This is a genomic window from Pseudomonas sp. ICMP 10191 (assembly GCF_001467335.1).
In the GTDB taxonomy this organism is placed as follows: domain Bacteria; phylum Pseudomonadota; class Gammaproteobacteria; order Pseudomonadales; family Pseudomonadaceae; genus Aquipseudomonas; species Aquipseudomonas cerasi.
Genome location: NZ_LKGW01000103.1, coordinates 1 through 57,671, shown reverse-complemented (window position 1 = coordinate 57,671; position 57,671 = coordinate 1). Strand labels below are relative to the sequence as shown.

50 protein-coding genes and 3 pseudogenes (1 of these 53 running past the window's edge) are annotated in these 57,671 nt (G+C 59.6%); 29 read left to right on the top strand and 24 right to left on the bottom strand.

Annotated features, from left to right (window positions below):
- Positions 1-515, top strand: partial view of a LysR family transcriptional regulator gene (locus AO388_RS10805; RefSeq protein WP_003432823.1) — the 3' portion only. It extends 436 nt beyond the left edge of the window; only the last 515 of its 951 coding nucleotides appear in the window; its start codon lies beyond the left edge, outside the window; its stop codon occupies positions 513-515.
- Here AO388_RS10805 and AO388_RS10800 read toward each other — a convergent pair.
- Positions 469-654, bottom strand: coding sequence for a PA3496 family putative envelope integrity protein (locus AO388_RS10800; RefSeq protein WP_003316061.1), 186 nt, complete (start codon positions 652-654; stop codon positions 469-471). The two genes, AO388_RS10805 and AO388_RS10800, sit on opposite strands and share 47 nt — an antisense overlap.
- A gap of 254 nt (positions 655-908) precedes the next feature.
- Between AO388_RS10800 and AO388_RS10795 the strand changes: the two genes are divergently transcribed.
- Positions 909-1,220, top strand: a complete 312-nt coding sequence (locus AO388_RS10795) for a hypothetical protein (RefSeq protein ID WP_003432821.1) — start codon at positions 909-911, stop codon at positions 1,218-1,220.
- 302 nt (positions 1,221-1,522) lie between these two features.
- Here AO388_RS10795 and hexR read toward each other — a convergent pair whose 3' ends face one another.
- Positions 1,523-2,389, bottom strand: coding sequence for a transcriptional regulator HexR (gene hexR, locus AO388_RS10790; protein ID WP_003367945.1), 867 nt, complete (start codon positions 2,387-2,389; stop codon positions 1,523-1,525).
- Between the two features lie 307 nt (positions 2,390-2,696).
- Between hexR and uvrD the strand changes: the two genes are divergently transcribed.
- From uvrD to AO388_RS10775, 3 genes are all read left to right on the top strand, one after another.
- A complete protein-coding gene (gene uvrD / locus AO388_RS10785) occupies positions 2,697-4,880 on the top strand; it encodes a DNA helicase II (RefSeq protein ID WP_003367943.1) in 2,184 nt (727 codons plus the stop codon).
- A 202-nt stretch (positions 4,881-5,082) separates the two neighbouring features.
- A complete protein-coding gene (locus tag AO388_RS10780) occupies positions 5,083-5,925 on the top strand; it encodes a Tim44 domain-containing protein (protein ID WP_003432820.1) in 843 nt (280 codons plus the stop codon).
- 130 nt (positions 5,926-6,055) lie between these two features.
- Positions 6,056-6,463: an SMI1/KNR4 family protein gene (locus tag AO388_RS10775; RefSeq protein ID WP_003316056.1), complete on the top strand. Its 408-nt coding sequence runs from the start codon at positions 6,056-6,058 to the stop codon at positions 6,461-6,463.
- A 38-nt stretch (positions 6,464-6,501) separates the two neighbouring features.
- Here AO388_RS10775 and AO388_RS10770 read toward each other — a convergent pair whose 3' ends face one another.
- Positions 6,502-8,265 carry a cation:proton antiporter gene (locus tag AO388_RS10770; protein ID WP_058416444.1) on the bottom strand — a complete coding sequence of 588 codons (1,764 nt, stop codon included), beginning with the start codon at positions 8,263-8,265 and terminating at the stop codon, positions 6,502-6,504.
- A gap of 291 nt (positions 8,266-8,556) precedes the next feature.
- Here AO388_RS10770 and AO388_RS10765 point away from each other — a divergent pair, with 291 nt between their 5' ends.
- Positions 8,557-9,042: an acyl-CoA thioesterase gene (locus tag AO388_RS10765; protein ID WP_003367933.1), complete on the top strand. Its 486-nt coding sequence runs from the start codon at positions 8,557-8,559 to the stop codon at positions 9,040-9,042.
- A 46-nt stretch (positions 9,043-9,088) separates the two neighbouring features.
- Here AO388_RS10765 and pdxY read toward each other — a convergent pair whose 3' ends face one another.
- A complete protein-coding gene (gene pdxY / locus AO388_RS10760) occupies positions 9,089-9,955 on the bottom strand; it encodes a pyridoxal kinase PdxY (protein WP_058416443.1) in 867 nt (288 codons plus the stop codon).
- A 118-nt stretch (positions 9,956-10,073) separates the two neighbouring features.
- On the opposite strand from pdxY, the gene AO388_RS10755 reads away from it, so the two are divergent.
- Entirely contained in the window at positions 10,074-10,466 is a 393-nt protein-coding gene (locus AO388_RS10755; RefSeq protein WP_058416442.1) for a DUF3301 domain-containing protein, read from the top strand.
- A 135-nt stretch (positions 10,467-10,601) separates the two neighbouring features.
- On the opposite strand, the gene AO388_RS10750 is transcribed toward AO388_RS10755, so the two are convergent.
- Entirely contained in the window at positions 10,602-11,573 is a 972-nt protein-coding gene (locus tag AO388_RS10750; protein WP_058416456.1) for a CobW family GTP-binding protein, read from the bottom strand.
- A 52-nt stretch (positions 11,574-11,625) separates the two neighbouring features.
- Between AO388_RS10750 and AO388_RS10745 the strand changes: the two genes are divergently transcribed.
- On the top strand, positions 11,626-12,000 hold the full coding sequence (locus AO388_RS10745; protein ID WP_003367925.1) for a hypothetical protein: 375 nt from the start codon (positions 11,626-11,628) through the stop codon (positions 11,998-12,000).
- A 3-nt stretch (positions 12,001-12,003) separates the two neighbouring features.
- On the opposite strand, the gene AO388_RS10740 is transcribed toward AO388_RS10745, so the two are convergent.
- The gene (locus AO388_RS10740) at positions 12,004-12,654 is read right to left on the bottom strand and encodes a DUF1826 domain-containing protein (RefSeq protein ID WP_058416441.1); all 651 of its coding nucleotides are present in this window, start codon (positions 12,652-12,654) and stop codon (positions 12,004-12,006) included.
- Positions 12,654-13,862: a zinc metallochaperone GTPase ZigA gene (zigA, locus tag AO388_RS10735; protein WP_054082258.1), complete on the bottom strand. Its 1,209-nt coding sequence runs from the start codon at positions 13,860-13,862 to the stop codon at positions 12,654-12,656. The genes AO388_RS10740 and zigA overlap by 1 nt, the downstream gene beginning before the upstream one ends.
- A gap of 140 nt (positions 13,863-14,002) precedes the next feature.
- Here zigA and AO388_RS10730 point away from each other — a divergent pair, with 140 nt between their 5' ends.
- The gene (locus AO388_RS10730) at positions 14,003-14,386 is read left to right on the top strand and encodes a hypothetical protein (RefSeq protein ID WP_042930495.1); all 384 of its coding nucleotides are present in this window, start codon (positions 14,003-14,005) and stop codon (positions 14,384-14,386) included.
- Positions 14,387-14,391: 5 nt separating this feature from the next.
- On the opposite strand, the gene AO388_RS10725 is transcribed toward AO388_RS10730, so the two are convergent.
- The gene (locus AO388_RS10725) at positions 14,392-15,618 is read right to left on the bottom strand and encodes an N-acetylmuramoyl-L-alanine amidase (protein ID WP_058416440.1); all 1,227 of its coding nucleotides are present in this window, start codon (positions 15,616-15,618) and stop codon (positions 14,392-14,394) included.
- A gap of 200 nt (positions 15,619-15,818) precedes the next feature.
- Positions 15,819-16,340, bottom strand: coding sequence for a DUF3617 domain-containing protein (locus AO388_RS10720; protein ID WP_003367913.1), 522 nt, complete (start codon positions 16,338-16,340; stop codon positions 15,819-15,821).
- A 169-nt stretch (positions 16,341-16,509) separates the two neighbouring features.
- Here AO388_RS10720 and cls point away from each other — a divergent pair, with 169 nt between their 5' ends.
- Positions 16,510-17,949 carry a cardiolipin synthase gene (gene cls, locus AO388_RS10715; RefSeq protein ID WP_054082260.1) on the top strand — a complete coding sequence of 480 codons (1,440 nt, stop codon included), beginning with the start codon at positions 16,510-16,512 and terminating at the stop codon, positions 17,947-17,949.
- A 46-nt stretch (positions 17,950-17,995) separates the two neighbouring features.
- Here the strand turns inward: cls and cfaB are convergent, their stop codons facing one another.
- From cfaB to hflK (AO388_RS10690), 5 genes are all read right to left on the bottom strand, one after another.
- Positions 17,996-19,183, bottom strand: a complete 1,188-nt coding sequence (gene cfaB, locus AO388_RS10710) for a C17 cyclopropane fatty acid synthase CfaB (protein WP_058398170.1) — start codon at positions 19,181-19,183, stop codon at positions 17,996-17,998.
- Positions 19,184-19,419: 236 nt separating this feature from the next.
- Positions 19,420-21,384 (bottom strand): heavy metal translocating P-type ATPase, encoded by a 1,965-nt coding sequence (locus tag AO388_RS10705; RefSeq protein ID WP_058416439.1) that lies wholly within the window; start codon positions 21,382-21,384, stop codon positions 19,420-19,422.
- On the bottom strand, positions 21,381-22,451 hold the full coding sequence (gene hflK / locus AO388_RS10700) for a protease modulator HflK (protein ID WP_044310261.1): 1,071 nt from the start codon (positions 22,449-22,451) through the stop codon (positions 21,381-21,383). Before hflK (AO388_RS10700) ends, AO388_RS10705 begins: the two co-directional genes overlap by 4 nt.
- Entirely contained in the window at positions 22,448-23,485 is a 1,038-nt protein-coding gene (gene hflC, locus AO388_RS10695) for a protease modulator HflC (protein WP_003432786.1), read from the bottom strand. Before hflC ends, hflK (AO388_RS10700) begins: the two co-directional genes overlap by 4 nt.
- Before the next feature lie 11 nt (positions 23,486-23,496).
- Positions 23,497-25,443, bottom strand: a complete 1,947-nt coding sequence (gene hflK, locus AO388_RS10690) for a protease modulator HflK (protein ID WP_058416438.1) — start codon at positions 25,441-25,443, stop codon at positions 23,497-23,499.
- A gap of 528 nt (positions 25,444-25,971) precedes the next feature.
- On the opposite strand from hflK (AO388_RS10690), the gene AO388_RS10685 reads away from it, so the two are divergent.
- From AO388_RS10685 to AO388_RS10675, 3 genes are all read left to right on the top strand, one after another.
- Positions 25,972-27,591, top strand: a complete 1,620-nt coding sequence (locus AO388_RS10685) for a glucan biosynthesis protein D (protein WP_003432784.1) — start codon at positions 25,972-25,974, stop codon at positions 27,589-27,591.
- 392 nt (positions 27,592-27,983) lie between these two features.
- The gene (locus AO388_RS10680; protein ID WP_058416437.1) at positions 27,984-29,267 is read left to right on the top strand and encodes a hypothetical protein; all 1,284 of its coding nucleotides are present in this window, start codon (positions 27,984-27,986) and stop codon (positions 29,265-29,267) included.
- Positions 29,268-29,363: 96 nt separating this feature from the next.
- Positions 29,364-31,247 carry an acyltransferase family protein gene (locus AO388_RS10675; protein WP_058416436.1) on the top strand — a complete coding sequence of 628 codons (1,884 nt, stop codon included), beginning with the start codon at positions 29,364-29,366 and terminating at the stop codon, positions 31,245-31,247.
- A gap of 129 nt (positions 31,248-31,376) precedes the next feature.
- Here the strand turns inward: AO388_RS10675 and AO388_RS10670 are convergent, their stop codons facing one another.
- The 9 genes and pseudogenes from AO388_RS10670 to AO388_RS10640 all read right to left on the bottom strand — a co-directional run bounded on the left by AO388_RS10670 (position 31,377) and on the right by AO388_RS10640 (position 41,285).
- Positions 31,377-32,015, bottom strand: coding sequence for a response regulator transcription factor (locus AO388_RS10670; protein ID WP_058398177.1), 639 nt, complete (start codon positions 32,013-32,015; stop codon positions 31,377-31,379).
- Complete coding sequence (locus AO388_RS10665; RefSeq protein WP_054082350.1) at positions 32,015-33,082, bottom strand: sensor histidine kinase; 1,068 nt, start codon at positions 33,080-33,082, stop codon at positions 32,015-32,017. Before AO388_RS10665 ends, AO388_RS10670 begins: the two co-directional genes overlap by 1 nt.
- 51 nt (positions 33,083-33,133) lie before the next feature.
- On the bottom strand, positions 33,134-34,438 hold the full coding sequence (locus AO388_RS10660) for an ABC transporter ATP-binding protein (protein WP_176556722.1): 1,305 nt from the start codon (positions 34,436-34,438) through the stop codon (positions 33,134-33,136).
- Between the two features lie 22 nt (positions 34,439-34,460).
- Positions 34,461-36,215, bottom strand: coding sequence for an ABC transporter permease (locus AO388_RS10655; RefSeq protein WP_003367892.1), 1,755 nt, complete (start codon positions 36,213-36,215; stop codon positions 34,461-34,463).
- A gap of 296 nt (positions 36,216-36,511) precedes the next feature.
- Positions 36,512-37,216: a methyl-accepting chemotaxis protein gene (locus tag AO388_RS30280; RefSeq protein WP_371857167.1), complete on the bottom strand. Its 705-nt coding sequence runs from the start codon at positions 37,214-37,216 to the stop codon at positions 36,512-36,514.
- 198 nt (positions 37,217-37,414) lie between these two features.
- A pseudogene (locus tag AO388_RS30275) lies at positions 37,415-38,401 on the bottom strand (methyl-accepting chemotaxis protein); the annotation flags it as partial.
- Positions 38,402-38,615: 214 nt separating this feature from the next.
- The gene (locus AO388_RS30270) at positions 38,616-39,326 is read right to left on the bottom strand and encodes a methyl-accepting chemotaxis protein (RefSeq protein WP_374271035.1); all 711 of its coding nucleotides are present in this window, start codon (positions 39,324-39,326) and stop codon (positions 38,616-38,618) included.
- A 159-nt stretch (positions 39,327-39,485) separates the two neighbouring features.
- Positions 39,486-39,653 (bottom strand): annotated as a pseudogene (locus AO388_RS30265) (HAMP domain-containing protein); the annotation flags it as partial.
- Positions 39,654-41,060: 1,407 nt separating this feature from the next.
- Positions 41,061-41,285: a DUF6555 family protein gene (locus tag AO388_RS10640; protein WP_003316018.1), complete on the bottom strand. Its 225-nt coding sequence runs from the start codon at positions 41,283-41,285 to the stop codon at positions 41,061-41,063.
- Between the two features lie 429 nt (positions 41,286-41,714).
- On the opposite strand from AO388_RS10640, the gene AO388_RS10635 reads away from it, so the two are divergent.
- The 3 genes from AO388_RS10635 (at position 41,715) to AO388_RS10625 (ending at position 43,432) form a co-directional block, all read left to right on the top strand.
- A complete protein-coding gene (locus AO388_RS10635; RefSeq protein WP_003367889.1) occupies positions 41,715-42,596 on the top strand; it encodes a manganese catalase family protein in 882 nt (293 codons plus the stop codon).
- Positions 42,597-42,631: 35 nt separating this feature from the next.
- Positions 42,632-42,829: a hypothetical protein gene (locus AO388_RS10630; RefSeq protein WP_058416434.1), complete on the top strand. Its 198-nt coding sequence runs from the start codon at positions 42,632-42,634 to the stop codon at positions 42,827-42,829.
- 105 nt (positions 42,830-42,934) lie between these two features.
- Entirely contained in the window at positions 42,935-43,432 is a 498-nt protein-coding gene (locus tag AO388_RS10625; RefSeq protein WP_003367887.1) for a YciE/YciF ferroxidase family protein, read from the top strand.
- A gap of 68 nt (positions 43,433-43,500) precedes the next feature.
- Here the strand turns inward: AO388_RS10625 and AO388_RS10620 are convergent, their stop codons facing one another.
- Positions 43,501-44,019, bottom strand: coding sequence for a DUF4142 domain-containing protein (locus tag AO388_RS10620; RefSeq protein ID WP_003367886.1), 519 nt, complete (start codon positions 44,017-44,019; stop codon positions 43,501-43,503).
- 334 nt (positions 44,020-44,353) lie between these two features.
- Here AO388_RS10620 and AO388_RS10615 point away from each other — a divergent pair, with 334 nt between their 5' ends.
- From AO388_RS10615 to AO388_RS10555, 13 genes and pseudogenes are all read left to right on the top strand, one after another.
- A complete protein-coding gene (locus AO388_RS10615) occupies positions 44,354-45,805 on the top strand; it encodes an iron-containing redox enzyme family protein (protein WP_058416455.1) in 1,452 nt (483 codons plus the stop codon).
- Positions 45,802-46,749: a methyltransferase gene (locus AO388_RS10610; protein WP_058416433.1), complete on the top strand. Its 948-nt coding sequence runs from the start codon at positions 45,802-45,804 to the stop codon at positions 46,747-46,749. The genes AO388_RS10615 and AO388_RS10610 overlap by 4 nt, the downstream gene beginning before the upstream one ends.
- A gap of 159 nt (positions 46,750-46,908) precedes the next feature.
- Entirely contained in the window at positions 46,909-47,322 is a 414-nt protein-coding gene (locus AO388_RS10605; protein ID WP_058416432.1) for a VOC family protein, read from the top strand.
- A 275-nt stretch (positions 47,323-47,597) separates the two neighbouring features.
- Positions 47,598-48,377: an ABC transporter ATP-binding protein gene (locus AO388_RS10600; protein WP_044310272.1), complete on the top strand. Its 780-nt coding sequence runs from the start codon at positions 47,598-47,600 to the stop codon at positions 48,375-48,377.
- Position 48,378: 1 nt separating this feature from the next.
- Positions 48,379-49,329: an ABC transporter substrate-binding protein gene (locus tag AO388_RS10595; protein WP_058416431.1), complete on the top strand. Its 951-nt coding sequence runs from the start codon at positions 48,379-48,381 to the stop codon at positions 49,327-49,329.
- Positions 49,326-50,369 carry a FecCD family ABC transporter permease gene (locus AO388_RS10590; protein WP_058398181.1) on the top strand — a complete coding sequence of 348 codons (1,044 nt, stop codon included), beginning with the start codon at positions 49,326-49,328 and terminating at the stop codon, positions 50,367-50,369. Before AO388_RS10595 ends, AO388_RS10590 begins: the two co-directional genes overlap by 4 nt.
- A 171-nt stretch (positions 50,370-50,540) precedes the next feature.
- A complete protein-coding gene (locus AO388_RS10585) occupies positions 50,541-51,869 on the top strand; it encodes a UDP-glucose dehydrogenase family protein (protein WP_058416430.1) in 1,329 nt (442 codons plus the stop codon).
- Positions 51,866-52,861, top strand: coding sequence for an NAD-dependent epimerase (locus tag AO388_RS10580; protein ID WP_058416429.1), 996 nt, complete (start codon positions 51,866-51,868; stop codon positions 52,859-52,861). The genes AO388_RS10585 and AO388_RS10580 overlap by 4 nt, the downstream gene beginning before the upstream one ends.
- Positions 52,862-52,872: 11 nt before the next feature.
- Positions 52,873-53,616 carry a glycosyltransferase family 2 protein gene (locus AO388_RS10575; protein ID WP_003432750.1) on the top strand — a complete coding sequence of 248 codons (744 nt, stop codon included), beginning with the start codon at positions 52,873-52,875 and terminating at the stop codon, positions 53,614-53,616.
- Entirely contained in the window at positions 53,613-53,897 is a 285-nt protein-coding gene (locus tag AO388_RS10570) for a lipid-A-disaccharide synthase N-terminal domain-containing protein (RefSeq protein WP_003367870.1), read from the top strand. The genes AO388_RS10575 and AO388_RS10570 overlap by 4 nt, the downstream gene beginning before the upstream one ends.
- Positions 53,894-55,423, top strand: a complete 1,530-nt coding sequence (locus AO388_RS10565) for an ArnT family glycosyltransferase (protein WP_058416428.1) — start codon at positions 53,894-53,896, stop codon at positions 55,421-55,423. The genes AO388_RS10570 and AO388_RS10565 overlap by 4 nt, the downstream gene beginning before the upstream one ends.
- Positions 55,424-55,464: 41 nt before the next feature.
- Entirely contained in the window at positions 55,465-56,445 is a 981-nt protein-coding gene (locus AO388_RS10560; protein WP_058416427.1) for an SdiA-regulated domain-containing protein, read from the top strand.
- A gap of 350 nt (positions 56,446-56,795) precedes the next feature.
- Positions 56,796-57,520, top strand: a pseudogene (locus AO388_RS10555) (NAD-dependent epimerase/dehydratase family protein).
- Positions 57,521-57,671 lie beyond the last annotated feature (151 nt).

Here is a 57,671-nt window from a genome sequence, read left to right as displayed (position 1 = left end):
GCGATGATCTTGTGGTGATGTCGGCAGTGCCCCTGGACATGGGCCTGGAGTTCTTGCCGTTCCTGAATAACCCGATTGTCGCCGTGGCACCGCCTGACCATCCGCTGAGCAGCCGCGCGGCGCTGAACCTGAAAGACCTGGAGCCATGGCCGTTGCTGACCCGGGAAACAGGATCGGGCACGCGAAGGGCCTGCGAGGAGTTCTTCAAGGAGAAGCGCGTGCACTTCACGCAGACGCTGGAAGTCTCTTCCAGCGAAGCACAACGTGAATGCGTGGTTGCCGGGCTGGGCCTGGCGATGCTGACCCGACACGCGGTCTGCCAGGAACTCGCCACAGGCGCTCTGGTGGAGCTGCCCGTGGCGGAGTTGCCACTGTATCGAAGCTGGTGCGTGGCTCAGGCCGGGGACAAACGCCTTTCACCCGTGGCACATGCGTTTCTTGCGTTCATCCGCACCGAACGTGCGCAGATCAGCCAGCTTGTCGAGCGTTTCGACGGTCGACCGCGGGCAACTTGATCGTCTGCCAGACGGCGTTATCCATGCCATCCATGTAGTCACACAGCTCCTGATTGAGCTGACGTGCCTCACTGTAGCTTTCAATTGCCCGACGAAACTCCATGCGACGCTGATCTTCCTGCTGACGGCGGGTTTTCACGGTGCTGGTAGGTAAATCATCGTAATGCCGAGCCATATCCTGTCTCCCAATACGTTTTGTGGGAGCACCAGAATGGAGCGTGACAGTGACAATCAGACGGCACGCAGGTGACAGATCGATGAACTTTCGTTCAGCGCTCATCAAAAAAATTTCAAAAAATATATATGTATTGCCGCTCGCTGACGCGCCACACACAAACTTGCCCTGCTGAAAGCAACTCACTCATTAAACAATTACTAGCAAGGAGCTACCCAATGACGACCAAAGACAAAAACTGGATCGCGCGTGATGACAGAACGCCGGAAGTTAATACGCTGACCGTGGCTGGCCTGGTGCCTACATCCGCCAGTCACTCTCTCCCATGGCTGAGTCTGCGCAACATACCGAGTGAAGCGGGCCAATTGAATCTGGACCTCAACTACTACGCGACAGGTCTGGGGCCGTGGACAGGGCGCGAGACACCCGCCGTATACGCCCAGCCCAGCGATGCATCCATCACCTCCGTCCGTATCTATCAAGACGACGAGTTGCTGGTAAGCATCGATGAGCTGACCGTTATACAGTGATCAACAAGTAACAGATTCAGTAAAGCCCTCGCCAGACGCCTCAGGGTTTCCGGGGAGGGCTTTCTTCGTTGCGCAAGCTGACTGCAGCGAACACATGACAGTCTGGTTAATTCTTGTAACGTGATAGCCGGGAAAAAACGCGAAAAATATACAATTACCGCATCTCGGAAGCCGAATCGATAGAAACTGGCCCTGCAGGATGCAATTCACTCATTACCTCAATTAATCCAGTCGCGGGCCCCTCCCAATAACCGCAGGTCATTGGCGGGACTCTTGACGTCGTTTTCAAATTGAAAACGACGTCAATCTTCGTGAGCCTTGATCGACTTCGGCGACAGGCGCAAACCACGCAGGCTGCGTTTGACGCTTTTGAGATGGTTCACCAGACCGGGGCCGCGCGCCATTGCAACGCCCATTGCCAGCACATCAATGACCACCAGGTGGGCAATGCGAGAAGTCAGCGGCGTGTAGATTTCGGTGTCTTCATGTACGTCGATGGCCAGATTGACCGACGACAGCTCGGCCAGCGGCGTCTGACTGGGGCACAGGGTGATCAGCGTCGCGCCGCTCTCGCGGACCAGATTGGCGGTGATCAGCAGATCCTTCGAACGCCCTGACTGCGAAATGCACACCGCGACATCGGTCGGCTTGAGCGTGACGGCTGACATCGCCTGCATGTGCGGATCGGAATACGCCGCAGCGGTCAGCAGCAAACGAAAGAACTTGTGCTGCGCATCAGCGGCTACTGCACCGGACGCGCCAAACCCGTAGAACTCGACCCGATTGGCTCCGGCCATGGCCGTGACCGCCAATTGCAACGCATGGGGGTCGAGGTTTTCGCGCACTTCCATGAGCGTGTGCAGCGTGGTGTCGAAAATCTTCAGGCTGTAGTCGGCGACCGAATCGTCTTCGTGAATCGCGAACTGCCCAAAACTTGCGCCCGCCGCGAGGCTTTGTGCCAGCTTCAGCTTGAGGTCCTGAAATCCGGTGCAACCGATGGCGCGGCAGAAACGCACGATGGTCGGCTCGCTGATACCGACGCTGTGCGCCAGGTCTGCCATGGAACTGTGCATCACGGCCGCAGGGTCGAGCAGCACATGGTCGGCTACCTTGAGCTCCGATTTGCGCAGCAAATTACGTGACTGGGCGATGTGTTGCAGCAGATTCAAGGGGCAGACTCGGCAAAAGAGAGGTGGGCTGGGTTGTAGCTTTCTTGTAGTTATACTACATGACCCGCCAGCCGCCCAGTTAAACGAAGCTGGAACGTGCCGTGCGGGCGTTATCAGCGGCAATTGTGGGAATAATCCTACATTAGGCCGAATCGCCCGTCAGATACTGCCTGCTCACAGGTAAAGGTAGACGCAACGCATTCGCTCCCGGCAACAGGCGACGACCGGTCGTCAGCGCCCCGCCATTTTTATTGCCTGACGCAAAGCATGGTTTGCCCGTCATCGCGCGGCACCCTAGAATGCGCTGATGCGCGATGATCTCTCTCTTCTTCTGAATTCCCTCAACGATGCCCAACGTCAGGCCGTAGCCGCCTCTCTGGGTCGTCAGTTGGTCCTGGCTGGTGCTGGCTCCGGCAAAACCCGTGTGCTGGTGCATCGCATCGCATGGCTGATGCAGGTCGAGCAAGCCTCCCCGCATTCGGTCCTGTCGGTGACGTTCACCAACAAGGCGGCTGCCGAAATGCGCCACCGTATCGAGCAGCTGATGGGCATCAGCCCGGCTGGCATGTGGGTGGGCACTTTCCACGGGCTGGCCCACCGCTTGCTGCGTGCGCACTGGCAGGAAGCCGGGCTGGTACAGACCTTCCAGATTCTCGACAGCGATGACCAGCAGCGTCTGGTAAAGCGCGTGATGCGCGAGTTGGGTCTGGACGAACAACGCTGGCCTGCACGCCAGGCCCAATGGTTCATCAATGGTCAGAAAGACGAAGGCCTGCGCCCGAAACATATTCAGGCCAGCGGCGACCTGTTCCTGACCACCATGAAAAGCGTCTACGAAGCCTACGAGATCGCCTGCCAGCGGGCCGGCGTCATCGACTTCTCCGAACTGCTGCTGCGCGCACTCGACCTATGGCGCGATAACCCGGGCTTGCTGGCGCATTATCAGCGCCGCTTCCGTCACGTCCTGGTGGACGAATTCCAGGACACCAACGCCGTGCAGTACGCGTGGCTGCGCCTGCTCGCCCAGGGGGGCGACAGCCTGATGGTGGTCGGCGACGACGATCAGTCCATTTACGGCTGGCGCGGCGCGAAGATCGAGAACATCCACCAGTATTCCTCTGACTTCCCGGACACCGAAGTCATCCGCCTTGAGCAGAACTACCGCTCCACGGCGAGCATTCTCAAGGCTGCCAACGGCTTGATCATCAATAACAGTGGTCGCCTGGGCAAGGAGTTGTGGACCGACGTTGGTGATGGCGAGCTGATCAATCTGTACGCCGCGTTCAACGAGCACGATGAAGCGCGTTACGTGGTCGAGACCATCGAGAGCGCGCTGAAAACCGGTATTTCGCGCAACGACATCGCCATTCTGTACCGCTCCAACGCCCAGTCGCGGGTACTCGAAGAGGCCCTGCTGCGTGAGCGTATTCCGTACCGCATCTATGGCGGACAGCGCTTCTTCGAACGCGCCGAAATCAAGAACGCCATGGCCTACATGCGTTTGCTGGAAGGCCGTGGCAACGATGCGGCGCTGGAGCGGGTGATCAACGTTCCGGCGCGCGGCATCGGTGAAAAGACCGTCGAAGCGATTCGCGAACATGCGCGTCATGCCGACGTTTCAATGTGGGAAGCCATGCGCCTGCTGGTGGCCAACAAGGGCCTGACCGGACGCGCCGCCACTGCCTTGGGCGGGTTCATCGAGCTGATCGAGAACCTCGCGGCCAAGGTCATGGAAATGCCGCTGCACCTGATGACCCAGACGGTGATCGAACAGTCCGGGCTGATTACCTATCACGAGCAGGAAAAAGGCGAGAAAGGTCAGGCGCGAGTAGAAAACCTTGAGGAACTGGTCAGCGCGGCCCGTGCTTTCGAGAATCACGAAAGCGAAGAAGACCTGACGCCACTGGCAGCGTTTTTGGGGCATGCCTCGCTGGAAGCGGGCGACACCCAGGCGCAGGAGCATGAAGACAGTATTCAGCTGATGACCCTGCACAGCGCCAAGGGCCTGGAATTCCCGCACGTGTTTCTGGTGGGCATGGAGGAAGGGCTGTTCCCGCACAAGATGAGTCTGGAGGAACCGGGCCGTCTTGAAGAGGAACGGCGCCTGGCTTACGTCGGTATCACCCGGGCCATGAAACAGCTGGTGATGACCTACGCCGAAACGCGTCGCCTGTACGGCAGCGAAACCTACAACAAGGTCTCGCGTTTCGTACGCGAGATTCCGCCTGCGCTGATTCAGGAAGTCCGACTGTCCAACAGCGTCAACCGTCCGTTCGGTGGCACGCCGAAATTCAACAGCAGCAGCCTGTTCAACGGCACCGGCATTCCGGAAACCGAGTTCACCATGGGCCAGCGCGTCCAGCATGCGGTGTTCGGCGAAGGCGTGATCCTCAACTTCGAAGGCGCTGGCGCCCAGGCCCGGGTGCAGGTCAACTTCCCCGAGGGCAGCAAGTGGCTGATGATGGGCTACGCGAAGCTGGTGCCGTTGTAGGCCGGTTGATCAGTGTCCGTGCGCCCATGACTATCGTTCCCACGCCGTAGCGTGAGGAACGATAATCCTCGTACACATCTTACGAAGCGCGTAGAAAAGTCCTACGCTGTTTATGTAAAAGTCCGAAACACTAACGCGCTGGTCATGTCGCCATCCGCTGTGCAACATGGCGCGCGTGCAATCACAAAACGGGAATACCCTTATGCAACGTTTTCTAAGCATCGCGATGGCGCTGTGCATCGGGCTCACCATGAGCCTGGATGTGAACGCCGCGCGCTTCGGTGGCGGCAAGAGCATGGGCTCGGCGCCTACGCACCAGACACGTCAGGCCGCCCCCTCCACGCCTGCGGCAGCGCCCAACGCTGCGGGCCGTCCTGCCCCTGCGGCAAGCGGTGCTTCGCGCTGGCTGGGCCCATTGGCCGGTATCGCTGCCGGCGGCCTGCTCGCGTCGATGTTCATGGGTGACGGCTTCAACGGCCTGCAACTGTTCGACATCCTGATCATGGGCCTCATCGCCTTCCTGATCTTCCGCTTCATTGCGCGTCGTCGTCAGCAGCAACAGCCGAAAATGGCCGCTGCCGGTGCGCCGTACCAGCGTGAAACCAGCCAGCCTGCGCAGAACCCGATCTTCGGCAGTTCTTCCCCGGCCTCCGCTGCGCCAGTGATCAACGCACCGGCCTGGTTCAATGAACAGCGCTTCCTGGACGCTGCTCGCGGCCACTTCCAGTCGCTGCAGCAGCACTGGGACGCCAACGAAATGGACAAGATTGCCGAGTTCGTCACTCCGCAAATGCTGCAGTTCCTGAAAAAGGAACGTGCGGACCTGGGCGACGGCTTCCAGTCGACTTACATCGAGAACCTCAATGTCCAGCTGGACGGTGTGGATGACCGGGCCGACAAGACCATCGCCACGCTGACGTTCTCGGGCGTGTCCAAGACCTCGCGTTTCGACCAGGGCGAAGTGTTCAGCGAAAGCTGGAACATGGAACGCCCGCAAGGCGATAACCAGCCCTGGCTGGTGGCAGGAATTCGCCAGAACGGTTGAACCAGAACCCGTTCTCGCGTTCAGAACCCCGGATATGTCCGGGGTTTTTGTTTATCCGTTCGGATAGTTATTTTGAGAAAGGCTTTACGCTACTGTATAACCCGCGCCATCAAGTGAGAGGATCTGTGTCGTGGAAGAAGTCATTGAACAACTGCGTGAAGCAAATGAACCGGTTCCGGTTCCGCTTGAGCTGCCTGACGAAGACCAACTGGTCGAGATCGAGGAACAGCTGTTCATCAACATTCCGTTTGTCTTCAAGGAATTTCTCCTGACAGTCAGCGATGTGGTGTATGGCAGCCTTGAACCCGTCACGGTGACCGACCCGCAGTCGCACACCTACCTGCCAGACGTGGCCGCCACGGCCTGGGATCTGGGCGTGCCGCGCGAGCTGATTCCGATCTGCCAGGACGGTGACGATTATTACTGCGTCGAGGAAGACGGCACGGTGCTGCTGTGGTCCGCCGAGGAAGAACTGGTTACCGAAGACAGCTGGGAATCGGTCTGGCACTGGGCTCGGGATGTCTGGCTGGAAAGCTGAGACACCCCTGCTGCGCAGTATTCAAGAATCTCCGGGCCTCAGTGCCCGGAGTTCTCTTGATGGTTACCCAGTGTTTCCAGTAACGCAATCTGCATCCGCGTATGCACACGGATCAGCCAGCGCCACAGCAACGCGGCGACCAGAGCGGCTATCAGTCCAACCACCAGCAGCAGTTCGTTGGCCGGCAGAATGCTTGCCGACAATGCCGCCAGCATCACGAAAATCACCACCAGCGATAACAGCGGAATCACCTCGGCCACGACCTTGCGCACGCGCACGGTATGCCGGCCCGCCATCTCGGGTTTCACCCCCATCTCGGCCAGCAGCATCGACAGCGCCTTGAGCTTGCGATAAGCGGCAATCAGAAACGGCAGTGACAGCAGCAGCGCCGCGCCGCAGATCCAGGCTTTCTGATGGCTGATGTCGGCTACCCACTCGCTCATGTAGCCGCCAAGACGCTCGGCAAAATAGCCACCGCTGAAAAAGATCGCCATCACCAGCGCCAGGTTGACGCCGACCTGCAAGAGAATCCGCCTGATCATCCCGGCAAGGACTGCGCTCTGGCCTTGCGGCTGAATGCTGCGCAACCACTCGCCGTACATGCCGAACACCCGGGCAACGCGCCGAGGCATGATCGCCGCCAGCTTGAGCGACAACGGGTCTGCGCCGCGAATCAGATACGGTGTCAGCAGGGTGGTGATGGCGGACACGGCGACTGCCACCGGGTACAGAAAGTCGCTGGTGACCTGCAGGGTCATGCCCAGCGCCGCGATGATGAAGGAAAACTCGCCAATCTGTGACAGTCCCATGCCCACGCGCAGCGAGGTACGGCCATCGTTGCCTGCGATAAAGGCACCCAGACCGCAGGACAGCATCTTGCCCAGCACCACGGCAACGGTAATGACGGCGATCGGCCAGGCGTATTGCAGCAGGATGCCCGGATCGATCATCAAACCGATGGCCACGAAAAAGATGGCACTGAACATGTCGCGAACCGGCTCGATCAGGCGCTCGATCTTCAGCAGCTCACGCGAATCGGCCATGATTGCGCCGATCAGGAAGGCACCCAGCACCATGCTGTATTCCAGCTTGACCACCAGCAGACAGAAGCCGAAACACAGGCCCAGCACGGTGATCAACAGCATCTCGTTGCTTTCGAACCTGGCGACATAGGACAGCAATCGAGGCACCACGAGGATGCCGACCACCAGCGCCACGATCATGAACAGCGACAGCTTGCCGACGGTGGAGAACACTTCCCCGGAACTGACCGAGCCGCTGACGGCGATGCCGGACAACAGCGCGATGATGCCGATGCCGAGAATGTCTTCCACGATCAACACTCCGAAGATCAACTGGGCAAAGCGCTGGTTCTTCATCTTCAGGTCGTTGAGCGCCTTGACGATGATGGTGGTGGAGGAGATCGCCAGAATCGCGCCGAGAAACAGCGAGTCCATGGTTTTCCAGCCAAAGAACTGCCCGATCTCGTAACCGATCCAGATCATCAGGGCAATTTCCAGAAAGGCCGCGATGAACGCCGTAGCGCCCACCTTGAACAGCTTGCGCAGGCTGAATTCCAGCCCCAGGCAGAACATCAGGAAGATCACCCCCAGTTCGGCCAGAATTTTGATGGTTTCTTCGTCATGGATCAGACTGAACGGCGGAGTGTGCGGACCGATGATGAACCCGGCAACGATATAGCCCAATACCACCGGCTGCCTGAGGCGATGGAACAGAATGGTTACCACGCCGGCCACCAGCATGATCACTGCCAGATCCTGAATGAAATTGATGGCATGCATGGTGGCGAAGCTCCTTGTGATGATGACGTTGCAAACCGATATCGCCGTGTCCTACAGGGCGACAGCCATCCTTTTCGTCATTAAAATCCGATAAAGACGCAGGAAAAACCCCGATCCACAGGTTTTTGCAGGTTAACACCGCCCCCTTCGACATAAAGGCGGTGCAATATATGGAAACAGATAGTTATGACGCGTGACGGCCGCCTGTTGGCCAGCGTCCCGATAACTGTCACAAGCCCCTTGAGCGCCAGCATAGGCGCCCCTTGAACACCTTGACCGTGTGAGTACGCTATGGAACCCGGAAACGCCCAGCTGTCGATGACTGTATTGATGACCCCGGACATGGCCAACTTCTCTGGCAACGTACACGGTGGCACGCTGCTCAAGTACCTGGACGAAGTGGCCTATGCATGTGCCAGCCGCTACGCCGGACGCTACGTGGTGACGCTGTCGGTAGACCAGGTGATTTTCCGTGAGCCGGTGCATGTCGGCGAACTGGTGACCTTTCTCGCCTCGGTCAATTACACCGGCAACACGTCCATGGAGGTGGGCATCAAGGTGGTCACCGAAAATATCCGCGAGCGGTCGGTACGCCATTCCAACAGCTGCTTCTTCACCATGGTTGCCGTGGACGACAATCGCAAGCCCGCCAGCGTGCCGCCCCTGGAGCCCGAATCGGCCGATGCCAAGCGGCGTTTCATCCAGGCGCAGCAACGCCGCCAGATCCGCCAGGAACTGGAAAAGCGTTATCAGGAGATCAAGGAAGAAGCGTTGTAATTTTCTGGCTCGGGCATCGATGCCCGAGCCTTTGAGGGTATGGCGCTTACAAACGCACGGCTTCGAACTTTACCCGTGGGTGCGCGATGCGATCCTGAGCGCGCACCAGTTCCAGCTCGTAGCTGCCACAGGCCTGGGTTTCCAGCAGCACCTCATGGACGGCGGCCGCAGCGAACTCGAATGCTGCAACCAGATCGTCGCCCAGCAGCACACGCGACAGGAACAACCCGGAGGTCAGATCACCCACGCCGACCGGCTGACGCGGAAACGCCAGTAACGGGCGGCGCAGGTGCCAGCTGGCCTCGGCGGTGACCAACAGCATTTCAAAGCCATCGGCGGCCTTGCAGGGGTAATCGAGGTGTTTCACCACCACCGCTTTGGGGCCACGCGCCAGCAAAGCCCGCGCCATCGCCAGGCAGTCGTGCAGTGATTCGGGCTTGCGCCCCGAGAAGCTGTCCAGCTCCAGTTGATTGGGGCACATGAAGTCCGCCATGGCCGCCGCTTCCTGCAGCAGGAAGTCACTGACTTCAGGCGCTACGATGCAGCCTTTTTCAGGGTGGCCCATCACCGGGTCGCAGAGGTACAGCGCCTTCGGATTGGCCGCCTTGATGCGTGCCACGCCGGTCAGAATCGCCCTGCCCTGCGCCGCACTGCCCAGATACCCCGACAGCACCGCGTCACAGTTGCCCAGCTCGCCGATGGCGGCAATCCCGTCGATCAGCGCAGGAATCTGCTGCGGAGCCAGCACTTCACCGGTCCACTGCTTGTATTGCGTGTGGTTGGAGAACTGGACCGTGTTGAGCGGCCAGACGTTAACCCCGATACGCTGCATCGGGAACACCGCTGCGCTGTTGCCGGCGTGGCCGAATACCACATGGGACTGGATAGCGAGCAAATGAGGCGTACGTTTCATGGGGAGCGGAATCCTGAACACGATGCAAATGCAATAATGAGAAATATAAGTCGCGCAGTATGGCTGTAAATCACTCAGGACAGTTAAGCTGACGACTCCTACGCTGGAGCACTCCGTCATGCTGACCCTGGGAAACATCTTCGTGCTGATGCTGTTCGCGAGCGCCGCGGCCTGGTGGTGGCACGCCCATGGTCTGCGCGAAAAAGCGCTGGCACGCGTCAGGCAGCACTGCGAACGCCTTGAGCTGCAACTGCTGGACGACGCGGTTGCCCTGCGCCGCCTGACCTTCGCGCGCGACGCTCAAGGCCGCAAACGCCTGGCCCGCGTGTATGGCTTCGAGTTCACGGTGACCGGCGAGCAACGTCACCCTGGCACGATCACCCTGTTCGGCGCGCACACTGCGCAAATCGAACTGGCACCCTACCCGTTTGAAATCAAAACACCACCGCCCAGCGCTGAAGTTATTCAGATGAGCGAATGGCGTCAATCGCATCAGAAATGGAAGCAGTAGCCGAGCACGACGCTCGCTGCCGCGATTCAGCGCTCATCCTTACACAAGTGCGCTTTGACTATCGTGCCAATGCTCTGCGTTGGCACGCCGTTCCGGACGCTCTTCGTCCTGCCTTCAGCTATTAACTGGCAGCTGTCACGCCAGGCATCCCGCCATCTGCGCCTGCAACGTAGCCACATCCTGAGCGGTGGCAAAGATCAACTCAAGGCGTGAGTCCTGACGCCATTCGCTGACTTGCCAGGCCAGCGGAGCCCCATCAACCACGTTGCCGGAATACCAGCCGCCCTCGCTGTGGATAACCATCTTCGCCCGCCGCCAATCAAGGCTTTCCAGCCAGTGCAGGATGCGCTGCAGATCGAAGCGCTGCGAGGGATGCCAGCGCCAGCCGATGCTCCAGCCGTCGGCACTGACCTGACTCAGACAGATCGGCACCTTCGGGTCGGTCCATAGCGCGGGCAAGTGGCCGACGCCGTTGGGCAGCATCAGCTTATCCACAGCCTGTTTATCCACAACAGTACCGCTGGCAAACCCCGGCACACGGTTCAGGAGCAGCTCCCCATGTCGGGTCCAGATCAAGGCGTGTGGCAGCAACTGTTCGGCCAATGCCTGGCGTGAGACATCATCCAGTTGCTCGGACTTGTTCATGACCACCAGTCCGGCATGTGCCAGCGCTTCCTGCTGAGTACTCGGCAACGGCTGTCCGGCGAGCATTGCCTGGGCGTCCAGCACCACCACGCCGGGCTGCACATCCAGGACGCCGCGCCACGGCGCTTCGCGCAATTGCGTCATCAGTTGCGCGGGATGGCCCAGCCCTGAAGGCTCGATCAATAAACGATCAGGCCGCGCCTTGCGCAATAAACGCCCCAAGCCGATCTGGAACGGCACGCCATTGACGCAACACAGGCAGCCGCCAGCCACTTCGCCAAGTGCGATACCATCGGCATCCGTGGTCAGCAGGGCGGCGTCCAGGCCGATCTGCCCGAATTCGTTGATCAATATGGCCCAGCGCTCATGGGCAGGCTTCTGCGCCAGCAGGCGCTTGATCAGGCTGGTCTTGCCGGCGCCCAGCGGGCCACCGATGACATGCGTCGGTATGTTTTGCAGCATGAGATCACTTTTGGCGAATGCGTGGTTCATTGAAGAGCAAGGAAGGATAACGATGCAAGTAATGCGGCTGCCTGCCCGCCTGGTGTTGATGTTGCTGACAGTGTCTTCCGGTTCGGCGTGGGCCGAAGCGTGTCTGGTCCACAGCCAGGCCGAAAGGCTCGACGTGAAGGTCTGCCAGGAAAATATCAACATCCCGGCAAACCTGTTTCACGACAGCTTCTGCCAGCCGCAACTGGCCGGGCAGAAGACCGAGACCACTTACTCGCAACAGTGCCCGGCAGGCGCCTTCGGTGTCTGCCGCAATGCGCAGGTTGCCAATATGCCGTATCGCGAGCATATCCACTATTACGGCGTCGCCGGTGACGCGCTGTACCTCAAGCCTTTCTGCGAAGGCCAGAGCAAGGGGCAGTGGATAACTCCTGACTGATCTTCAGGCCAGCCAGTCCAGCGTCAGAATCAACCTGCGCTCGTTGCGCAGCAGTTGCGGCGAGCGATGGATCAGGCCAAAACCTTCATTGCCGTGCCAGCGTTCGCCCTTGAGCAGCGCCACTTCACCGCTGTTGATCTGCTGGATACGGGCAGCATCCGTCGGCTCGGCGTCCAGACACCCCAGTTGTTTACGGTCCATCACCCCTTCATGCAGCCATTGACTGCCAACCCCGCCATAAGTGGTGATAAGACGTACCGGCACATGATCGACATGGAAGCGCGGGCACATGGCCTTGTCGAGCACCCGCAAACGCAGGCCAACGCACTCGGCACCCAGCAGACAGGCATAGGCGCTGACCAGCCAGGAAACGTCGGCAACGAACCCCTGATAGCCCAGCAGGTCGGAGTAGCCCGATGCCAGCGCGCTCAAGTCAGGCTCGACCTCGCCGCCCCGCACTTCCAGGGTCATGGACTCGGCCAGAGGCTCGTTCATCGACAGTAACAAGGCGCCGAAGTCCTCTATGTGTGCAGGCAATTGACGCTGCCAGAGCGCAAGGTTGACGCCGTCCTGCAGAATCTCGCTCAGAACGTCGGGCGTATCACCGTGCGCCTGGCGGACTGCGGTTTCAGGTTTAAAACGATAAGCCAGCATCAGGCAGCCACCTCTTCGTACCAATCACCAAACGGATCGGCCAGCGCACGCCAACGCTCGACACCCGCCTCCATCTCTGCATCAGTGAGCAGGCAGTTATCCAGCTCGGCGGTCAGCCGCACAAAATCGATGTTCTGGCCGATGAACACCAGTTCCTGCCGACAGTCGCCGGTTTCAGTCGACCAGTTCTCCAGAATGGATTTGACGCTTTCCTTGTCCTCGGGCCAGCTGTCTCGGTTCACGAAACGCCACCAGCGTCCGGCAAAGCCATGGCGCATCAAGCCGCCTGCCTGCGACCAACTGCCTGCGTCCTTGTATTTGCTGGCCAGCCAGAAGAAGCCTTTGGAGCGCAGCAGCTTGCCGTTGCCCCAGGGACGATTGATGAAATCGAAAAAGCGCTCCGGATGGAACGGTCGGCGGGCGCGATAGGCCGTTGATGCTATGCCGTACTCTTCGGTTTCCGGCGTGTGTTCGCCACGCATTTCCTTGAGCCAGCCCGGAGCCTGGGAAGCGCGCTGGAAGTCAAAACGCCCGGTGTTGAGAATCGTCGCCAACGGCACCTGGCCCATCACCATCGGTACAATCTCGGCCTCCGGGTTGAGGCGCTTGAGGATCGCCATCAGCTCTTCACGCTCACTGGAGCTGATCAGGTCGATCTTGCTGAGCAGGATGACGTCGGCAAACTCGATCTGCTCGATCAGCAGGTCGGTGATCGAGCGATCATCGTCTTCACCCAAGGTTTCACCGCGTGTGGACAGGCCGTCTGCCGCCTCGTAATCGAGCAGGAAGTTTACGCCGTCGACTACGGTGACCATGGTGTCCAGGCGCGCCAGGTCCATCAGGCTTTTGCCGGCCTCGTCGCGGAAGGTGAAGGTTTCAGCCACGGGCAACGGCTCGGAGATTCCTGTGGATTCGATCAATAAGTAATCAAAACGACCGTCCTGAGCCAGACGGCTGACCTCTTCGAGCAGGTCCTCGCGCAGGGTGCAGCAGATGCAGCCATTGCTCATCTCGATCAGCTTTTCTTCGGCACGGTTCAAGCTGACATCACGCTGAACTTCGCTGCCGTCGATGTTGATCTCGCTCATGTCATTGACGATCACCGCAACCCGCAGGTTTTCACGGTTGCGCAGTACATAATTGAGTAAAGTGCTTTTACCGGCCCCGAGAAAACCGGACAAAACGGTAACGGGTAGAAGATTTGCCATCAGGACTCTCCAGGCAGCTGCAAGGCTTGAACCTTGTTCATATCGGCTGCGACGAATCCCTCAGGCAGCCAACTCTAATCACATCCGGATGTTATAGTATAACAACCAAAAATAGCTATGGCCTTGGTGAAGGGATCTTCATGAGACGGGTTTCAACAGGTTTGATGGCGATGCTGATCAGCGCGCATGTGATGGCTGCACCTCCAAACCCTTCCGCCGACCTCGCCACCTGTACGCGTAGCGCGACGGTATTGGCGTGCAGTGATGCGCAGGGCAATAGCTACAGCGTGGCCACTGCCGGATCGACGACTTGGTTGAAGGGATACGAAGTGCTCGACAAGCGCCGCTGGGCGCAGACCAACAGCCGCTATGGTCAATTGACGTTTTTTACCGGGTTGGCTTCTGATGGCGAGGCTTGGGCAGGCACTGTGCAGCGTGTGGGCTGGACGACCATCACTCGGGTATCCAGCTCAAGCGGCACGCGCAGCAAGATCACCTGCAGCCGCTTGAATGGCTGCAGGTGAGCCGATCAGACCGGCAGTTCCTGCTTCTGCGTCTGCAGCCAGGCCATGTGCGAGTCCACTGGCGGGTTACGCTGAAAATAGCGCTGCAGGCCATCGAACAGGCCATCGGCAACGGCCTGTTGATGACGCGCAGTGACCAGGCGCTGGCTGTCGCGGCTGTTGGAGATAAAGCCGGTCTCGACCAGAATCGACGGCACATCGGGTGATTTGAGAACGGCGAAACCGGCTTGTTCAACGCGCTTCTGATGCAGCGTGGTGATACCTTCGAGACTGCCCAGAACGGTGTGGCCCAATTGCAGACTGGCTGCAATAGTGGCGTTCATCGACATGTCGAGAATCACCCCGGCGAGCATCGGGTCCTTGTCCTTCAGATTGAGCAGCGACGTGGCACCCAGCAGGTCCGCGCCGTTTTCCCGCTGAGCCATGAAGCGCGCCGTTGCCGACGTTGCTCCGCCTTCGGAAAGGGCAAACACCGACGCACCCGATGCCGTCAGACGAGGCGCAGCATCGGCGTGCACGGAGATGAACATGTCGGCGTTGGACTTGTGCGCGAACTCGACGCGCTTGCGCAGCGGTACGAAAAAGTCATCGTTGCGCACCAGACGTACGTCGAAGCCTTTCTCGCGCTTCAAACGTCTGGCCAGCAACTGAGCGATGGACAGCACCACATCTTTTTCGCGTTCACCCCGCGAACCAACAGCGCCAGGATCCTTGCCGCCATGACCGGCATCGACCACCACCATGATGTCGCGTCCGGTGTGCGCCTTGCTGGTCGGGATTGGCACAGGCACCGGCGGCGGCAGCTCAGCCATCTGCACCGGCGCATGGACCGTGGAACTCATGTCTAGGACCAGCCGATGCCCCTGCCCGCCTTCCGGGCCGAGCAGGAAACTGTTGAGCTGTACCGGTGCGGTGAGGTCCAGCACGATACGTGTGTCGTCACCCTGGCCGTAATGCCCGGAGCGAATCGATTTTATAACGGTACGGTCCAGCGCCAACTGACTGAAGTCGCCGGTCAGCCGCGAACCGCTGACGTCGATGATCAGGCGGTCGGGGGCTGTCAGGGTGAAAGTCTTGTATTGCACCGGGCCGCTCAGGTCGAGGACCAGCCGCAGCTTGTCGTTGGTACGCCAAAGGCGGGCGTTACGAATTTGCGTGGCATAGGCACCCAACGGCAACGTCAGGGCCGCGCTGGCAAGCAGCATGTTGAGCAACACTTGGCGTCGGTGCATGGAACGTCTCAAAGAGCAAATTGAGCATCCCGGCTCACGAAGGGTTCATCCACATCATTAGTAACAATATAACATGCAGTTACGGACGAAAGATGAGGTCCTTCATGAAGATTAAGTTACCTGCCACACCATCAGAGGTGACAAAAAATCATCACCTCTGCGCAGCGTGTTCCACGTGGAACATAACTCTATGAATTTGATCAGGTACGCGGGGCGACGTTGCCACATTGCGGCCCGAGCCAAACCGCGCGAGTGTCCATGCTGCCGTTCTGTTGCTGCCCGGTGGCATTGAACGTGCCCACCACGTTGGTGGTGAACTCGCGATCACTCAGGAACTGCGCCTGTCCGGTGCCCTTGGCTTTCGGGCAGCTGAACTGGAAGTTCCAGGTCTTGCCGTTGCGCGCAGTAATCTTTTGCGTGCATCCGGATGCCGGGTCAGTCAGCGGAATGTCGTCCGACTGCACCTGCGCCTGAGTCAGGCAGGCCCTCACGCCTTTGCCGCCAAGGGTGACGCCCTGCTTCTTCATCATCTGTTCCATCATCGCACGCTGCTCGGGCGGCAGATTCTGCAACTGTCCCAGCATCAACTGCATGTCCGGCAGCTGTTGTCCGTCCACTTTCATATTGCTGGACGTCAGCTCCCACAAACCCGGTTGCAGCATCTGCGCCTGAGCCATAGGAGCCGCCAGACAAAACATCCAAGCCAACATGCGTTTGTTCATTTCAAGATTCCTGATCGGGCACTGCGGATGAAAACGAGACTGGAATAATCCAGCCAAAAGATAAACCTTAGACGGCACACATGTCGCCCAGTTGCACCCGGAATTAAATAGCGACATTCCTGTTCAGCTGTGGTCTGTTAGGCAGCAAAGGCGAGGAGCATTGTTCCACATGGATTATCACGACCCGTACTTTTTCGGTTATGTCCTGGGTTTCATTCATTTACTCGGTACAGGCGCCGCCATCCATGCGTTGCTGACTGTGCGCACCTCCCAAGGCGCGATTGCCTGGGCGATGCCGCTGCTGTTCATTCCCTATTTCACCCTGCTGCCTTACCTGGTGTTCGGCCGAAGCTCATTCGACGCGTACATCAAGGCGCGTCGCCAGGCCAACCAGGAAATGCGGATCGCGATCGGCAGCCTCAACTGGCGGCCGTGGATGGAAGAAGCCGTGGCTGCGCGTCGGTCAGATGCCTATGCGGCGCTGCGTGCAATGCCCAAGCTGGGCAACATGCCGGCGCTGGCCAACAACAAGGTCAAGTTGCTGATCAATGGCGAGGAAACCTTCGGAGCCATTTTTCAGGCTATCCGAGAAGCGAAGAAGACCATCCTGATTCAGTTCTTCATCATTCATGACGACAAACTCGGGCGCGAGCTGCAAGCGCTGCTGCTGGAGAAAGCGGCCGAAGGTGTGGCGATCTTTGTACTGTACGACCGCATCGGCAGCCACGCCTTGCCAGGCAGTTATATCGATAAGCTACGCGACGGTGGCGTGCAGATAAAAGCCTTCGCCACACGTGGCGGCTGGCTCAATCGCTTTCAGATCAACTTCCGCAACCACCGCAAGATCGTCGTTGTCGATGGCCTGAAAGGTTATATGGGCGGTCACAATGTGGGTGATGAGTACATGGGCCTGAAGCCGCCGCTGGCTCCATGGCGCGACACCCATGTGCAAGTCATCGGCCCGGTGGTCGCCTGCTTGCAGGAGTCGTTCGCCGAAGACTGGTTCTGGGCCACCCGCGAACTGCCTCCGTTAAGCCTGCCTGATGAGTTTCCCGAAGACGGTGTGCTTTGCCAACTGTTGACCAGCGGCCCGGCTGACGCGCAGGAAACCTGCTCGCTGTTCTTCGTTGAAGCCATCCACGCAGCCGAAGAGCGCGTGTGGATCACCAGCCCCTACTTCATCCCTGACGAAGCCGTGACCGCTGCGCTGACCCTGGCAGTGTTGCGCGGCGTGGACGTGCGCCTGCTGCTGCCGTCGCGCCCCGACCATTACGTGGTCTACGCCGCTTCAAGTCTGTACGCCTTCGACGCCGTACGTGCCGGGGTCCGAGTGTTCCGCTACGAGCCGGGCTTCCTGCATCAGAAGGTCGTCCTGGTCGACAACGAGATCACCGCCATCGGCAGCGCGAACCTCGACAACCGCTCGTTCCGCCTCAACTTCGAATTGATGCTGCTCACGGTCGACAGCGACTTCTCCAGCCAAGTGGAATCCATGCTCACCGCCGACTTCAACCTCGCCCGTGAAATCTCCGTGCAGGAAAGCCACGAAACGCGGCGTCTGCATCAACTGGGTATGCGCGTGGCGCGGCTGATTTCACCGATTCTGTGAGACCTCTGTGCACTACGCTGCCTGTCTTGAAGAGACGAGCGGGACTTCACCCATAAATATCCTCGCGCGTCAGTGGCAATCCGGTGTTGCCGTCGGCGAAGGGTTTCACGGCGAGTATCTGGTGCAGGTTGATCCAGCCCTTGGTGAATCCATAGGCGCAGCCTGCGAGGTATAGCCGCCAGATCCGCAGGGTCTGTTCGGGTACGATTCGCGCGGCTTCGTCGAGCCGGGATTCCAGTCGTGCGCTCCAGTGCTCCAGGGTTTTCGCGTAGTGCGGGCGCAGGCTTTCCACGTCGACCACTTCAAGCCCGGCTTCACTGATATGGGCGCTGATCATGGCCATGTGCGGCAGCTCGCCATTGGGGAAAACATAGCGGTCAATGAACTCCCCGGCACCACGCCCCACAGGACGACCGTCGGTGTGCCGCGCGGTGATGCCGTGATTCATCACCAAGCCGCCCTCCTTCACCGCGCCGAACAGGCGTTGCGCGTACAACGGCAGGTTGGCGTGCCCGACGTGCTCGAACATGCCGACACTGACCACTTTGTCGAAGCGCGCATCCTGCGGCAGGTCGCGGTAGTCGAGCAATTGCAGGTCGACCTTGTCCTGCAGACCTTCGGCTTGCACGCGTTCGCGGGCCAGTGCCAATTGTTGCTGGCTCAACGTGATGCCAAAGACCTTCACGCCGTATTCGCGAGCCGCAAAACGCGCCAGCCCGCCCCAGCCGCAGCCGACGTCCAACAGGTATTCACCGCGCTTTAGCCTCAACTTGCGGCACAGGTGGTGGAATTTATCCTGCTGCGCCTGCTCCAGCGATTCGTCCCCGGTCTTGAAATACGCGCAGGAGTAGACCATCTCCCTGTCGAGCCAGAGCTGGTAGAAGTCGTTGGAGACATCGTAGTGATAGGCAATCGAGGCCGCGTCAGTGTCCTTGTCATGCTCGACCCGGATCGGATTGCCAGCGCTGTCGTCATCGTCCACCAGCGCGTGGGTCAGTTCATCGCAGACCCGGACCACTTCGCTGATGGAGCCCTCCAGTTCCAGCCGCCCCTCCACAAACGCGCTGCCGAGCAGGCCCAGACTGGGATGACTGAAGTCGGAGACCAGCTGCGGGTCCTTGACGACTATCGTGACGCTGGGCGCAGGCCCGAGGTCCATCTGATGACCGTCCCAGAGCCGGAGCCGCAACGGCAGATGAAGGTTCTGCAAGGTCGTTGGAAGTTGTGTAAGCATTTCAAAATCACCCCCTTATCCAGAAACTCAAAAAAGAGTAATCCAGCAAAGGCCCCGCAAAAGGGCCCGAAAAGGCATTGGCGACGGCAAAACTGCTATGAATCAACTGCGGGGGAACAGCCCTGTGCCCTCTGATTCGAGCCGAGAGTCAGCCTGAATTTGGATCACACAATGAAACACAGCGCTTAATCTGTAACAGAATTAGTCAAAGCTCAAGCCGTTTGACGCACTGATCATCAGTGCAGACGTGAGACCTGATGTTGCACACTCACGTCTTCGAGCTTGAGCAATGGCTCCTGAAAGCGCAGCAAACGTCCGGCGTTGCCCAATACCAACAGGGTGCTTAGATTGTGCAGGATAGCTGCGACCATCGCGCCCGCAGCGCCAAGCAGACCAAAGGCGGCCAGAGCCACGATGGCCAGCGTCCAGCCCAGCCCAATGATGACGTTGACCTGCAAGGTGTGACGGCACTGGCGACTGAGTCGCACACAGGTGCCCAGGCGGCGCAGATCGCTGCCGATCAGCACGATGTCGGCGGATGCCAGCGCGATATCCGCCCCACCCGCGCCCATCGCCACGCCGACCACGCCCGCCTTCAGGGCCAGCGAATCGTTGACCCCGTCGCCGACCACCATTGGCCGGAAACCACTGGAGATCTCGCCCATGACGCGGTTGAGTTTGTCTTCAGGCAGCGCCTGCGCCTGAACGTCAGTGATGCCGATATCGTGCGCCAGATTGTCGGCCACGCTCTGCCGGTCACCGGTCAACAGCAATTGTCGGCCCAGGCCCAGGCCGCGTAATTCAAGCAGCGCCGCCTGAGCTTCGGGTTTGACACTGTCGGCCAGCAGCAGCCAGGCCAGAAAAACTCCGTCCAGCGACAGACCGGCCAGCGGGCCATCATGTGCAGGGACAGCAGGCGTGACGATGCCCATCTGTGCGAACAACTCCGGGCGGCCCAGTGCTGCATCGCCCTGCCCGGTCGAGGCCACCACACCCAGGCCCTGGCGCTCACGGGTGTCGGTCAGCGGCAGCAGTCGGGCATTATCCACCAGCCCGGCCAAGGCCCGACTCACCGGGTGACTGCTGGCAGACCCGAGGCTCGCAGCCAGCTCCAGCAATTGTGGATGCTGCGAACCGTCAGCCTGCACGGACTGCAGACGCAGACGGCCGTAGGTCAGGGTGCCGGTCTTGTCCACAACCAGTGAGTTGAGGTCAGCCAGTTCTTCAAGAAACGCCGAACTGCGGATCAGAATCCCGTGCCGCGCCGCGACCGCAATACCTGCGATGGCGGTGGCCGGGGCCGAAAGCACCAGCGCACAGGGACAGGCTGCGACCAGCACTGCCAGCATCGCCTGGGCATCCTGAGTGATAAACCAGGTGAGCGCCGCGATCAGCAAGACCAGCACCATGTAACTGCCTGCGTAGCGCTCCAGCAGACGCGTGATAGGCGGCTTGGAACGCTCTGCGCTCTGCATCAGCGCGATGACCTTGCCCAGAGTCGACTGATCGCCGATGCGGGTCACTTCGATGCGCAGCAGGCCGTCGAGGTTGATGGCGCCACCGAACACCTCGACCCCGACACTGGCTTCCAGCGGGACCGATTCGCCAGTGATCGACGACGTATCCAGACTGGCTTGCCCGGACAGCACCCGACCGTCCGCCGGAACGCGGTCGCCCGCCCGCACTTCCACCTGATCGCCGGCTTTCAGCGTCGCGTTGTCTACCTCGCGCACGCTGCCGTCGGCGCCCAGCAAACGCGCCTGGCTGCGGGTCAGGCGCCCCAGCGCCTCAATGGCCTCCTGCGAGCCGATCACACTGCGCTCTTCCAACACATGACCGAAGATCATGATGATCGGCAGCAACGCGGCGGTCATCAGGTCACCGGTGGCCCAGGCACCGAGCATCGCCAGTGCGATCAACTGATCGGTGATGCCGTGCAGGCTCGGATGCCGCAGGCTGTGCCAGCCGGCGCTGATCACCGGTATCGCCACCAGCAGTGACGCAGCGCCCAACAGCAATTGGCTGACACCTGCCTGCTCCGGGGCGAAAAACCGCCAGACCAGTCCCAATCCCAGCAAGCCCAAGGCCAGCATCGCGAGGGTCAGTTGCCGGGCGGCACTGCGCTGTTCTGCGCTGCTCAGCAGACTGCCAGGCGCTTGCGGTTGACCAGCGTCGTGGGTGTGAACGGCTTCGCCACTCATTGTGGTGCTCCCTGAATGATCAGGCGGGAATCGTCTTTGGGATCGACCGTGGTCACCGAACCCGCCTGATGCAGAATGACCGGTACGCGTTCACGGTAGAGACGTTGCATCAGGCCGGGGTCGCTGCGGGTTTCGGCTGATTGGGTGAGGCTGACAACCGTTGCGGTAGCCGACTGCGCCTTGGCCAGACGCTCGGACGCCTGTGCATGCGCCACTTGCAGGGTTCGGTCGGCCTGTTGATTGGCGGTCTGGGTCAGCTTTTCGGCCTCCGTGCGCGCGTTGGCCACGGCCTGATCGGCCTGCTGACTGGCCGTCAGCACAGCATTGAACGCGTTGACTGCAGAGGTCGGCAAGCTCGACTGCACATCCACCCGAGCGACCTCGACACCGATGCCCATGCCGGTCGCCTTGAGCTCGGCCAGACGCTGATTGATGCCGCGCACCAGATCGCCACGCAGCCGCTCACGGCGCTCGGCGGCCTGGCTGTCAGCACCGATCAGCTCGGGACGGGCAACCAGAATGGTGTCCAGATCCCGCGCCGCCGTCAGCACCACAGCGCTGCGATTGACCAGCCGGTCCAGCGCGGGCAATACATGCTCGCCCTGCAACACGAAGGCAGTGGGGTCAGTCACTTTGTAAAACACCGTGACGTCCAGTTGCACCACACCGGCATCGCCAGTCAGCAGAAAACCGGAGCCTGCCAGTGCATCGCTCATGGGTGCCGACAGGGTCGCGACTTCATCGGCTTTCAACGCGGCAGGCGAACGCAGCAGGGTTTCCACGCGCCGCTCTATCACCCGATCAGCCGAAGGCAGCAGCACCACCTGTTCGAACGGCTGCGGCCAGGCTATCAGCAGCCCTGCGTTCTGAACCCGCTCGATCGCGCCGAAGTGCATGACCACCGCGCGGTTCTGTGGATCGATCTGGCGTATGTTGGACGTCGCCCAGGCAAGCGCGGCGAGCAATGTCACGCCATACAGCCCCAGAAACGCCAGACGGCTCGCCTGCAACCAAGGGCTGTTTACCGGCGGGCGCTGCGCCACGGCTTCGTCGACCGGCTGGCTCATGGCTGCGTTCCGCTCTTGCCATCCAGCGTCGGCGGGCCGTCCACCAGCACGCGGAACGGCGCCGCGTCGGTGCGCAGTATCAGGCGGGTGCCGGGCGTCACGATAGTGCCCAGCGTATCCAGCGAGCGCAGCAGGTTGTAGAGCTGCGGCGAGCCCGCATAGGCACGGCCATAGATCTGCGCGGCTTCAACCCGCGACTGTGCTTCGATATCAGCCGCCTTGACCGTGGCGTCGGCTTCGACAATCCGTGCATCGCGCTCGGCGGCCGAACGAATCTGCGCCGCCTCACGCTTGCCCACGGCGGTTCGCTCGGTGGCGATGGTCTCGCGCTCGGCGCGCATGCGGTCCACGGTAGCGTTGAGCGTTACCGAAGGCAGGGTCAGTCGTTCCACGCCGACCTGCAGGACACGCACCCCGTAAGTCGCCAGCAGTTGCTGATCAATCTGCTGGCGTAGCTGATTTTCGAAGGCAGTGATATTCACCTTGCTGGCGTCGGTATTCACCAGGCTGGAAAGGTCGAAACTGCTCGCGGTGGTTTCCAGCGCCGAGCCAACAAAGGTACGGATCTGCCGCGCCGCCTCGTCGGGCTGGTTCTGTACCGCGCGCATGAAGCGCTGCACGTTGTCGGCGTCGCCCTGCACCTGCCACGCCACGTAGGCCTGAACGATGATGCGCAAGCCATCGCGGGTACCGACGTCCTGCAGACCGCTGGAAGTGGTTCGCAGGCGCAGATCCACCGGGATGGTCGCCTCGAACGGTGCCGGCCAGCGCCAGTTGAGGCCCGGCTCCAGCAGGACGCGGGACGGGTTGCCGAAGCGTGTGACGACGGTCGCCTCGCCCGAACGCACCTGCACCAGGCTCGCTGCTGCAATCGCAAACGCGATCAGCACCGCAGCCAGGCTTGCCCGCCGCCAGGGAAACGCTGCCGGGCCGCTCGCGCCATGATGATGGTGGTGATGACCATGGCCGCCATGGCCGTGACTGTCATGGCTATCGTGGTCGGCGTGATCGTGATGATGATGGAACAGACTCAAGGGACGACTCCTTACTGAACGGCTTTACGCGGCGCCGTTGGGTCTGCCGGTGGGGTGAAGGTACGCAGGTCGATGGTCGGCGCACTGTCGCCGCCCAGACGGTGGTCGAGTATCAGCAACTTCGCATTGCCCAGGCCCTCGGTCAGTTGGGCCAGGTATTGCTCCAGCAAAAATGCCTGACCTGCCTTGGCATAGGCCTGACGTTCGGCACTGAAGCGCAGGTCTGCACCCTGTGCGCCGGCCAGAATCTCGCGGGCGACGGCATTGGCCTGATCACGCGCCACGCTGGCATTGAGCTGCGCCTGATTGGCCCTGTCGCTGGCCGCGCCGCGTTCGCGAGAGATCAGCGCCTGTGCACCAATCTGCGCAGCCTGCACAGCATGATAGGCGTTGGCCGCACCGGCAGGCGGGTGGATGGCTTCAACCACCGTAGCGAGCAATTCGACGCCGCTGTCCAGCCGCTGCAAGTCGGCCTGCACGGCCTTGCCGATGTCATCGGCCAGCTCGCTGCGCTGTTCGCCGAGCAGTTCATCCAGCGTGCGCGAAGCAAAGTCATGCACCAGCACCCGGCTGGCCGTGCTGCGAATCAGGGCTGGGATGTCAGCGCTGTTATAGGTCGACGCCATGGCTGCGGCATCTGTCAGGCCGATACGGTAGACGAACCGCACGTCCATATTGACGATCTGAAAGCTCTGCTTGTCGCCTGCACTGCTGGCAATGACCTGGGATTTTTCGTTGATATGGCTGGCATCCCACAGACGGTTGGCGCTACCCGGTGGCGGGCCTTCGGCCGGGTCCAGCGTTTGCTCGGCCGTGTCGGCAGCAGAAACGCTGGTCGCCAGTTCATGAACCACGCCGTTTTCAACGGCCAGCACACGCCCGAACGGCCAGGGCAAACCCACGTGCAGACCGGGCCCGAACACGTCGACCGGCTTGCCGAAGCGTTCATAAATGCCCCGCCCCTGCATGGGAATTTCATGCACGCCGCTCAGCACCCAGCCCAGCGCTGCGACCACCGTCAGTACCGGCAAAAAGGCGCGACGCATGTAGGTAAAGGCCCAGATCTGGCGCAGATCGATGCCAAAGCGGTTGTGCAGTTCGTGCTGCAAGGCGAGCAGCGGACGCGGCGGCCAGCGCAACAGGTCGGCGATGAAACTGGCGGCCAGCAGGCGCGGTTCGCTGCGTGGGTTGCGCGGGCTGAACACCGACAGCACAGCGCGCAGCAGAAACTCCAGCGCCACGCCAAACGGCAGCAGGCCGATCAATACCGCCAGCCGCGCAGGCCAGACACGTTCTGCACTGGAGAAAAACAGGCACAGCGCGCCGACCAGCAGGACGATCAGCGTCATGCGCACCAGTTGCGCCAGCGCACCGGCCTCCGGCGACTGACTGTCGGACTCGCTGCTCAGTTGTCGCTCGATGACCAGCAGCCCGAATGCCAACAACAGCATGACGCTGCCGGCCAGGCTACCGGCCGTGGAGAGGTCGACGCCGGACAGCGCCAGGTTCCAGAAGGCACGAACGACGATCAACGCCAGCACCGCCCAACCGGCAAGCCACAGGGTCGAGCTGCCCACGTGCCTGACCAGCGATTTGCCGGAGTCACTCAGCCGTTCAAGCAGGCGCTCGTACCAGCCGCTCTCGTCGTCAGCAGACAGGTTTTCGTCGAGGGTGTCTGCGTCCGGCGAACGCAGCGCGCGAGCCCGCCACAGCGCGACATGCCGCGCCGACTGCAAGCCCGCCGTGAGCAGAAACAACGCCGCCGAGGCGTTGCACAACACGGCCATCCACAAAGAGCCGGGGGAAAACAGATCGATGGACAACGCCAGCAGCAGCCCGAACGCCCCTGCTCCACCGGTCACATACATCAATCGTCCCAGACGCCTAACCTGTTGCACCGCCATTTGAAAACGTGGCAGGCCTTCAAGGCCTTCGTGCTCATCCAAATCAACCCGCATCACTACCCCGGCACCCGCTGATTTATCGCCCTTTGGAGAGCCCTGCATTGGCATCTGAATGCCAGTGAATCATAGCGTTACGATATAACACGCGGAATGAAACTTTCGTCAGGACTATTAGCTGAACGGATGTGAGATAGCGGTGCTGCCCAGCGGGCGAATCGACCTGAAGTCAGGCAGAGAGCGAGCCCGCGCGCCAGCAAAATGATTGCTGAATATTGCCTGGCGAAAAAAGTTTTCGTGCGGGTCGAAGACGTCGAGTTGATCAGCGTTTCTTGCCCCGATCGTCTGGAAGCCTTGCGCCAAGCGGCGATGCGCTTAATCGATTAGTCTGCAGCGACACAAAAATCAGCGTTATAGCCGTCAACACGCCGGATTCATTAGCCATGATCGGCGTTTTTTTTTGGCCGATTTCCGAACCGTATCTCGTCTTTGTTATCTGTTGTGGGTAGTTTGCGTTCGGCAAGGAGTCGTTGGCGCGCCATTTTTTGTGCAGGACGCACAGAATTACTCAGAGGCTTCACCTTTATGAATCGCAGAAATCTCCTGAAAGCGTCCATGGCGTTAGCCGCCTACGGCAGCGTATCGGCCTCAGGGCTTTTTGCTGCGCGGGCACTGGCCGCCGCAGCCGATGGCGAGATCGAACACTTCGATTTTGCTGAGTTGCAGGCGCATGCCAAGAAGCTTGCGAGCAAAGGGTATGTGAGCAACAAGCAGGTGCTGCCACCGGTACTTGCGAACATGACGCCGCAGCAATTCAATGCCATCCGCTACGACCCGAATCACTCGCTGTGGAAAGACGTCCACGGCCAGCTCGACGTGCATTTCTTCCACGTCGGCATGGGCTTCAAGACGCCCGTGCGCATGTACAGCGTCGATCCGCAGAGCAAGCAGGCGCGCGAAGTGCATTTCCGCCACGACCTGTTCAACTACGAGAACAGTGGCATCGACAAGAACCTGGTCAAGGGCGACTTGGGCTTTGCCGGTTTCAAACTGTTCAAGGCGCCTGAAATCGCCATCAATGACGTCGTTTCGTTCCTCGGCGCCAGCTACTTCCGCGCCGTGGACAGCAACAAGCAATACGGCCTCTCGGCCCGCGGCCTGGCCATCGACAGTTACGCCAAACGTCAGGAAGAATTCCCGGACTTCACCAAGTTCTGGTTTGAAACGCCGGACAAGAACGCGACACGCTTCGTGGTTTACGCACTGCTCGACTCGCCGAGCGCGACCGGCGCCTATCGCTTCGACATCGACTGTCAGGCCGGCCAGGTGGTCATGGAAATCGACGCGCACGTCAATGCGCGTACCGACATCCAGCAGCTGGGCATTTCGCCTATGACCAGCATGTTCAGCTGCGGCACTCACGAACGCCGCATGTGCGACACCATCCACCCGCAAATCCACGACTCGGATCGCCTGTCGATGTGGCGTGGCAACGGTGAGTGGATCTGCCGTCCGCTGAACAACCCGGCCAAACCGCAGTTCAGCGCGTTCTCCGACACCGATCCGAAAGGCTTCGGGCTGGTACAGAGCGATCACGAATTCTCCAGCTATCAGGACACCGTTGTCTGGTACAGCCGTCGTCCGAGCCTGTGGGTCGAGCCGATCACGGCGTGGGGCGAAGGCGAGGTCAGCCTGCTGGAACTGCCGACCACGGGCGAAACGATGGACAACATCGTGGTGTTCTGGACACCGAAGACGCCGGTCAAGGCCGGGGATTCGATGAACTACGGCTACAAGCTGTTCTGGAGCCCGCTGCCGCCGGTAAGCACGCCGCTGGCACAGGTCCACGCGACACGTTCAGGCATGGGCGGCTTCCTCGAAGGCTGGGCACCGGGCGAGCATTACCCGAAAACCTGGGCACGCCGCTTCGCGGTGGACTTCAACGGCGGCGGTCTGGATCGCTTGCCGGAAGGCACTGGAATCGAGCCCATCGTCACGGTCACTCATGGCAAGGTGCAGGACTTCAACATCCTCGTGTTGCCGGACATCAAGGGCTACCGCGTCACCTTCGACTGGGTACCGGACAGCGACTCGGTCGAGCCGGTTGAAATGCGCATGTTCATCCGCACTGGCGACCGTACGCTGAGCGAGACCTGGCTCTATCAGTACTTCCCGCCTGCACCGGACAGACGTAAATACCCGTAATCCGCAGATGGGTGACGCAGAGCGTCACGAAAGGCATTCCCACGCTGGAGCGTGAGGAACGATAAATGTCTGGGCTGGAGCGTGAGGAACGATAGGTGTCTGCAGGATCGCGTCCGCAAGAACACCATCGTGCCCATGCTCCAGCGTGGGCACGCCGTTCTGGACGCTCCGCGTCCTGTCCTGGGTACTAAGTGCAGCGCATAACCATTAATCCTGACTAATTAATTGACAGTTGCCCCAACTGCGACTGATATACCTGTTGTCATGCCGTTGCGAGCGTCCGCTCCAGACCCCCATCTCCCAAAGCTTCCCTGTGTCGACACGTCCCCGTGATCGTCGGGCGGTAGCTTTGTCCGCGCAATTCCCCTGACGTATTTCACAAGGCAGCCAGCATGGCGTTGAATACTGCGAACGGCGTCGACGCCAGGTCGTCGTTGATGTCCTTTGACAAGTCCACGGTGGTGGTGTGGGTCGCCATCAGCCTGATTCTGGTCGAGACCTTTTCCGGAGCCTTGCGCTTCTACTTCGACCAGGCAGGCATAAGCCCCCTGCTCTATCTGCCCAAGGCCGCCTGCATCCTGCTATTTACGCTCGAACTGCGCACATTCAGAGCCGGGCGGTTGTTCTGGACGTTCACGATCCTGTGGCTGATTTCCGCGCTGCTGGCCATGCTGCATCGCGCCAGCGTGCACAACCTGGCGTTCAGTCTGTTCGCGCTGAGCCCGCTGGTGTTCGGCCTGGTATGTGGCCGGCACCTGCTGTATCGCCGCAAGCTGTTGTACCGCGCCATTGCTTTCTGCCTGCTGGCCTCGCTGTTGGGGATTGCCCTGGACAAGCTCACCTCCGTGCCATGGAAGGGCTACAGCTACAGCGTCGGTGAAACCCAGTTGAGCGCCAATACCTCATGGAGCGCGGACGAGGTGGACCGCATTGCCGGTTTCGCCAGAGTGTCCAACGTGCTGTCGATCATGATCGCCTTCTACACGCTGTACCTGATCATGTTCCTGCGCTCGCGCCTGATGATGATGTTGCTGAGTGCGGTGGCGCTTTACGCCATCGTGCTGACCACCAGCAAAGCGCCAGCCGCGGCCTTCGCGCTGACCATCGTGCTGCTGTTATTGCGGCGGATGAGCTGGACCTGCAGGACGGTGTGCACCGTGGTGGTAGGCATCGGCCTGCTGTTGCCGGCACTGGGCCTGATTGTGAGCCCTGACGCTTACGCGGTCAGCAGCGGCGGCTCTCTGGCCTCGCTGTATGACCGGCTGATCAACACCTGGCCCGGCCTGATCAATGCGATGAGTCGCGAAGGCTGGATGATCAGCGGCGCAGGCTTCGGCATGGTCGGCAGCACGATGGGGTTGTTTCCGGTGGACGGTGCCGGGGTATTTCTCGGCATGGACAGCTCCGCCCTGTACCTCTGGGCAATGCTGGGCGTGCTCGGCCTGCTGCTGTATGCGCTGCAGATTCCGCTGTTGTTCCGCCTGATCGATGATCAGACCCGTGTTGGCCATATGCTCCTGGCGATCAGCTTTTGCTGGTGCCTGATCAGCTGGACCACCGACATGTTCGAGGTCGCTGTCGCCAACCTGTTCATCGGCCTGGCCATTGGTCATGTGATGGCCGGCAAAGAATCTTCTGCGGGCCATGCGCCCGGGCTGACGTCGGCTGCACGCTGATCAACCAGCACAATCACCACAACGCTGGCTGCCGATAAGCTTCGGCTGATCCCCGGCCCCTCCCCCTCACGATCAGCCAACGGATGGCTTTCTCAAATGGACTTCAGAAAAGACATCAATGGCCTGCGCGCCATCGCAGTGATCGCAGTGCTGCTCTTCCACTTCCACCCCGACTGGCTGCCTGGCGGCTTTGCCGGTGTCGACGTGTTTTTCGTGATCTCGGGGTATCTGATCACCGGCATCATCCTGCGCGGCTTAAGGAGCGGTAAATTCAGGCTGGCGGCGTTCTACACTTCACGGGCCAGGCGCATCGTCCCGGCCCTTGCTGTGCTGTGTTTTGCCTTGCTGTTGCTCGGCTGGTTCGCTCTGCTGCCGCTGGACTACAGCGCGCTGGGCACACATGTGGCGAGCAGCCTGGGGTTCGTTTCCAACTTCGTCTATTGGCGTGAGGCCGGGTATTTCACCGCCAGCGCCCATGAGAAGTGGCTGCTGCATACCTGGTCGCTGTCGGTGGAATGGCAGTTCTACCTGCTGTACCCGATTGCGCTGCTGATGCTCAGTCGCTTCGTCGCGCTGCACAACCTGCGCTGGTGGGTACTGGGCGCAAGCCTGACAGGCTTTGTGGTGTGCGTATCTGCCTCCTCGCAATGGCCGGAGGCAGCGTTTTACCTGCTGCCGACCCGCGCTTGGGAGTTGCTCGCAGGTGGCGTGGCCTGCCTGTTCCCGCTGCAATTGAAGGCCCTGCAGCAGCGCGTTCTGGAACACTTAGGACTGACGCTGATCGTGGCCGGCTTCTTTCTGCTGTCCGTGCAGGACACGTGGCCGGGTTATCTGGTGTTGATGCCGGTGCTGGGGGCGTTCGCGGTGATCGTCGCCGCACGCAACGACTCGCTGCTGATCTGTAACCCGCTCGCCCAATGGGCCGGCACACGCTCGTACTCGTTGTACCTGTGGCACTGGCCGGTGGTGGTGTGGATGAATGACGCCGGGTTACTGGGCGAGATCCGCGCAGTGCTGGTGGGCATCGGCGTGGCCGTGATGCTGGGTCTGGTCTCATGGCGGCTGATCGAGCAGCCCGTCAGCAGGCCGTCGTCTGATCAGCGCAGCAGACGTGCCACGTTCGGCACGCTGATCGCTCTGCTGTTCGTCGGCGGAACGCTGGTGAGTGCAACCGGCGGCGTGATTTCTCCCCTGCGCCCGGTGAGTGTTTCGGACAAGGCGCGTTTCATTCAGGAGTACGCTGATCGCCAGCACAACCTGTACGAGCCCTACTGGCTGAAATGTGACGCCTTCTCCGCCCTGACCCAGCGCGGCCAATCAGGCATCGATGAAGCCTGCACCCGCAAACAAGGGGTGGGTGGCGTGTTCCTGTGGGGCGATTCTCATGCACAAGCGCTGTCGCTCGGCCTGCGTACCTTGCTGACACACAGCACGCCCTTCTATCAGGTCGCCTCGGCCAGTTGCCGTCCCGCTCTGAGGGACCAGCAAGGACGTACCTCTGCAACCAGCAGGGCCTGTGACTACTCCAACAGAACGGCCCTGCAGGGCATCGAAAGGCTGCGTCCGGACATCGTGGTCATCGCGCAAAAGGATGGGCACGACAAGACCGACTGGACGCAGATCGCGGTTCGGCTCAAGGGCCTTGGTGTGAAGCACATCGTGCTGATCGGCCCGGTTCCGCAGTGGAACCCGTCGTTGCCCAGCGTCATCGCCAACCGTCATTGGGGGCTGAGCGAATCGTACATCCGCGATCCGGCTCTGGATCAAAGTGTCATGCTGGTGGATCAGGCCACCCGCGCACTGGCCGCATCGGCAGGCATCCAGTTCGTGTCGCTGATCGACAAACTGTGCATCGCCGATGCCTGCCGGGTACGCCTGGAAGACAACCGCTCTCTGCTGCAGATCGACTCGGGGCACTTGAGCGCAGAAGGTTCGCTGTACGTCGTGCGCAACTACGTACTGCCGCAGTTGGTGAATTAGTCAGCCGCTGAGTACAAATGTCCTGTTTCTGGAGGCTGTAGCGGCCTCTTCGCGCCTACTCCTACCGCCGCCGGCCAGAATCAAAAGCGGACTTGTGTATAACGATGAGGGCTCGGCGTGGGCCGGTGATCAGTGCAGCTCTTTGAGGCGCTCGGCAAACTTGACGAGGTCAGCCAGGGAATCGGCTTCCATCTTGCGCATCACCGAGCCACGGCGGACCTTGACGGTGATTTCGCTCACGTTCAGCCGGGCTGCAATCTGTTTGTTGAGCAGGCCGCTGACCACCAGCTCCATCACCTGCTGCTCACCGGAATTGAGGCTGGCGTGGCGGCGCTGCAGTTCGGCTTCGACCGCGGCACTTTTGCGTCGACTGCGATCCTGCGCCAACCCCTGCTGAATGGCGTCGAGCAAGTCCTGATCGCGAAAAGGCTTGGTCAGAAACTCCACCGCACCGGCCTTCATGGCCCGCACGGACATGGGAATGTCGCCATGCCCGGTGATGAAAATGACCGGCAGGGAAATCCCCGACCTGGCCATATGCTCCTGGAAGTCCAGACCACTCATTCCAGGCATGCGAATGTCCAGAATCAGGCAGCCCGGCGCGTCAGGACGCGGCGTGTCCAGGAACTCGCGGGTCGAGCCGAACAGCATGCTGCGCAACCCGACCGAGGCCAGCAGATCCTCCAGCGAGGAGCGCACCGACAGGTCGTCATCAAGGACGTAGATGATCGGCTCTTCGGCCTGTGATGCGGCGGCAACTGTGCTCATCAGGTTTCCATCTTTCCGGTGGGCAGGGTGAAGTGAAACGTAGCACCGATTGCAGGGTTGGGGGTGACCCAGATGCGCCCGCCATGAGCTTCGATGATCGAACGACTGATCGCCAGACCAATCCCCATCCCTTCCTCCTTGGTGGTGTAGAAAGCATCGAACAACCGATGGATGTTTTCCGGTGGCACGCCGATACCGTTGTCGCTGACCGCAAATTCGATATCACCGCCGTCATGCCAGCCCACCAGAATCTCCAGTTGCGCCTGATCCGCCTCGAGCTTTTTCATCGCATCGACACCATTGAGCATCAGGTTCAGCAACACTTGCTGGATCTGCACCCGATCAGCCAGCAGCGGCGGCAGGCCCTCCGGAACGTCGACCAGCAGTGCGACGCCCTGCCCCTCTATCTCGCTGTGTGCCAGCGCCACGATCTCGGCGACGGTATCGGCCACGCTGATCCACTCCTTGTGAGTGGACGAACGCTTCGCCAGCGCGCGCACCCGGACGATGATGTCACCGGCGCGGTTCGCGTCACTGATCATGCGGTCGACGGCCTGCCGGGCCTTCTCCAGATTGACCGGCTCGGTGGCCAGCCAGCGCTGGCAGGCATTGCCGCTGGTGACAATAGCCGACAGCGGCTGATTGACCTCGTGAGCAATGGACGCCGTCAGTTCACCCAGTTGATTGACCCGTGCGATCCGCGCCAGCTGTGAGCGCGCTTCATGTACCGAGCGGATGGCCAGCGCCATGCGCAGCGCCAGCCAGGTGGTCATGGCGATGGCCGCCAGGCTGATGATGCAATTGATCAGCCCGGACGCCTCACTGCCTCTGGAGGTCGTCATCTCATAACTGATCACGGTCAGCACCATGCACAGCAACGCCATCGCGATAACGCCTGTGGACGGCAGGAACCTGACCGCCAGCAGCACCACAACAATCTGGAATACGCCCACGGCGATTTCCAGGTCGGTCAAGGTGTCGGCAACTGCAATGACCAGCGCCAGCATGAGCAACGCGATCAGCCGCACCGCCATAGCAGCCTTGCCGTAGGATTCCGGTTCACGCATGCGCATCATCCCGCTGGTTGCAAAAGGCCTGTTGAGTATGTCCTACAAACCTCAGGACGGGTTGTCCAGGCTGAACTGATCGGCCAGTTCGTCATAGGCGAACAACTCCGCGTAGCGCCCCCATTGAATCACTGCGTTGAGGGTCTGCATGGCATCGCTTTCAGACATGAAGTCTTCGAGTTGATCACGAAAGCGCCGTGCCGGTGCCGTGTGCGTGGGACGGTCATCCAGCACCCGACGGATATGCGCCACCAGCGGCACAAAGCTCAGCAGGTGCTGGGCGAACAGTTGCTTGCGCTCGTCGACATCCGCCAGCGCATAACGATTGGCGGCAGGCAGCAGGCGTATGTCGCCGCCCTTCAGTTCAGCGAAGCGCAATAGTTGCAGCACCTCGGCAATCGGGAACAGCTCGTCGGCGTTGTAGTGCAGCGCAGCGGCCAGCTCCGGCAGGTCGGCTTTGAGGCTGTAGGGCGGCGCGTGAATCGCCTCGATCAACCCTGCCAGTGCGTTGGTGGAAACCTGTGGCAACACCATTCCCAGCCCGGTGCCCGGAAACACGCCCTGACGAATCTCGCCGGCGTCGTTGTCCTGGGTCATCAGCACGTAGATCTCTTCCACCAGCGCCCGAAAGATCGGGTCCTGGCGGTTGCGCGGCTGGGGCAGATCGACCTTGATCTCGCTGATCACCCGGCCAGGATTGGAGGAGAACAGCAGGATGCGATCGCACATCAGCACGGCTTCGGCGATGTTATGCGTCACCATCAGGATCGACTTGATGGGCATGCGCCCCTCGCTCCACATGTCCAGCAAGTCAGTACGCAGGGTTTCGGCGGTGAGCACGTCGAGCGCGGAAAACGGTTCGTCCATCAACAGCACGTCAGGATCGATGACCAGCGCGCGCGCCATGCCGACCCGCTGACGCATGCCTCCGGACAGCTCTTTGGGGTAGGCGCTCTCGAAACCGTCCAGGCCGATCAGATCGATGGCCGCCAGTGCGCGCTTGCGGCGTACGGCGGCAGGCACACGTTGCGCTTCGAGGCCGACTTCGACGTTTTCCAGCACCGTCAGCCAGGGAAACAGCGCAAAGCTCTGGAACACCATGCCCACCGACATTGCCCGTCCTTGCACACGACGAGGGAAATTCACCTCACCTTCGGTAGGCACCACCAGCCCGGCGATGGAGCGCAACAGGGTCGACTTGCCCGAGCCGGACCGGCCCAGCAGGCCCACTATTTCGTTCTCGTTGAGCGTCAGGGTCACGTCATCCAGCACCAGGCGCTCTTTGCTGCCTTTGCCGTACACATGTCGGACTTTCTGAACATCTACCAGGCAACGCGTTTCGACAGCCATCATGATGGCGCCCTCCCCTTACACAAGATCAGACAAGACTCAGACGTCGCTCGGCGAACCCGTACAGCGGGCGCCACAGCAACCGGTTGAACGCAATCACGAAGACCGACATGACCACGATGCCCAGCGCAACGCGCGGAAAGTCACCTGCCTGGGTCGCATTGGCGATGTATGACCCCAGGCCTGCCGCTTCCAGATGCTGATCGCCCCAGGAAACCGCTTCGGCAACGATACTGGCGTTCCACGAACCACCCGACGCGGTCAGCGCACCGGTGATGTAGTAGGGAAACACGCCAGGCAGCGCGACACGCCGCCACCACTGCCAGCCGCGCATGTTGAACATGGTCGCCGCTTCGCGCAGGTCAGTCGGCAAGGCGCTGGCCCCGGCGATCACGTTGAACAGGATGTACCACTGGGTGCCGAGCACCATCAGCGGCGACAGCCAGATGTCCGGGTTCAGGTGCAGGCCGACAATCGCGATCACCGCAAAAGGAAACAGAACGTTGGCCGGGAACGCCGCCATGAACTGCGCGATTGGCTGCAAGCGTTCGGCCCAGACCGGACGCAAGCCGATCCAGATACCGACGGGCACCCAGATCAGGCTCGCAATGACGATCAGTACGATCACACGCACCATCGTCGCCAGGCCCAGACCAAAGGCAGTGACCATGTCGCTGACGCCCAGAGAGGCTTCGATGAACCTGAACAGGTACACGCTGCCAGCCAGGCAGGCGGCCATGACCAGCCCCAGCCACGCGTAGTCGAGCACGCGGACGACGCCTGGGGTGAGCTTCACTTTCCACAGCCGGGAGAACACGCGCCAGTCGATCAGCATCAGGCATTTCCAAGGCGCAGCCAGGATCGAACCCAGCATCGGTGCCACACGGGAGCGGCCCAGCACGCTGTACATCCACGAGCGCGGACGCTTCGACGATGCGGTTTGCTCGAAGCGGAATTTGTCCGCCCAGGCGACGATCGGCCTGAACAGCAATTGGTCATAGGCCAGAATCACCAGCGCCATTGCGCCCACTGCCCAGGCAATCGCCGCCAGGTTTTTCTGCTCGATGGCCAGCGCCAGCCAGGAACCGATGCCCGGCAGATTGACCGTGGTGTCGCCGACCGAAATGGCCTCGCAGGCGACCACGAAAAACCAGCCGCCGGACATCGACATCATCATGTTCCACACCAGCCCCGGTATGGCGAACGGCAGTTCCAGGCGAGTGAAGCGCAGTACCGCAGACAGCCCGAACTGACGGCTGACCTCGTTAAGGTCACTCGGTACGGTGCGCAGTGACTGATAGAAACTGAACGCGAGATTCCAGGCCTGGCTGGTGAAGATGGCAAAGATCGCTGCGCATTCGACGCCCATCTGCCGACCGGGAAACAGGCCCATGAAGAAGGTCACGGTGAACGTCAGAAAACCCAGCACCGGCACCGACTGAAGAATATCCAGCGCCGGGATGATCACTTGCTCGGCCTTGCGGCTTTTGGCGGCCAGCGTGGCGACGACAAAAGTGAAGATCAACGAAGCGGCCAGCGCGATGAACATACGCAGTGTGGTGCGCAATGCGTATTCGGGCAGGCGCGCCGGGTCGAGGCTCATGGGACTCGAATTCAGCACCGCGAGCGGCTGCATCATCTGGCCAAGGCCGTAGATGAACAGACCAATGAACAGGGTCAGGATGGCCAGGCAAATACCATCGGCCCAATAAGGCGTGCGTGCACCGGGTTTTACGAAACGGGGCGTCCGCAGGCTTTTACCGAATTCAGATATCGAATGCATTGCTCACCTCGAGCCGGCCGCGCAGGCGCAGACCCACCTGCTTTATAAACAAACAGGCAGTCAGCGATAACAGATAAAGGCCGTGAGTTAATAGTTGCCGGACAGTGAGGTAAAGCTTATAGCGTTTCGATCAACAGTAGAAACCTGCAAAAGTAGCTCATGTTTATCTGGAAGTATGAGTGAGGTATACCAACGTATAGTTATATAACTATCACCCCGTTATTCAGGCCAGTTAAGCGTCGCGCAAAAGAACATTATCGTGCCCATGCTCCGCGTGGGCATGACCGTCAGGTGGATCACACCCGGAAGTGGCTGACCATCATCTGCAGCTGGCCACCGAGGCGTGCCAGTTCGACGCTGGAGGCTGCGGTTTCTTCGCTGGCTTCGGCGGTCTGTTCGGATACATCGCGAACGTTGACGATGCTGCGGCTGATTTCGTCGGCCACCGAGCTTTGCTGTTCGGCGGCGGCAGCGATCTGCTGGTTCATCGCCTGGATGCTCGACACCGTACGGGTGATGCTTTCCAGCGACGTACCGGCCCTGCGCGTCAGTTCGACACTGCTGTCTGTCAGCGTGCGGCTGCCGAGCATGATGCCCGACACTTGGCGCGTGCCGTTTTGCAGCGCCGCCACCAGCCCTTCGATTTCTTCGGTGGACTGTTGGGTACGCTGCGCCAGGCCACGAACTTCGTCGGCCACCACGGCAAACCCCCGGCCGGCTTCCCCGGCACGTGCTGCTTCGATGGCGGCATTGAGGGCCAGCAGGTTGGTCTGTTCGGCGACCGCCTTGATCACATCCATGACCTTGCCGATCTTGTCACTTTCCTGCTCCAGCACGTTCATTGCGTCGGATGAGCGAACCACTTCAGCGGCCAGTCGCTCGATCTGCTGGATGGCCTCGCCCACGACCTTGTCGCCATCACGCGCCTGCTTGTCGGCATCGGAAGCCGCCACGGACGCCTGTTCGGCATTGCGTGCCACTTCGTGCACCGTCGCCGACATTTCATGCATGGCCGTGGCCACCTGGTCGGTCTCGACTTTCTGGCTGTTGACCCCTGCACTGGTCTGCTCGGTAACTGCCGACAGTTCTTCAGCCGCGCTGGCAATCTGGGTAACGCCGTCGCGAATACCGGAGATCAGTTCGCGCAGGGTTGTCCCCATGCGCTGGATGCCTTGCTGCAACACACCCAGTTCATCGCGTCGGGTGACCGCTTCGGTGTGTGTCAGGTCGCCGGATGCAATACGTTCGACGATGGCCAGCGTATCGCGCAATGGGCGAGTGATCTGACGCGTAATGACCACAGCGGCAAGAATGCCCAGCAACATGACCAACACCACACACCCTATCTGCAGGCTGCGCGCCTGAGCAGTGTCTTCCTTGCCCATCTGCATCTGCAGGCCATACAGCTCTTCGCCCAGTTTGACGATGGTCGCACCTTGAGTGGTCAGATCCTTGCGCACGCTCGCAGCTGTCTGAGTGGTTGCCTTGAAGGCATCGACCGAGCTGCGGTAATTGCGCAGAGCGCTTTCAAACTGTGCGATCTGTTCGCGATTGGCGGCACCAAAAGCAGCCTTGAGCCTGTCCAGACGACTGATCGCGCTATCCAGTTGCTGGAAGGCTGCTGCCTCGGTCTTGTCATTCGGGTTGCCGGTATAGCCGCGCACTTCATAACGCACGAGGATCAGGTCTTGCCGAGCGCTGTTCGCCAACTGGGCCAGATCGAAGCGTGCCGGATCAGAAGGATCGATCTGCATGACCGCCTTATTCAACGACTCGACAGCCTGCATGGCCGCTGTCCCATTGGCGGTCATCTCGTTGCGCACTTTGGCCCCGGCCTGGTACACGGCGCGCATGCTGTTCAGGGATGCTTCATAGTCGCGAGTGACATCGGCCAGTTCGCGCAGCGGCTTGAGGTTGACCGGATTGTTGAAGCTGACGAGCAGTGATTGCTGCTGCGCCTTGAACACATCCAGCTTGCCTTGCATGTTCTGTGCTGCGGTTTCATCGCCGTCAGTCAGCATGTATTGCAGACGCGCGATTCGCAGGTTGGTCAGGTTGTCACTCAGCTCGGTGATATCGCCGATTCTGTCGGTGCGATTGATGAGCTTGTCGAGGCTGGTCCAGCCAACGAGGGCGAGCACTGCCGTGAAGAAAAGAACGGTCCCAAAGCCCAATGCCAACTTCATGTTGACGCTGATATTCGCAAATCTGCTGTTCATAAAATCTCCTGAAAATGCTTTTTTGTGCGCAACGAAAGAGCTGAGATTTGTTTTTATAGACAGCAAACCCGCGCGCCAGAGCTATCGGCCGCAGAAGAGCAAAACTTGATCGGAAAAAGGCAATCCGCGCGAAAGCGCCGATTCGGGAGGGAAATCGGGGGCTGAACGGCCCCCGATTCAATCAGGCAGTCAGTTTGAAACGTGCCACAACATTGCGCATGTCGCTGGCGACGCGCGCCAGTTCATCGGCGGTAGCCGCGTTATTGTCGATCCCCAGCATCAACGTCCCGGAGCTGTTACGAATCTCCATGACATTGCGGTTGATGTCTTCGGAGACCGCATGCTGCTGCACCGCAGCACTGGCGATCTGCGTGTTCATCTCGACGATGCGCTCCACGCCCTGACTGATGCTCGACAGGCTGCCCGAAGCATCACTGGCGGCACTGATGCACGCATGAGCCTTCTGCTGGCCGGCCTGCATCTGTTGCACGGCAGCATCGGTCGCACCTTGCAGTTGCTGGATGATGCCGCGAATTTCTTCGGTCGACGCCTGAGTGCGCGAAGCCAGCGTGCGGACTTCGTCAGCCACCACGGCAAACCCGCGACCCTGCTCGCCTGCCCGCGCTGCTTCGATGGCGGCATTGAGGGCCAACAGGTTGGTCTGATCGGCAATGGTGCTGATGACCTGGATAACGCCACCAATCGACTGACTGTGCAGGGCCAGCGCCTGCACCTTCTGAGCACTGACTTCCACTTCTTCGGCCAGAGCCTGAATGGTCGAGTGTGCCTGGTGCATGATGCGCAGACCGTTACGTGACGCGGTGTTCGCTTCATCGGCGGCCAGTGCGGCACCTTCGGTGTTCTGCGCCACGTCGGCGACGCTGGCGGTCATCTCGTTGATCGCGGTCGCCACTTGCTCCGTTTCAGCCTGCTGCGCGTTCATCGACTGCTTGGCCAGGCCGATGGATGAGCCCAGACGGGACGCTACATCAGACAGTTCGTAAGAGGTGCGGTCCATGTGCGAGATAGAACTGGCGAAGGCCTCGGCCATCAGGTTCAGGCCATTGGCGATATCAGCCACTTCGTCCTTGCTGACGACCGTTACGCGTGCACTCAGATCGCCCTCGCCCAGACGGCGGGTGACGCCAAGCAGGCTGTCGATGGTCAGGCGCAAGGCACGGTAAATGCTGCAGAACGCGTAGAGCAGCAACAAACCCATGATCACACACATGGCAATGACTATTTCGCGCTGCAGCACCAAGGCGTCGTAGCGCGCATTCAATTCATCCTGAAGCGCAGTCTGAATTTCGTCCTGAGCCTTGTAGAGTCCCGAGACAACCCCGTTGCCGCGCGCGCTCAGCGACTGCCCCTGCTGCACCGAAAACTCTGTGCCCTTTATGTACGCGTGCAGGTCGCTGCGAAAGCTGTCCATCGCTGCAGTAGCGGCAGTGATCGGGTCACTGATGCGCGTTGCGAGCTCTGGCGAACGGCGCTTGAGCAGTCGAATACTTTGCTCCAGCTCGGCCCGAAATTGCAGTTCGATCTTCAGCAGGCTCTCGAGCGAGCCGCGCATCGATACACTCAGCCCCTGGCCGGTCATCAAACCTGCCGTGATGCCGCGGATCTGACCGGCAACGTTGATTTCCCGGGGCATACGAATGGTGCTCAGATCAATCAGAAACAGCGAGGCGTAATCTTCGTCCAACACCATGCCCGAGGTAGCCGAGACGTAGTAGATAAAGTTGAGTGTCTGGGCCAGTTGCTCATTCCACTGGGCGAACACGTCATCCTGAGAGAGGCCTGGCTTGATACTGTCCATCAGGGAACGGGCGCTTTCACGCAGGCGCTGTACGCGGTTCTCGGTTTCCAGTTGCTGCCCCTGTCGTGCATCAATATCGGCAAGGTTGGCAAGCGCGGTTTCAAGCTGAGCGCGGTTGCTGATCACATCCTGAGCGGCGGAGGCATCGCCGGCCAGCAGACGGTTGCTGGCCGCGCGCTGCAGCATGGAAAGTCGCAGAACGGGCGTGGTCATTTGCAGGAACTCACGGCCAACGCGCTCTTGCGCGACCGTGTCGATGCTTGCATTCAGACTGTTGAAAACCCGAAGACCGAGAACGATCAACGGGATGACGATAATGATGGCTAAAACGGCAAACTTGGCAGGGAAACGCAGGCGGTTGGTGAGGTAGATACCAGGCGAAAGGATGTTCATAGCATTCTCTTTTTAATTAGGGTGTCCGATCCGGGCGGAAAAGCTCCTTTCTTTGCATCACGGGTAATACGGGCAGCTATGCCGCGCTGAACGAGGTCATCCGTTCAGATGGAGGCATATTGCCATCACTTCAGAGCAATGGCTTTTCAGGAAGTTCAATGGGTGCCATAGCCTGATAGTCCGGCTATCGGCCAGAGCACGTTTAACATGAGGTCATGGGCATCGGGCAAATGAAGAAAGGGAGAGACTTGCGGGTACGAGGCTTGCGGCAGGAATATCCGAATGAGGGTATTCAGGCGGGAAACAAAGGCTCATCTGACGGATCTGGCGACCGTAGACTTTTCAAAGGTAATACCGTCGTGCGGCATCATGACGCACGACGGCAGGCGTCGTATCGAGGTGATTCGAGGGCTTTCAAGCCCTCGCCCACTCCACGTTCGACAGACCGAGCTTTTCAGCCTGAGGCTTGCTCAGCTTGGGTACCGGGTCGGAACGGTACTTGGGGATCGCACCGAACCCGGCATCCACTGAAGCCCAGTGCCAGGCCTCTTTGTTATCCATGGCACCTGCTCGTATGTAGAACGTCTTGTAACTGCCATGCAGCAGGTAATCGATACGGTAGTGTTTTTCATCAGCCATTGTGTTGCTCCTGCTTTGTCGACTTGCAAAACAGATCGCAGCAGTTTCAAAAAATTCAAAATATTAATGCCATAATCTAAATGATGTCATGCTGCCATCTTATGATGTATGTTTATACCTGAACCGAACGGTTTAGTTAGCGATAGAGTTTGTTTATAACTGCACTTTTTACCCTCTTTTCCTGCGTAAAACAGCAACGGCCTCCAGACCCATTCAAACAGGCTTCTTCGCCACTATGAACGAACATTCAGCCACGTAAGGGGAATAATCAAATTCTATTGAACGGTGGTTTTAACACCGCCGGTCCTCTTTAAAAAAGTTAGCAGTAACGATCGCGCTCCTTAGTCTCTCATAACCTGTGACTGCGTTGAATCAAGCCCATGCACATGGGTTGACGCTTCCCGAGAGATCAAAGCCTGAGGATACGACATGTTCATGTATAACAAGCGACTTCAATACACCGTCCGTGTAGCAAGACCCAATCCTGGACTGGCCAACCTTCTGCTTGAGCAGTTCGGCGGGGCTCAGGGTGAACTGGCCGCGGCCGGACGGTATTTCACTCAAGGGCTGAGTGAAGATGATCCAGGCCGTAAAGACCTGCTGATGGATATTGCCACTGAAGAACTAAGCCACCTTGAAATTGTGGGCTCCATTATTGTCATGCTCAATAAGGGTGCCAAAGGCCAATTGGCTGAAGGTATTGAAGAAGAAGGCGAGTTGTATCGCTCTATCAACGGTAACGGCAATGACTCACATATCACCAGCCTGCTGTACGGGTCCGGTGCGCCGTTGACCAACTCTGCCGGCGTGCCTTTTACAGCGGCTTATATTGATACTATCGGTGAACCGACAGCAGACTTCCGTTCCAATATCGCCGCAGAATCCAGAGCCAAAATTGTTTACGAACGCTTGATGAACGTGACCGATGATCCGGGCGTTAAAGAAGCGCTGGGGTTTCTCATGACTCGGGAAATCGCGCACCAGTTGTCTTTTGAAAAAGCCCTCCACGCCATCCAGCCCAACTTCCCACAGGGCAAACTGCCGGGCATGCCGGAATTCACCAACAAGTACTTCAACATGTCCGGCGAACCCAATGTACGCGGTGCGTGGAATCAGGGTGGTGACTGGGAATATGTGGAGTCGCCACAAGCGGCCGTCGATGGCGGCGAAGGCACGGCCTCGGTCACGCTGGATGAAAAGGATACAGAGGTGCTGGAAATGTTGAAGGAGCGGACCCAGTCCGATCCGGCCGCCAATCCGATTACCGGTGCGGATCTGGGTTCTGGCTTTGTCCAGGGCAAAGATGCCTGAAACGGCAACCCTTGTTTTGTTCAGGAGAATGAATCATGAAAAAGCTCAGCTCCCGTCAACCTCTCACGCCTCGCGACGAGTTGGATAGCGCGTTGACCGACAGGGTATTTGTAAAAGGGCTTCGTGCCTTCGAGGCGCAGGCGCTGCTTGCGCGCAGAGGCTTTCAGGTGGTGATGGCAACCAAGGGTTTCGGCGTTGGAACCCTGCTTGAAAGCAGCCTGCCACGGCGCTGATCACACCGATCATCAACGCTACGCGCTCTATCAAACTTGTCCACAGGTCGGCAGACAATCGGCCCGCGTGTGGACAAGTCTCTCTTCGCTGAAAAGGGTAAGAACATGACTCGCACGACCATAGAAGATTTGTTCATTCACGAACTTTCAGACGTTTACAGCGCTGAAAAGCAAATTACCAAAGCACTCCCGCGTCTCGCACGCGCTTCGACCAATCCGCTTCTGGCAGAAGCCTTCAAGGCGCATCTTGAAGAAACCCAAGGTCAGATCGATCGTATCGATGAATTGGTGGAAGGTGCTGGTCTGAAGCTGAAACGCATGAAATGCGCAGCCATGGAAGGTCTGATCGAAGAAAGCAAGGAATTGCTGGAAGAGATCGAAAAAGGCGCAGTACTCGATGCGGCCCTGATCGGGGCATGCCAGAAGGTCGAGCATTATGAGATCGCCAGTTACGGCACACTCATCGCCATGGCCAAACATCTGAATATGAAAGAAGCCGCCGCTCTGCTGAGTGCCACATTGGCAGAAGAAAAAGGCGCGGACGAAAAGCTGACGGCGATCGCTGAACAGGGCGGAACCCAGGCGGCCACTTCGAAAAAGTAATGATGATTTCCAGCGGTACCCACATGACGGTCTACAGGGTGTAGATCCCGTCATGCCGTGTAGTGGATTTACTTTTTGGCAGCATCACCGCCATGCGCAGCAGCGAGTTTTTTCGCGTGCTCCAAATGCTTCTCCAGCGTAGGCAACGTCGCCTTTGCAAAGGCCTTCAGCTCTGGATCCTTGCCGTTCTCGGCCTCTTCCTTGTATAGCTTGATCGCCTGCTCATGTGCGGAGACCTGATTGTTGGCATATGCCTGATCGAACGACTTCTCGCGCATCTCCAGAATCATCGCCTTGGCCTTGTCCATCAGCATAGGGTCTTCGGACACTTCAAGGTTCTTGCTTTTTGCGATGGCAGCCAGCTTCTCATTGGCAGCGGTGTGGTCCGTGACCATCTGCTTTGCAAATTCCTTCACATCTGCAGAGACGCCTTTCTCATCCTGTGCGAGCTTGCCAACCTGAACTTCGGCGATGCCTTTAGCAGAGGCATCTTCCACAAAATCATCAGCGTCCTGAGCAGCAACAGCCATTTGCGAACCTAGCGAAAGTGCCAGGGCAATGGCGCTCATGCGAAAATAATTGTTCATTTTCGGTCATCCTTTTATGGGCTGAATACATCATCGTTATCGATGACATGAACGTTACGACCTGCTTCAAATACCTGCGTTCAGCCTTTTTGATCGGACACGGCATACGCCGATACCACGGTCACCTGTTGCGGATGTAAACCCGGACCGGCAATGCATTTTTTCCGCGCGACCATCGCCCCTTGGAATAAACGCGATCACCACCTATCGGTGCCGGGGAAATTACGCTGAATTTCCCTGTATCGAGGCACTCACTTATCTACGTTGCACAAAAAAACAGAAAGTCCCGAATGACCGCGTCAACGTGATGTTCAACTGCCGAGGTACGATTTTCATGACGTCTCTTCAAGTGATGACCGGCAACGCCGTCGTCAAAACCGTCGTTGAAGAAGCCCGTTCAAAAACCGTCTATCAATCATGGATGAATGAACGTGCTCCCGAACATCAACACGATGCGGTCCTGTTTCTGAATCACTGCCTGGCCCTGGCCGAGCGGGAACACTGCGACCTTCCGAACCAGCCCGAAGCGCTTGAACAGTGGATGGAGCAGAACGTAGGGGTCGTGGCTGATCAATATGCACTCTATCTTGAGCAACGCCGCGCTGGAAAACCGAGACGGTTTTTCAAGAACAAAGCGCACGCGATGTATTTCATTCAGCAGGTCGCACCGACCAAAATGGTCGACGGCGCCTGGCTATACGGATTGCTGCCGCGCTGGGCAGACTACCGCTTTCACGGCCTGATTCGGACCTACCTTGAAGAGCTTGGTGACGGCGAACAAGCACAGAATCATGTCTCGCTGTACCGGAAACTGCTGGCGGATCTGGACTGCGATACGAGCGCGCCACTGGCAGACGATGCCTACCTGCAAGGTGCGATTCAGCTGTCACTGGGGCAATTGAGCGAGCAATACCTTCCCGAAGTCATTGGTTACAACCTGGGCTATGAACAGTTGCCGCTGCACTTGCTCATCACATCATTCGAGCTGAATGAACTGGGCATTGACCCTTACTACTTCACCCTGCATGTGACGATCGATAATGCCAGCACCGGCCATGCGCGCAAGGCTGCGCAGAGTGTCCTTGAGCTGATGCCTGTTGGCCAGGAGCGCGACGAGTTTTATCGTCGTGTCGCCAGTGGTTATCGCCTCAATGAGCTGGGCATGGGTTCAACTCAAGTGATCCAGTCGTTCGACCTGGAGCAGGAAGTGATCGCCATGCTCGAGCGCAAGCGCACGTTCGGGCAGCACATGCATTCCGATTACTGCCGTCTCGACGGCAAGACCGTCAACGAGTGGCTCGCCGAGCCCGACCAGATCCCGGAATTTCTTGCTGTGCTGCAGAACAGAGGCTGGATCAAGCGTCATGAAGACCCTCTGCACAGCCGTTTCTGGAAGCTGTTCGAAGGCGCCGGTGCGCCAATGTTCGGCGTCTTCAACGGTTATGAAAAGCAACTCGTGCACGACTGGATCGCCGGCGACTCACTGTCCGATGGCAGTGCTCAACCCACGGTCGGCAAACGGCTTCCGGAAGCCTTTCGCTCGCGTTTCCGCAACCTGCAAGACGGTGCTCAGCCCTCCCCCGCGCTTGCGGTGCCTGCTTCAGCAGATGCTGACCCGGACGTGCGCGAACTGCACATGAGGCTGGAGTCTGCGGCCGCCTCCGAGAAGATGACTACGTTGATCGAAAGCATGTCGCCAGCAAGACACGCAACGGCTGCCGGTCTACACGCGACGCGTCTGTTTGTGAGCAGCATGGCCGAGCGAATGACGGGAGCGCACGCATGAGTCATGCCCTCCCCGACAGCGCCGCGCTCATTGCCCTGGCGCAGCGCCTTGAGACCAGCGGCTATCGCTTTATCACGCCCACCCCTTTGACCCATCAATACGTCAATCAACGCTCGGGAAATCGTCTTGCCGCGTCGCTACGCGATGTGTTCGGTTGGAGCCGGCTGATACCGGAATCCATGCTGCCGGTCGAAGAGGCTCAAGGCCTGCTGGCTGCCGGTATTCTGGAGCGCAAGGAAGACGGCTTGAAAAGCCGGGTGAGATTTTCCAGCCTGGATGATCTGCTGCTGGTGCATTCGGCGTTTCCTACCGCAGATGAAGACTCGGTATTTTTCGGTCCGGATACCTATCGCTTCGCGCAGTCCATCAATCGTCACCTGCAAGGCACGTCGCACCCGATCAACCGCGCCGTCGACATCGGCTGCGGTACGGGTGCCGGCGCCATGTTGATTGCGGTCGCCCGTCCGCAGGCTCAGGTGCATGCCGTCGACATCAACCCTAAGGCACTGCATTTCGCGCAGACCAATGCCGCGGTCGCCGGGCTGAAGAATATGGAGTGCTGCCACAGCGATATTCTCTCGGGTCTGAGCGGAAACTTCGACCTCATCGTCGCCAACCCGCCTTACATGAAAGACACTAGGCAGCGGGCCTACCGCCACGGTGGTGATGCATTGGGCGCGGACCTGTCCGTGCGCATCCTGCGCGAATCACTGGACCGCCTCACTCCGGGCGGTTCGCTGGTGCTTTACACCGGCGTGGCCATGGTGGGCGAGCACGATCCGTTCTTCGAGGCGGTGCAGGCCGATATCGACCATGCGGCACTGGCATGGACCTACCGTGAACTGGACCCGGATGTCTTCGGCGAAGAGCTGCTTGAAGAGGGCTATGAGGACGTGGACCGTATTGCAGCGGTCGAGTTGGTGGTCACCCGACGCTCTGCATGACCCACCGAAATAGCTTCGATAGTTCATGCTTATAGCGCGCATAAGAACCGAGCATTGGTCAGCCTCTCGGCATCCCGGTGAAACTTGTCACGAGCCGTCGATCAACACCTCACTGTTGATCGATGCAGGCTCGTCGCACACCGAAAAGGACGACGACACATGCCACGCCTGAACAGGATTATCGAAACAGCCCTCTACGTAGAAGATCTGGCGAACGCCAGGGAATTCTATTCCGACACCCTTGAACTGGAAGTGATGTTCGAAAGCGCGACATTGGTGGCGTTCAACGTCGGAGGTGTGAGCACCCTGCTGCTGTTCAAGCGCGGCGCTTCACTGCAGACGCAGTACCTGAGCGGCGGAGAGATACCGCCCCACGATGCCCAGGGCCGGATTCACGTGTGCTTCGCCATCAATGCCGACGAGATGAAACTCTGGGCTGATCGCCTTGCCAGAGCCAGCGTCGCCATAGAGGGCCGCACAGAATGGCCCAAGGGCGGATCGAGCATCTATTTCCGCGACCCTGACGAAAATCTCGTCGAACTCCTCACGCCCGGCTGCTGGGCGATTTATTGAATCGTCAAGGTCACACGTTGCGCTGCAAAGGTGGGTCGATAAAGCGGGGCAATCGAATGTTGATACGCGGGTGTGCTGCGCCTAAAATGTTATGTTATAACAATTGAGCATTTTTAACTCAGCCTCTTCCAGCGATCTTCCCACGCCATGATCAACCCTGTTTTCCAATTCCTCCCCGTAACTACCAGACACGCCATGCAGGCCGGTCAGCACATTCGGCAATGGATACAGGTTGAGCCGCCCTCGCTGCACGTCATTATAGGCCCGCGTGTTTGATGCTGGCGCTGGAACGCCTCGCGTGGGCACCGGAACAGACGTCAGTCTGCACGCACGAACACTTTGCCTTGAAGGATATCGACCTGCAGATCGCCGCAGGCGAGTTCGTCGGCCTGATCGGGCCCAACGGCAGCGGCAAAACCAGCCTGCTGCGTTGCGCATTCCGCTACAGCCGCCCGCACAGCGGCAAGGTCGCAATCAATGCTCGCGATATCTGGTCCTGCAGCCCGCGCTGGTGCGCCCGGCATGTGGCGGTGGTTGCCCAGGAGTTTCCCGATTCATTCGGCCTGACGCTGCTGGATGTGGCAAACATGGGTCGCGCTCCCCATCAGGGATTCTTTGCCGCAGACAGTGACCACGACCGCGCGATTGTGCAAAACGCGCTGAACGCCGTCGGGCTGGCGGGCTATGAGCAGCATCGGTTCGACACGCTCTCCGGTGGCGAAAAGCAGCGTTGTCTGCTGGCAAGGGCGCTGGTGCAAGAACCCCGATTGATGGTGCTGGACGAGCCCACCAACCACCTCGACCCGCGCCATCAACTGGAATTGCTCGGGCTGGTCAAACAGCTCGGCATGGCCACGCTGGCCAGTATCCATGACCTGAACCTGGCGGCGGCATTCTGTGATCGCCTGTGTGTCATTCATCACGGCCGGCTCATTGCGCAAGGCACGCCGCGGGAGGTGCTGACCCCGGAAATGCTGCTCAGTGTGTTCGGCGCCAAGGCGCTGGTCGACAGCCACCCTCTGCGTGACTACCCACGCATCACCTGGATACCCTGACATGAACTGCCTGTCCGCCCGCCTGGCATTGGCAACGCTGCTATGCAGCCCGATGGTGCATGCCGCCTACCCCGTCACCGTGCAAAGCTGCGACCGCTCAGTGACGTTCACGGCTGCGCCGCAGCGTGCCGTCAGCAACGATGTGAACCTCACCAAAATGATGGTTGCCCTGGGTTTGCAATCGCACATGGTCGGCTACACCGGCATCACCGGCTGGAACAAGCCCGATCAGGCGCTCTTACGCGACCTGGGCAAACTGCCCGAGCTGTCCAGTAAATATCCGTCTCTGGAAACGCTGCTCAATGCCAACGCCGACTTCTATTTTGCCGGCTGGAACTATGGCATGCGCGTGGGTGGCGATGTCACGCCGCAAAGTCTCGCCCCGCTGGGCATCAAGGCCTATGAACTGACCGAATCCTGCGCCCAGATAATGCCCCGCACCGAAGCGACGCTGGAGGACGTCTACAACGACCTGCTCAATCTGGGCCGGATATTCGACGTGCAGACCCGGGCCGAAACACTGGTCGCGCAGATGCGCCGCAGCGTGACCGACGTCGAGAAAAGCGTGGCAGGCAAATCGCCGCCCAGGGTATTTCTTTATGACAGCGGCGAAGACCGGCCGATGACCGCCGGGCGCCTGGCGATTCCTCAGGCGTTGATCAGCGCTGCAGGCGGCCGCAATGTCATGGGCGACGTCGCAGCCAGCTGGACCCACGTCAACTGGGAGTCGGTCGTGCAAAGCAATCCCGAGGTGATCGTGATCGTTGACTATGGCGAAGTCAGCGCTGCGCAGAAACAGCATTTCCTTGAAAGCAATCCGGCACTGCAATCCGTGGACGCGATCCGCAACCGACGTTATGTCGTGCTGCCCTATGTGGCGGTGACGCCCGGCATCGACAATGTCACGGCCATCGAGACGCTTGCAGCGGCATTTCATGACGTGAAGCGATGACGCTGGCGCAGTGGCTGACTGAACGGCCGCGTCGTTATCTGGGCCTGTTGATCGCTCTGACGCTTTTGCTGTTGGCGTCGTGCCTGGTGTGCATCACCTTCGGCGCGGCCCCTGTGCCCTTGAGCCGGGTGATGGCTATCCTGATGTTCAAAGTCTCAGGTTCTGCCGAACATCCACCGCTCTGGACCGCGGGTCAGGAAACCATCGTCTGGCTGATACGTACGCCCCGCGTATTGCTGGGTGCGCTGGCAGGCGCTGGACTGGCGCTGATTGGCTGCGTTCTGCAAGCCGCGACCCGCAATCCGCTGGCCGATCCGCATTTGCTGGGAGCGACCTCGGGCGCCACGCTTGGCGCAGTGATCGTGGTCATGCACGCGGGCGAAGTGTTTGGCACGCTGACATTGCCACTGGCCGCCTTTGTCGGCTCGCTGGTCAGCCTGTGCCTGGTGCTGTGGCTTGCCATTCACCAAGGCAGGCTGGACAGCCAGCGCCTGCTGCTCGGCGGCGTGGCCGTGTCCTTCGTGATGATGGCAATCGCCAACTTGTCATTGTTTCTGGGCGACCACCGCGCCAGTTCCTCCGTGCTGTTCTGGATGCTCGGCGGGCTGGGTCTGGCCCGCTGGGAGTTGCTTGCTGTGCCGTTTATCACGGTGCTGTGCGGTTGGGTCCTGCTGCAAGGGCTGGGTCGCTCACTGAACGCGCTGATGGGCGGCGACCAGACCGCCGTGAGCCTTGGCCTGCAAGTGCGCAACGTGCGCCTGCTGGTTTTTCTGATCGCCTCACTGATGACCGGCGTACTGGTTGCCCTGTGCGGCTCCATCGGTTTTGTCGGCCTGATGGTGCCGCACATGGCCAGACGTCTGGTGGGCTCGGAGCATCGACGATTGTTGCCTGTCGCCACCCTTCTGGGCGCATTGTTGATGGTCTGGGTGGACGTCATCTCCCGCACGCTGATCGCCCCCGAAGACCTGCCGATAGGCATAACCACCGCCTTGTTAGGAGGGATTTTTTTCATTTTCATGATGAAGCGCGGTCAGTGATNCGGCGGGCAAACAGGACTGCCCGCCGCCCTTCCTGCTACATGACAAACTCGTGTCATCGTTTCTTAACACCTTTATGACATTTATTTTGCGCTGGTCATTTCAGGCTGCCGAGGCACCTGAAGACAAACTGGCTCATCCATTCATGTCATGAGGCGGAAGGAGCGACACTTGAAAGTGACAGTGTTCGGAACCGGTTATGTGGGGCTTACCCTTGCCGCCTGTCTGGCTGAGGTAGGTCATACCGTTTGTTGCATGGATGTCGACAGCAAACGCATCGACGCGCTGCGCGATGGTATATGTCCGATATTCGAGCCCGGTCTTGGCGAACTTCTGCGCAACGGCCTGGACTGCAAGAGACTCAGTTTCACAACCGATGAAGTACACGCCAGTCGCTTTGCAGAGTTGGTATTCATCGCAGTCGGTACGCCAGCGCAAGCCGATGGCAAGGCGGACCTGAGCCAAGTGTTTGCCGTACTGGGTTCGGTAATCAGACACGCCGAAAGTGCCCGGATCATTGTCAACAAGTCGACCTCGCCAGTGGGCACCGTTGACCGCCTGCTCGCTGAGATCGCTGCCAGTCCGCGACGTGATGACGGCTTTGAAGTGATCAGCAACCCCGAGTTTTTCAAGGAAGGCTGCGCGGTCAGTGATTGCCTGCGTCCGGATCGCATTATCGTCGGCGGCGCCAGCCCGCGGGCACTGGAGCAGATGCGCGAGTTGTATCAGCCCTTCAGTCGCAACCGCGAAAAGTTTGTGGTCATGGATGCGCGCAGCGCAGAGCTGTCCAAATACGCTGCCAACTGCCTGCTGGCGACCAAGATTTCGTTCATCAACGAGATGGCCAACCTGGCTGAACAAGTAGGTGCCGACATAGAACAGGTGCGGCTAGGCATCGGCTCCGACCCGCGCATTGGCTATGACTTCATCTACCCGGGCTGCGGTTTCGGTGGCTCATGCTTTCCCAAGGACTTGCAGGCGCTGATCGGCACAGCCAGCGAGCACGGCGTGGAAACGGCGTTGCTCAACGCCGTGGAACAGGTCAATCGCCGCCAGAAGCACCGTCTGTTTGAAAATATCCACACGCATTATCGCGGTGATCTCAGGGGCAAGGTGTTCGCCGTCTGGGGACTGGCTTTCAAGCCCAATACCGATGACATTCGCGAGGCCTCCAGCCATACCCTGCTCAAAGCACTCTGGGCAGCCGGTGCCAGGGTTCAAGCACACGACCCTCAGGCGATAGAAGCGGTCAGGCATCATTACGGCGAGCGAAACGACCTGCAACTGGTGCACTGCAAGCAAGATGCCCTGGAAGGCGCAGACGCTTTGGTGGTGGTGACCGAATGGCAGGACTACCGGGTGCTGGATCTGGACCGGCTCGGCGAAAAGCTCGGTGATCGCGTGGTGTTCGATGGCCGCAACCTGTTCGATCCGTCGCAACTGCATGAGGCGGGCTTTACCTACTACGGCATTGGTCGTGGCCGGGCGGCTCAACCATGACGGTACTGGTGACAGGTGCTGCCGGATTCATCGGGTTTCATGTCGCCAAGCGTCTGTGCGAGCTCGGCGTAGAGGTCGTCGGCATCGACAACCTCAACGATTACTACAGCGTCGAGCTCAAGCAATCGCGCCTGGCCATCCTCCAGCGCCTGCCAGGGTTCACGTTCCACAGGCTGGACATCACCGATGCCGAAGGTCTGTCCGCGCTCTTCGCGCAAAACGCCTTCGAACAGGTCATTCATCTGGCGGCTCAGGCCGGTGTGCGTTACTCGCTTGAACAGCCAAATGTTTACGCCCAATCCAATCTGGTCGGCTTTATCAACGTGCTCGAGGCCTGTCGGCAGCATCAACCGGCGCACCTGATCTACGCGTCGAGCAGCTCAGTCTACGGCGCCAATACGCGCATGCCGTTTCAGATTGAGGATGCCGTCAACCGGCCGCTGTCCCTGTATGCCGCCACCAAGCGCGCCAACGAACTCACTGCCTACAGCTATTGCCACTTGTACGGCCTGCGCGCCACAGGGCTACGCTTTTTCACCGTCTACGGACCCTGGGGCCGGCCGGACATGGCGCTGTTCAAGTTCACAAAAGCCATGCTGGCCGGGCAGCCTGTGGATATCTACAACCACGGCGAAATGGCGCGCGACTTCACCTACATCGACGACATTGTCGAAAGCATCCTGCGCCTGCGCCTGCTGCCGCCCGACACGGTTGGCAGCGAGCCGCCCCATCAACTCTTCAATATCGGCCGGGGCCAACCCGTCAAGCTGCTGGAGTTCGTCGACTGCCTGGAGGCCGCGCTAGGCCTGCGTGCCGAACGACGCTACCTGCCCTTGCAAGCGGGCGACGTGCTGCAAACCTGGGCTGACGTCAGTGCGCTGAGCCAATGGATCGACTTTCAACCACAGGTCTCGGTCGACACCGGCGTCAGGGCCTTCGTCGACTGGTATCGGGAGCACTACCAGGCCCGGCTCCGTGTGCCACTTCAATAACAAGGACTTCCATGACCACGCCCACTTTTCTATCCGTCGTGATCCCGGCCAAAAACGAAGCCGATAACCTGCCCAGCCTGATCAAAGAGATTTGCACAGCGCTGGACGGAGAACGCTACGAGATACTGGTCGTTGACGACGGCAGCACAGACGACACCTTGAAAGTGCTGACGCACCTCAAGGACAGCGGGCTGACCGTGTTGCGGATCCTGCGCCACGAGCGATCACTTGGGCAGAGTACCTCGGTCTATCACGCGGCACTGGCGGCCAACGGCACCTGGCTGGCGACCCTGGACGGTGACGGTCAGAACGACCCGGCGGATATTCCCGGGATGTTGGCGCTGGTACGCGCTCACGCAAACGGCTCCGGGGCGATACAGCTGGTGGCCGGCCACCGAGTGAATCGGCGCGATACCGCCAGCAAACGCTGGGCCTCGCGCTTCGCAAACGGCCTGCGCAGCCGGCTTCTCAAAGACTCGACTCCAGACACCGGGTGCGGCCTGAAACTGATCGAGCGGGCCGCGTTTCTGCGCCTGCCGTACTTCGACCATATGCACCGGTTCATTCCAGCACTGATTCAGCGACATAACGGCCGTATGGTCACGCATCCCGTCAACCACCGCCATCGCCAGGCCGGCGTGTCCAAGTACGGCAACCTGGACCGCGCGCTGGTGGGCATTCTTGATCTGGTCGGCGTCTGGTGGCTGATCCGCCGGACTCGGCTGGATGTTCAGGCACAGGAACTGCGGCCATGAAGCCGGACAACGAGACCTTCTGGCTGATCCTCGGCTTTGTCGGGCAGGCCGTATTTACCGGCCGCTTTGTCCTGCAATGGCTGTACAGCGAATTCAAGAAGCGCAGCATCATCCCGGTGGGCTTCTGGTATCTGAGCATGCTGGGCAGCACGATCCTGCTGGCCTATGCCATTTACCGACAGGACCCGGTCTTCATCGCCGGCCAGGCCTTTGGTCTGCTGGTGTACATGCGCAACCTGCAGCTGATCAGCCGACAGGCCAAGACACCTGAGGAGCAATGACGGTGCGAACTCACCTTTCGCCTCGCCTTGAGGGATGGCTACTGGTCGCGCTGGCCGTTTTACTGGTCGGGGGCGGCTTGGGCGTGCGTCTGCCGCAGAACGTGGATGAAGAGCGTTTTCTCGGCGTTGCCCTGGAAATGCTGCAGAACGGCTCATGGTTCGTCCCGCACCGGGCCGCGGAGATCTATGCCGACAAACCGCCGCTGTTCATGTGGGCGACGGCATTCTTCATTTGGCTGACGGGCAGCCCGAACATCGCGCTGTACCTGCCTGGGCTGCTCTCTGCAGGCGCGACCACCGCAGTCCTCTACGATCTGGGCAGCCGCCTGTGGAACCGGCGCATCGGTCGGTACGCCGCCTTGTTATTCCTGGCGACCTATCAAACCTACAGCATCCTGCGCACCGGACAGATCGACAGTTTTCTGTGCCTGTGGATTGCGCTGGGCTTCTACGGCCTGGTTCGCCACGTGTTACTCGGACCGGCCTGGGGCTGGTTCTATTTCAGCTGTGCGGCGATGGGCCTGGGCATTATCACCAAGGGCGTCGGTTTTGTTCCCGCCTTGATGTTGATCCCTTACGCCTATGCCGCGCGTAAAGGTTGGCACGGTGTGGTGGCGATGCCAGGACAGGCCGCGCGCTGGGCGCTGGGGCTGCTGGCGTTATTGCTGGCCTGCTGCCTGTGGCTGGTGCCGATGATTATCTCGGTCGTGCGTGACGGCGGCCCGGAAGGGTTCGCCTATGTGCAGGAAATACTCTTGCACCAGACAGCCAATCGATACGCCAGCGCCTGGGATCATCGCGAGCCCTTCTGGTATTTCTTCGTCAAAGTCATCCCGCAGTATTGGCTGCCGCTGGTGTTGGTGCTGCCCTGGCTGATCCCGCCCTGGCGCCGACAGTTGAGCAAGCGCGATGGCCGGGTTCTGGTACTGCTCGGCTGGGTGTTGCTGGTGCTGCTGTTCTTCAGCCTCTCCAGTGGCAAACGCAAGATCTACATCTTTCCAGCGCTGCCCGGCCTGGTACTGGTGGCTGCCCCCTTGCTGCCCTGGTTGTTGAAACGCTGGTTCCACGACCGCGTCAGGGCTCGGCGAATTGTCCCGGCGGTGGTGGTTATCTGGCTTGGTCTGTGGTTCGCCAGAGGGTTCGTCGAACCCGTCATAGAGGGCCAAAACCCACACAAGGAACTGATGGAACAGGCCGCTTATGTCACGCAAGGTGCCGATCTGGTGCTGGTCAACTGGCGCGAGGGGCACTGGCTCTATGCACGCCAACCCATTGTGCATTTCGGTTTTGCCAAGCCGTCGGCAACCGAACAGGCTGCCCGTTGGCTAAGAGAACACCCCGACACCTTTGCGCTGGTGCCAGGAGAGCAACTGGCCAATTGCTTCTTGCCGGAAAAAGCCCGGCCGCTGGGCCAGACCTCCAGAGCTGACTGGTTCATCGTCGATGCCGATGCAGACAACGGCCGGTGTAAACCGGAAAGTCCTATGCAGGCCTATCGCTTCGCGTGGCAGCAAAATGTTGATTAATCGCCCGCCCAGCCGCCCAACACGCGGGAGTGCCTGACGCCATGCAGCTGGAAACGATAAAGGCAAAGCGCCTGACGTGGTCGAACGTCGCACGAAGGCAGGTATCACTCGCACAACTCGTGCTGAGTGCAGGTGCTCTCGGGCTGCTGATCCTGGCCTATGCCGTGTCGACACACTTTCAGGTCCACCAACAGCTGTACCAGTACGGTCGCACCTGGTTAAAGGGCAATACGGCAGCCGACAAGAATATCTGGCTGCCGGATTTCCATGTGGTTATCGACGCCAAACCACTTGCCCCGGACGTCGCCAATATCTCCGGGATCACCTACGACTACGACAATGACCGACTGCTGGCAGTGACCAATAAAGGCCCCATGCAGCTGCTGGCACTGGACGTGAACGGCGACATAATCGCCCGCTACCCATTGATCGGTTTCGACGACACCGAAGGTGTGGCTTATCTGGGTAACGGACGCATCGTGCTGTGCGATGAAGATCTCCAGCAACTGGACATCATCACGTTGCCGACGCAGGCACGCCCCATCCACGTCGAGGAAGCTCAGTTCATTGCACTACTGATCAACCCCAGTATTCATAACAAGGGATTCGAAGGCGTGACCTATGATCCCGCCAACGACCGCCTGTTCGCGATCAAGGAACGCGATCCACGGCAGATGTTCGAAGTTTCCGGCGTCCTGCACTCCATCGATCAGGGCCGCTTGCAGATCAAAGTTGCCGACCGGCTGGACTGGATCACGAAAAGTGTCGCTGCACGCGACCTTTCAGACGGCTACTACGACCCGCGAACCGGCCATTTACTGCTGCTCAGCGACCAGTCGCACTCGATCACGGAACTGGACAGCAAGGGACGATTCGTCAGCATTCGATCCCTGCTGGCTACCTTCTCCGACCTCAAGCACAGCGCCCCCCAACCCGAAGGCCTGACCATGGATCGCGCAGGCAACCTGTACGTCGTGAGTGAGCCGAATCTGTTTTACAAGTTTTCGAAAGTGCCGGAATAGGTAGTGAAGAAACCTGGTCTTGAGGATGACTTTCGGGGAGTGGGGGTAGGGTCTTTTTCGGGAGAGCTAATGGAATTCGGAAAAATATGCCAGTTGCTCAGGACGTGAGCCGTGACAGATCGGGTTTCGCGATAGTTGCCATGATGAAATGCTCCTGATTGTCACTCGATTCAAAGTTAATCACAGTAAATAATCTAGCATCCTCAAGCGCGCTGTCAGGTCGAGCCTATTCCTAGGCCTAGTCGATAACCGACCCGATAGAATCCACAGCTTTTATTAGAGGGTATCGACACAGTATCAGGCGAGTGACTGCCTTGCTTCTGCAATGAAACCTCAAGGAGATGAGTGCAATGTCGCGTAAAGTTTTTGTAGCCGGCGCATCCGGTGTAATCGGCAGAGCCCTGCTCAAGCTCTTGGTGGGTGCGGACTACAGCGTATATGGCGCTACCCGTCGCGCCGAAAAGTGAAGGACATTGAGGCCACAGGTGCTACGGCAGTAGTGGTCGATGTCTATGACGCCGAGCGTTTAAACGAAGAGTTGGTCCGCATCCAGCCATGGGCCGTTATTCATCAACTGACAGATCTGCCTCGTGGCCTAAGTCCCGAATTGATGGCAAAAGCGGTCGAGAACAACGCACGTATCCGTACAGAAGGAACGCGTAATCTGGTAGCCGCCGCTCGAGCTGCTGGCGCTACCCGTCTGATCGCTCAAAGCATCGCCTGGGCCTACCGTCCAGGCGACACCCCTTATCTGGAAACATGTCCTCTGGACGTGGAGGCACACGGCAGCCGTGGCATCAGTGTGGGGGGTGTGGCGGCCTTGGAACAGCAAGTGCTCAGCGAGCCTGCATTGAACGGAACCGTCTTGCGCTATGGCCAGTTATACGGGCCCGGCACTGGCACTGACGAGCCGACAGGCACCAGCCCTGTGCATGTAGAAGCCGCTGCACGCGCCGCACTGCTGGCGTTGCAAACAGAGCAAAGTGGTATTTTCAATATCACTCAGGACAGCCCGACCGTCAGCAACGAAAAAGCCAAGCGCATACTGGGGTGGTCTCCTTCCGTGGAGGCTTGACGTCCCAACGCAGCTACTCCGTACGAAGGAGTGACGACGTTAGGATTATTTTGGATAAATCTGAGTCTGCTCTAAGTTACCGAAACTGGCTGCCCGAAATATAGTTTGACACATTGCCCCCCTAGATCCGCGGGGTTCAGTATCATTGATG

Excerpts from the sequence above, each read along its gene's own strand:
- AO388_RS10570 (WP_003367870.1), top strand. The coding sequence starts at position 53,613 with ATGAAGCCGGACAACGAGACCTTCTGGCTGATCCTCGGCTTTGTCGGG.
- AO388_RS10615 (WP_058416455.1), top strand. The coding sequence starts at position 44,354 with ATGACGTCTCTTCAAGTGATGACCGGCAACGCCGTCGTCAAAACCGTC.
- AO388_RS10600 (WP_044310272.1), top strand. The coding sequence starts at position 47,598 with ATGCTGGCGCTGGAACGCCTCGCGTGGGCACCGGAACAGACGTCAGTC.
- AO388_RS10720 (WP_003367913.1), bottom strand. The coding sequence starts at position 16,340 with ATGAACAAACGCATGTTGGCTTGGATGTTTTGTCTGGCGGCTCCTATG.
- AO388_RS10730 (WP_042930495.1), top strand. The coding sequence starts at position 14,003 with ATGAGACGGGTTTCAACAGGTTTGATGGCGATGCTGATCAGCGCGCAT.
- hflK (WP_044310261.1), bottom strand. The coding sequence starts at position 22,451 with ATGAGCCAGCCGGTCGACGAAGCCGTGGCGCAGCGCCCGCCGGTAAAC.
- AO388_RS10595 (WP_058416431.1), top strand. The coding sequence starts at position 48,379 with ATGAACTGCCTGTCCGCCCGCCTGGCATTGGCAACGCTGCTATGCAGC.
- cls (WP_054082260.1), top strand. The coding sequence starts at position 16,510 with ATGGATTATCACGACCCGTACTTTTTCGGTTATGTCCTGGGTTTCATT.
- AO388_RS10725 (WP_058416440.1), bottom strand. The coding sequence starts at position 15,618 with ATGCACCGACGCCAAGTGTTGCTCAACATGCTGCTTGCCAGCGCGGCC.
- uvrD (WP_003367943.1), top strand. The coding sequence starts at position 2,697 with ATGCGCGATGATCTCTCTCTTCTTCTGAATTCCCTCAACGATGCCCAA.
- AO388_RS10565 (WP_058416428.1), top strand. The coding sequence starts at position 53,894 with ATGACGGTGCGAACTCACCTTTCGCCTCGCCTTGAGGGATGGCTACTG.
- AO388_RS10620 (WP_003367886.1), bottom strand. The coding sequence starts at position 44,019 with ATGAACAATTATTTTCGCATGAGCGCCATTGCCCTGGCACTTTCGCTA.
- hflK (WP_058416438.1), bottom strand. The coding sequence starts at position 25,443 with ATGCGGGTTGATTTGGATGAGCACGAAGGCCTTGAAGGCCTGCCACGT.
- AO388_RS10755 (WP_058416442.1), top strand. The coding sequence starts at position 10,074 with ATGCTGACCCTGGGAAACATCTTCGTGCTGATGCTGTTCGCGAGCGCC.
- AO388_RS10765 (WP_003367933.1), top strand. The coding sequence starts at position 8,557 with ATGGAACCCGGAAACGCCCAGCTGTCGATGACTGTATTGATGACCCCG.
- AO388_RS10745 (WP_003367925.1), top strand. The coding sequence starts at position 11,626 with ATGCAAGTAATGCGGCTGCCTGCCCGCCTGGTGTTGATGTTGCTGACA.
- AO388_RS10665 (WP_054082350.1), bottom strand. The coding sequence starts at position 33,082 with ATGCGTGAACCGGAATCCTACGGCAAGGCTGCTATGGCGGTGCGGCTG.
- AO388_RS10610 (WP_058416433.1), top strand. The coding sequence starts at position 45,802 with ATGAGTCATGCCCTCCCCGACAGCGCCGCGCTCATTGCCCTGGCGCAG.
- AO388_RS10680 (WP_058416437.1), top strand. The coding sequence starts at position 27,984 with ATGGCGTTGAATACTGCGAACGGCGTCGACGCCAGGTCGTCGTTGATG.
- AO388_RS10630 (WP_058416434.1), top strand. The coding sequence starts at position 42,632 with ATGAAAAAGCTCAGCTCCCGTCAACCTCTCACGCCTCGCGACGAGTTG.
- AO388_RS10675 (WP_058416436.1), top strand. The coding sequence starts at position 29,364 with ATGGACTTCAGAAAAGACATCAATGGCCTGCGCGCCATCGCAGTGATC.
- AO388_RS10590 (WP_058398181.1), top strand. The coding sequence starts at position 49,326 with ATGACGCTGGCGCAGTGGCTGACTGAACGGCCGCGTCGTTATCTGGGC.
- AO388_RS10575 (WP_003432750.1), top strand. The coding sequence starts at position 52,873 with ATGACCACGCCCACTTTTCTATCCGTCGTGATCCCGGCCAAAAACGAA.
- AO388_RS10670 (WP_058398177.1), bottom strand. The coding sequence starts at position 32,015 with ATGAGCACAGTTGCCGCCGCATCACAGGCCGAAGAGCCGATCATCTAC.
- AO388_RS10605 (WP_058416432.1), top strand. The coding sequence starts at position 46,909 with ATGCCACGCCTGAACAGGATTATCGAAACAGCCCTCTACGTAGAAGAT.
- zigA (WP_054082258.1), bottom strand. The coding sequence starts at position 13,862 with ATGGCAAATCTTCTACCCGTTACCGTTTTGTCCGGTTTTCTCGGGGCC.
- pdxY (WP_058416443.1), bottom strand. The coding sequence starts at position 9,955 with ATGAAACGTACGCCTCATTTGCTCGCTATCCAGTCCCATGTGGTATTC.
- AO388_RS10580 (WP_058416429.1), top strand. The coding sequence starts at position 51,866 with ATGACGGTACTGGTGACAGGTGCTGCCGGATTCATCGGGTTTCATGTC.
- AO388_RS10795 (WP_003432821.1), top strand. The coding sequence starts at position 909 with ATGACGACCAAAGACAAAAACTGGATCGCGCGTGATGACAGAACGCCG.
- AO388_RS10780 (WP_003432820.1), top strand. The coding sequence starts at position 5,083 with ATGCAACGTTTTCTAAGCATCGCGATGGCGCTGTGCATCGGGCTCACC.
- AO388_RS10655 (WP_003367892.1), bottom strand. The coding sequence starts at position 36,215 with ATGCATTCGATATCTGAATTCGGTAAAAGCCTGCGGACGCCCCGTTTC.
- AO388_RS10560 (WP_058416427.1), top strand. The coding sequence starts at position 55,465 with ATGCAGCTGGAAACGATAAAGGCAAAGCGCCTGACGTGGTCGAACGTC.
- AO388_RS10705 (WP_058416439.1), bottom strand. The coding sequence starts at position 21,384 with ATGAGTGGCGAAGCCGTTCACACCCACGACGCTGGTCAACCGCAAGCG.
- AO388_RS30270 (WP_374271035.1), bottom strand. The coding sequence starts at position 39,326 with ATGACCGCCAGCGTCGCCGACGTGGCGCAGAACACCGAAGGTGCCGCA.
- AO388_RS10640 (WP_003316018.1), bottom strand. The coding sequence starts at position 41,285 with ATGGCTGATGAAAAACACTACCGTATCGATTACCTGCTGCATGGCAGT.
- cfaB (WP_058398170.1), bottom strand. The coding sequence starts at position 19,183 with ATGCTTACACAACTTCCAACGACCTTGCAGAACCTTCATCTGCCGTTG.
- AO388_RS10635 (WP_003367889.1), top strand. The coding sequence starts at position 41,715 with ATGTTCATGTATAACAAGCGACTTCAATACACCGTCCGTGTAGCAAGA.
- AO388_RS10750 (WP_058416456.1), bottom strand. The coding sequence starts at position 11,573 with ATGCTGCAAAACATACCGACGCATGTCATCGGTGGCCCGCTGGGCGCC.
- AO388_RS10770 (WP_058416444.1), bottom strand. The coding sequence starts at position 8,265 with ATGCATGCCATCAATTTCATTCAGGATCTGGCAGTGATCATGCTGGTG.
- AO388_RS10625 (WP_003367887.1), top strand. The coding sequence starts at position 42,935 with ATGACTCGCACGACCATAGAAGATTTGTTCATTCACGAACTTTCAGAC.
- AO388_RS30280 (WP_371857167.1), bottom strand. The coding sequence starts at position 37,216 with ATGTCGGCGACGGTGCACGAAGTGGCACGCAATGCCGAACAGGCGTCC.
- AO388_RS10740 (WP_058416441.1), bottom strand. The coding sequence starts at position 12,654 with ATGCTGGCTTATCGTTTTAAACCTGAAACCGCAGTCCGCCAGGCGCAC.
- AO388_RS10685 (WP_003432784.1), top strand. The coding sequence starts at position 25,972 with ATGAATCGCAGAAATCTCCTGAAAGCGTCCATGGCGTTAGCCGCCTAC.